Origin of the sequence: Streptomyces sp. IBSBF 3136, assembly GCF_036815105.1 — a bacterium.
Lineage (GTDB): Bacteria > Actinomycetota > Actinomycetes > Streptomycetales > Streptomycetaceae > Streptomyces.
Genome location: NZ_JAJSZC010000036.1, coordinates 1 through 46,090, shown reverse-complemented (window position 1 = coordinate 46,090; position 46,090 = coordinate 1). Strand labels below are relative to the sequence as shown.

The 46,090-nt window shown below is 71.2% G+C and carries 41 protein-coding genes and 1 tRNA gene; 7 read left to right on the top strand and 35 right to left on the bottom strand.

Annotated elements, in window-relative coordinates; all coding sequences use genetic code 11:
- From V7E45_RS11030 to V7E45_RS10985, 10 genes are all read right to left on the bottom strand, one after another.
- Positions 1–169: Pro-rich N-terminal domain-containing protein (locus V7E45_RS11030; protein WP_333773921.1), on the bottom strand; the 169-nt coding region annotated here is incomplete at its 3' end.
- A gap of 166 nt (positions 170–335) precedes the next feature.
- Positions 336–1,427 carry a 3-dehydroquinate synthase gene (aroB, locus tag V7E45_RS11025; RefSeq protein ID WP_333773918.1) on the bottom strand — a complete coding sequence of 364 codons (1,092 nt, stop codon included), beginning with the start codon at positions 1,425–1,427 and terminating at the stop codon, positions 336–338.
- Positions 1,424–1,906 (bottom strand): shikimate kinase, encoded by a 483-nt coding sequence (locus V7E45_RS11020; RefSeq protein WP_333773920.1) that lies wholly within the window; start codon positions 1,904–1,906, stop codon positions 1,424–1,426. The genes aroB and V7E45_RS11020 overlap by 4 nt, the downstream gene beginning before the upstream one ends.
- Before the next feature lie 32 nt (positions 1,907–1,938).
- Positions 1,939–3,123 carry a chorismate synthase gene (gene aroC, locus V7E45_RS11015; RefSeq protein ID WP_333773917.1) on the bottom strand — a complete coding sequence of 395 codons (1,185 nt, stop codon included), beginning with the start codon at positions 3,121–3,123 and terminating at the stop codon, positions 1,939–1,941.
- A 164-nt stretch (positions 3,124–3,287) separates the two neighbouring features.
- Positions 3,288–4,127 (bottom strand): shikimate dehydrogenase, encoded by an 840-nt coding sequence (locus V7E45_RS11010; protein WP_333773916.1) that lies wholly within the window; start codon positions 4,125–4,127, stop codon positions 3,288–3,290.
- Positions 4,108–5,832 (bottom strand): endolytic transglycosylase MltG, encoded by a 1,725-nt coding sequence (mltG, locus tag V7E45_RS11005; RefSeq protein WP_333773915.1) that lies wholly within the window; start codon positions 5,830–5,832, stop codon positions 4,108–4,110. The genes V7E45_RS11010 and mltG overlap by 20 nt, the downstream gene beginning before the upstream one ends.
- Positions 5,833–5,956: 124 nt before the next feature.
- The gene (gene ruvX, locus V7E45_RS11000; protein ID WP_317442276.1) at positions 5,957–6,421 is read right to left on the bottom strand and encodes a Holliday junction resolvase RuvX; all 465 of its coding nucleotides are present in this window, start codon (positions 6,419–6,421) and stop codon (positions 5,957–5,959) included.
- Positions 6,422–6,466: 45 nt separating this feature from the next.
- Positions 6,467–9,139 carry an alanine--tRNA ligase gene (gene alaS, locus V7E45_RS10995; protein ID WP_333773914.1) on the bottom strand — a complete coding sequence of 891 codons (2,673 nt, stop codon included), beginning with the start codon at positions 9,137–9,139 and terminating at the stop codon, positions 6,467–6,469.
- Positions 9,139–9,486, bottom strand: coding sequence for a hypothetical protein (locus V7E45_RS10990; RefSeq protein ID WP_333773913.1), 348 nt, complete (start codon positions 9,484–9,486; stop codon positions 9,139–9,141). Before V7E45_RS10990 ends, alaS begins: the two co-directional genes overlap by 1 nt.
- 16 nt (positions 9,487–9,502) lie before the next feature.
- The gene (locus V7E45_RS10985) at positions 9,503–9,937 is read right to left on the bottom strand and encodes a DUF948 domain-containing protein (protein WP_333773912.1); all 435 of its coding nucleotides are present in this window, start codon (positions 9,935–9,937) and stop codon (positions 9,503–9,505) included.
- Positions 9,938–10,099: 162 nt separating this feature from the next.
- Between V7E45_RS10985 and V7E45_RS10980 the strand changes: the two genes are divergently transcribed.
- The gene (locus V7E45_RS10980) at positions 10,100–12,265 is read left to right on the top strand and encodes an ATP-binding protein (protein ID WP_333773911.1); all 2,166 of its coding nucleotides are present in this window, start codon (positions 10,100–10,102) and stop codon (positions 12,263–12,265) included.
- Between the two features lie 21 nt (positions 12,266–12,286).
- Here V7E45_RS10980 and rpsD read toward each other — a convergent pair whose 3' ends face one another.
- The 5 genes from rpsD to V7E45_RS10955 form a co-directional block, all read right to left on the bottom strand.
- Positions 12,287–12,901 (bottom strand): 30S ribosomal protein S4, encoded by a 615-nt coding sequence (gene rpsD, locus V7E45_RS10975; RefSeq protein ID WP_020938857.1) that lies wholly within the window; start codon positions 12,899–12,901, stop codon positions 12,287–12,289.
- 303 nt (positions 12,902–13,204) lie between these two features.
- The gene (locus V7E45_RS10970) at positions 13,205–14,557 is read right to left on the bottom strand and encodes a replication-associated recombination protein A (RefSeq protein WP_333773910.1); all 1,353 of its coding nucleotides are present in this window, start codon (positions 14,555–14,557) and stop codon (positions 13,205–13,207) included.
- Between the two features lie 65 nt (positions 14,558–14,622).
- Positions 14,623–15,279, bottom strand: a complete 657-nt coding sequence (locus tag V7E45_RS10965; RefSeq protein ID WP_333773909.1) for a vitamin K epoxide reductase family protein — start codon at positions 15,277–15,279, stop codon at positions 14,623–14,625.
- Positions 15,280–15,534: 255 nt separating this feature from the next.
- Positions 15,535–16,797, bottom strand: coding sequence for a histidine--tRNA ligase (gene hisS / locus V7E45_RS10960; protein ID WP_333773908.1), 1,263 nt, complete (start codon positions 16,795–16,797; stop codon positions 15,535–15,537).
- Between the two features lie 14 nt (positions 16,798–16,811).
- Positions 16,812–17,519, bottom strand: coding sequence for an MBL fold metallo-hydrolase (locus V7E45_RS10955; protein WP_333773907.1), 708 nt, complete (start codon positions 17,517–17,519; stop codon positions 16,812–16,814).
- Between the two features lie 179 nt (positions 17,520–17,698).
- Here V7E45_RS10955 and V7E45_RS10950 point away from each other — a divergent pair, with 179 nt between their 5' ends.
- On the top strand, positions 17,699–18,526 hold the full coding sequence (locus V7E45_RS10950; RefSeq protein WP_333773906.1) for a peptidylprolyl isomerase: 828 nt from the start codon (positions 17,699–17,701) through the stop codon (positions 18,524–18,526).
- A 155-nt stretch (positions 18,527–18,681) separates the two neighbouring features.
- The gene (locus V7E45_RS10945) at positions 18,682–19,911 is read left to right on the top strand and encodes a DUF349 domain-containing protein (RefSeq protein WP_333773905.1); all 1,230 of its coding nucleotides are present in this window, start codon (positions 18,682–18,684) and stop codon (positions 19,909–19,911) included.
- A 99-nt stretch (positions 19,912–20,010) separates the two neighbouring features.
- Here V7E45_RS10945 and V7E45_RS10940 read toward each other — a convergent pair whose 3' ends face one another.
- The 15 genes from V7E45_RS10940 to pgsA all read right to left on the bottom strand — a co-directional run bounded on the left by V7E45_RS10940 (position 20,011) and on the right by pgsA (position 35,319).
- Positions 20,011–22,518, bottom strand: a complete 2,508-nt coding sequence (locus V7E45_RS10940) for a RelA/SpoT family protein (RefSeq protein WP_333773904.1) — start codon at positions 22,516–22,518, stop codon at positions 20,011–20,013.
- Positions 22,519–22,803: 285 nt separating this feature from the next.
- Positions 22,804–23,343 carry an adenine phosphoribosyltransferase gene (locus tag V7E45_RS10935; RefSeq protein WP_333773903.1) on the bottom strand — a complete coding sequence of 180 codons (540 nt, stop codon included), beginning with the start codon at positions 23,341–23,343 and terminating at the stop codon, positions 22,804–22,806.
- Complete coding sequence (gene secF, locus V7E45_RS10930) at positions 23,340–24,449, bottom strand: protein translocase subunit SecF (RefSeq protein ID WP_333773902.1); 1,110 nt, start codon at positions 24,447–24,449, stop codon at positions 23,340–23,342. Before secF ends, V7E45_RS10935 begins: the two co-directional genes overlap by 4 nt.
- 3 nt (positions 24,450–24,452) lie before the next feature.
- Positions 24,453–26,243, bottom strand: coding sequence for a protein translocase subunit SecD (secD, locus tag V7E45_RS10925; protein ID WP_333773901.1), 1,791 nt, complete (start codon positions 26,241–26,243; stop codon positions 24,453–24,455).
- Positions 26,244–26,385: 142 nt separating this feature from the next.
- Positions 26,386–26,919, bottom strand: a complete 534-nt coding sequence (yajC, locus tag V7E45_RS10920) for a preprotein translocase subunit YajC (RefSeq protein ID WP_333773900.1) — start codon at positions 26,917–26,919, stop codon at positions 26,386–26,388.
- 187 nt (positions 26,920–27,106) lie between these two features.
- A complete protein-coding gene (gene ruvB, locus V7E45_RS10915) occupies positions 27,107–28,174 on the bottom strand; it encodes a Holliday junction branch migration DNA helicase RuvB (RefSeq protein ID WP_333773899.1) in 1,068 nt (355 codons plus the stop codon).
- 25 nt (positions 28,175–28,199) lie between these two features.
- Positions 28,200–28,805, bottom strand: a complete 606-nt coding sequence (gene ruvA, locus V7E45_RS10910; protein WP_333773898.1) for a Holliday junction branch migration protein RuvA — start codon at positions 28,803–28,805, stop codon at positions 28,200–28,202.
- Entirely contained in the window at positions 28,802–29,341 is a 540-nt protein-coding gene (gene ruvC, locus V7E45_RS10905; RefSeq protein ID WP_333773897.1) for a crossover junction endodeoxyribonuclease RuvC, read from the bottom strand. Before ruvC ends, ruvA begins: the two co-directional genes overlap by 4 nt.
- A gap of 164 nt (positions 29,342–29,505) precedes the next feature.
- Entirely contained in the window at positions 29,506–30,258 is a 753-nt protein-coding gene (locus tag V7E45_RS10900; RefSeq protein WP_020938873.1) for a YebC/PmpR family DNA-binding transcriptional regulator, read from the bottom strand.
- A 48-nt stretch (positions 30,259–30,306) separates the two neighbouring features.
- Positions 30,307–30,912, bottom strand: coding sequence for a pyridoxal 5'-phosphate synthase glutaminase subunit PdxT (gene pdxT, locus V7E45_RS10895; RefSeq protein ID WP_333773896.1), 606 nt, complete (start codon positions 30,910–30,912; stop codon positions 30,307–30,309).
- 13 nt (positions 30,913–30,925) lie between these two features.
- Entirely contained in the window at positions 30,926–31,831 is a 906-nt protein-coding gene (pdxS, locus tag V7E45_RS10890; protein ID WP_333773895.1) for a pyridoxal 5'-phosphate synthase lyase subunit PdxS, read from the bottom strand.
- Positions 31,832–31,959: 128 nt separating this feature from the next.
- Positions 31,960–32,502, bottom strand: a complete 543-nt coding sequence (locus tag V7E45_RS10885) for a hypothetical protein (protein WP_333773894.1) — start codon at positions 32,500–32,502, stop codon at positions 31,960–31,962.
- A gap of 26 nt (positions 32,503–32,528) precedes the next feature.
- Entirely contained in the window at positions 32,529–33,689 is a 1,161-nt protein-coding gene (locus V7E45_RS10880) for a glycosyltransferase family 4 protein (RefSeq protein WP_333773893.1), read from the bottom strand.
- Positions 33,686–34,594 (bottom strand): phosphatidylinositol mannoside acyltransferase, encoded by a 909-nt coding sequence (locus V7E45_RS10875; protein ID WP_333773892.1) that lies wholly within the window; start codon positions 34,592–34,594, stop codon positions 33,686–33,688. The genes V7E45_RS10880 and V7E45_RS10875 overlap by 4 nt, the downstream gene beginning before the upstream one ends.
- Positions 34,591–35,319 (bottom strand): phosphatidylinositol phosphate synthase, encoded by a 729-nt coding sequence (pgsA, locus tag V7E45_RS10870; RefSeq protein WP_333773919.1) that lies wholly within the window; start codon positions 35,317–35,319, stop codon positions 34,591–34,593. The genes V7E45_RS10875 and pgsA overlap by 4 nt, the downstream gene beginning before the upstream one ends.
- Before the next feature lie 250 nt (positions 35,320–35,569).
- Here pgsA and V7E45_RS10865 point away from each other — a divergent pair, with 250 nt between their 5' ends.
- Complete coding sequence (locus V7E45_RS10865; RefSeq protein WP_333773891.1) at positions 35,570–37,765, top strand: elongation factor G-like protein EF-G2; 2,196 nt, start codon at positions 35,570–35,572, stop codon at positions 37,763–37,765.
- 234 nt (positions 37,766–37,999) lie between these two features.
- Positions 38,000–39,646 (top strand): hypothetical protein, encoded by a 1,647-nt coding sequence (locus tag V7E45_RS10860; protein WP_333773890.1) that lies wholly within the window; start codon positions 38,000–38,002, stop codon positions 39,644–39,646.
- A gap of 156 nt (positions 39,647–39,802) precedes the next feature.
- Here the strand turns inward: V7E45_RS10860 and V7E45_RS10855 are convergent, their stop codons facing one another.
- On the bottom strand, positions 39,803–40,363 hold the full coding sequence (locus tag V7E45_RS10855; RefSeq protein ID WP_333773889.1) for an HIT family protein: 561 nt from the start codon (positions 40,361–40,363) through the stop codon (positions 39,803–39,805).
- Between the two features lie 67 nt (positions 40,364–40,430).
- Between V7E45_RS10855 and V7E45_RS10850 the strand changes: the two genes are divergently transcribed.
- Positions 40,431–41,090 carry a potassium channel family protein gene (locus V7E45_RS10850; RefSeq protein WP_333773888.1) on the top strand — a complete coding sequence of 220 codons (660 nt, stop codon included), beginning with the start codon at positions 40,431–40,433 and terminating at the stop codon, positions 41,088–41,090.
- 28 nt (positions 41,091–41,118) lie between these two features.
- Here V7E45_RS10850 and thrS read toward each other — a convergent pair whose 3' ends face one another.
- The 3 genes from thrS to V7E45_RS10835 all read right to left on the bottom strand — a co-directional run bounded on the left by thrS (position 41,119) and on the right by V7E45_RS10835 (position 44,995).
- Positions 41,119–43,095 carry a threonine--tRNA ligase gene (gene thrS, locus V7E45_RS10845; RefSeq protein WP_333773886.1) on the bottom strand — a complete coding sequence of 659 codons (1,977 nt, stop codon included), beginning with the start codon at positions 43,093–43,095 and terminating at the stop codon, positions 41,119–41,121.
- A 92-nt stretch (positions 43,096–43,187) separates the two neighbouring features.
- Positions 43,188–44,432, bottom strand: coding sequence for a hypothetical protein (locus tag V7E45_RS10840; protein WP_333773885.1), 1,245 nt, complete (start codon positions 44,430–44,432; stop codon positions 43,188–43,190).
- A complete protein-coding gene (locus V7E45_RS10835) occupies positions 44,429–44,995 on the bottom strand; it encodes a DUF4365 domain-containing protein (protein WP_333773884.1) in 567 nt (188 codons plus the stop codon). Before V7E45_RS10835 ends, V7E45_RS10840 begins: the two co-directional genes overlap by 4 nt.
- Positions 44,996–45,163: 168 nt before the next feature.
- Between V7E45_RS10835 and V7E45_RS10830 the strand changes: the two genes are divergently transcribed.
- Positions 45,164–45,889, top strand: a complete 726-nt coding sequence (locus V7E45_RS10830; RefSeq protein WP_333773883.1) for a 3'-5' exonuclease — start codon at positions 45,164–45,166, stop codon at positions 45,887–45,889.
- Between the two features lie 126 nt (positions 45,890–46,015).
- Here V7E45_RS10830 and V7E45_RS10825 read toward each other — a convergent pair.
- Positions 46,016–46,087: transfer RNA gene (locus V7E45_RS10825), tRNA-Val, on the bottom strand.
- Between the last annotated feature and the right edge of the window lie 3 nt (positions 46,088–46,090).

Below are 46,090 nucleotides of genomic sequence, written 5' to 3'. Positions count from 1 at the left end.
GCACGGGACCCGTTCCGGCTCCGGTGCCCGGGTAGCCGGGTGGCGGAGGGGGCACGGGTGCGGGACCCTGCGGGGCTCCTGGGTGGTGTGCGGCCGACGCCCAGCCGGTGTGCGGTCCCTGCCCCGGCCGGTGGGGCGGCGGCAGCGGAGACCCCACTGCGTGCTGCATCCGTTGCCACTCCGTCTCGTACGCACATCTGGTACTGGCAGGCGGGTGCGGTGCCCGCTCGCTACCGAACGGTACCGCCCCCGGCCGTCGTTTGGTGAAACGACCGGGGGCGGTCCGAAGTGCCCGGCCCGGGAAGGAAATCGGGCGCAAGGAACAGCGGGGTACTTTACTGGCCCACTTCTCCGTAGGCGGCGAGCAGGACGGCGGGGTCCGGGCCCTCCAGGACGGTGGGCTTGGCCAGGCCGTCCAGCACGATGAAGCGCAGCAGGTCGCCGCGGGACTTCTTGTCGACCTTCATCGTCTCCAGCAGCTTGGGCCACTGGTCGTAGCGGTAGTGCAGCGGCAGCCCGACGGCCTCCAGGACGGTGCGGTGCCGGTCCGCGGTGGCGTCGTCCAGCCGGCCCGCGAGGCGGCCCAGTTCGGCGGCGAAGTGCATGCCGACCGCGACCGCGGCGCCGTGCCGCCACTTGTAGCGCTCGTTCTTCTCGATGGCGTGGCCGAGCGTGTGACCGTAGTTCAGGATCTCCCGCAGGCCCGACTCCTTCAGGTCCGAGGAGACGACGTCCGCCTTCACCCGGATCGAACGCTCGATCAGCTCGGCCGTGTGCGGGCCCGCCGGCGTGCGGGCGGCCTCCGGGTCGGACTCGATCAGGTCCAGGATGACCGGGTCGGAGATGAAGCCCGCCTTGATGACCTCCGCGAGACCGGAGACGTAGTCGTTGACCGGCAGCGAGTCCAGCGCGGCCAGGTCGCACAGGACGCCGGCGGGCGGGTGGAAGGCGCCCACCAGGTTCTTGCCCTCGGCGGTGTTGATGCCGGTCTTGCCGCCGACCGCCGCGTCCACCATGGCCAGCACGGTGGTCGGGATGGCGATCCAGCGCACCCCACGCAGCCAGGTGGCGGCCACGAACCCGGCGAGGTCCGTGGTGGCGCCGCCGCCGACGCCGACGATGACGTCGGTACGGGTGAAGCCGGACTGGCCGAGCGCCTTCCAGCAGTAGGCAGCGACCTCGGCGGTCTTGGCCTCCTCGGCGTTGGGCACCTGGATGGCGACGGCCTCGTAGCCCTGGCCGGCCAGGTCGGCGCGCAGCGCGTCACCGGTATCGGCCAGCGCCTCGGGGTGGACCACCGCGACGCGCTTGGCGCGGTGCCCGATCAACCCGGCCAGCTCGCCGAGGAGTTGCCGGCCGACCAGCACCTCGTACGGGTCGGTGCCCGCGCTGCCGGCGACCTGGATCCGGGTGACTTCCTCGCTCATGCTTCCTTCAACTCCAGTGCGTCCAGCGCCTGTTGGCTGACCTCTTCGGGGGTGCGGCCGTCCGTCGGCACGACGGCGGTGGCGACCTCCTCGTACAGGTGGCGCCGGGCCTCCATCAGTTCGCGCCACTGCTTGCGCGGATTGACCGCGAGCAGCGGCCGGGCAACGTTCAGGCCGGTGCGGCGGACCGCCTCCTCCACGTCCATCGAGAGGTAGACCACCCGGTGCCCGGCGAGCAGGGCGCGCGTGTCGGCGTCGAGGACGGCGCCGCCGCCGAGCGCGAGTACACCCTCGTGCTCGGCGAGCGCGGTGGCCACCGCGCGCTTCTCGATCGCGCGGAAGGCCGGCTCCCCCTCGTCGACGAAGATGTCGGCGATGGCGCGGTCCTCGGCGGCGACGATGTCGTCGTCGGTGTCGCGGTAGCCGACGCCGAGGCGCTCGGCCAGCAGCCGGCCGACGGTGGACTTGCCGACGCCCATCGGACCGACCAGTACGACCGCAGGCACGGCGGTCACCGGATGTGGAGGTTGTCGAGGTACGACCGCACGTTGCGCCGGGTCTCCGCGACGGAGTCGCCGCCGAACTTCTCGGCGACCGCGTCCGCGAGGACGAGCGCCACCATGGCCTCGGCGACGATGCCGGCGGCCGGTACCGCGGAGACGTCCGAGCGCTGGTGGTGGGCCTGGGCCTCCTCGCCGGTGGTGACGTCGACGGTCTTCAGCGCGCGGGGCACGGTCGCGATCGGCTTCATGGCGGCCCGCACCCGCAGCAGCTCGCCGGTGCTCAGGCCGCCCTCGGTGCCGCCGGCGCGGCCGGAGACGCGCCGGATGCCCTCGGGCGTGTTGACGATCTCGTCGTGCGCCTTGGAACCGGGCACCCGGGCCAGCTCGAAGCCGTCGCCGATCTCGACGCCCTTGATCGCCTGGATGCCCATCAGGGCTCCGGCGAGCCGGGCGTCCAGCTTGCGGTCCCAGTGCACGTGCGAGCCGAGGCCGACCGGCACGCCGTAGGCCAGCACCTCGACCACGCCGCCGAGCGTGTCGCCGTCCTTGTGCGCCTGGTCGACCTCGGCGACCATCGCCTTCGAGGTGTCCGCATCCAGGCAGCGCAGCGGGTCGGCGTCCAGCTTCTCGACGTCGGCCGGGGTGGGGTACACGCCCTGCGGGGCCTTCACGGAGCACAGCTCCACGACGTGCGAGACGATCTCGATGCCGGCCGTCTCCTTGAGGTAGGAGCGGGCGACGGCACCCAGGGCCACCCGGGCCGCGGTCTCACGGGCGGAGGCGCGCTCCAGGATCGGGCGGGCCTCGTCGAAGCCGTACTTCTGCATACCGGCGAGGTCGGCGTGCCCGGGGCGGGGCCGGGTGAGCGGGGCGTTGCGGGCGAGGCCGTCCAGGATCTCCCGGTCGACCGGGTCGGCCGCCATGACCTGCTCCCACTTGGGCCACTCGGTGTTGCCGACCATGACCGCCACCGGGGAGCCGAGGGTCAGGCCGTGCCGCACACCGCCCAGGAAGGTGACCTCGTCGCGCTCGAACTTCATCCGGGCACCGCGGCCGTAGCCGAGCCGCCGCCGAGCCAGGTGGTCCGCCACCATCTCCGTGGTGATCGGCACGCCGGCGGGAAGCCCCTCCAGCGTCGCGACGAGTGCGGGACCGTGGGACTCCCCCGCGGTCAGCCAACGCAGCCTGCTCAACGGTGCTCCTCAGTGTTCGCGCCCGGTACTGCCCGGCGTACCCCGGTTCTGGTGTACGGCGACGGCGCCACCGGATGCGCGACTCCGGTGCGCCACCTCCGATCCTCCCACGTCCGCGGCCCGGACCCGGCCGCCGGTCCAGCAGGCGGGACGGAACGGGCGGTTCAGCGGGCCGCGAGCGCCTTCTCGCCGGCCTGCCGCATGACGTCCAGGGGTGCCGGGGAGCGTCCGGTCATCCGCTCGACCTGGAGGACGGCCTGGTGGACCAGCAGGTCGAGGCCGCTGACCACGGCCCCGCCGAACATGGACCAGCGGGCGGCGAGCTCGGTGGGCCAGGGCTCGTAGAGCACGTCGAAGAGGGTGGCGGGGCGCTCGGGCACGGCGGCGGCGAGCGCGTCGGTGGTGCCGGCGGGGGTGGTGGCGATCACCAGGGGGGCGCTCAGGGCCCGGCCCGCGTCCGCCCAGTCCGCCGTACGGAGGTCCACTTCGAGCCGTTCGCCCCACCGCCGCATCTCGGCGGCGCGGGCCTCGCTGCGGACGTAGGCGACGACCTCGCCGGTGCAGACCCGGGCGAGGGCGGCGAGCGCGGAGGAGGCGGTGGCGCCGGCGCCCAGGATCGCCGCGGACCCGACCTCCTCGATGCCGTGCTCGCGCAGGGCGGCCACCATGCCCGGAATGTCGGTGTTGTCGCCGACGCGGCTGCCGTCCTCCTGGAAGACCACCGTGTTCACCGCGTCGACCGCGGCGGCCGTCTCGCTGATCTCGTCCACCAGCGGGATGACCGCCCGCTTCAGCGGCATGGTCAGCGACAGCCCCGCCCACTCCGGCCCGAGCCCGTCCAGGAAGCCTGGCAGGGCCGCCTCGTCGATCTCGAAGCGGTCGTACGACCAGTCGGTGAGTCCGAGCGCGTCGTAGGCCGCCCGGTGCAGCACCGGGGAGAGCGAGTGGGCGATGGGCGAACCGAGCACGGCGGCCCGGCGGGCGTCAGTTGCCCGAGGTGGCATTGAATTTGTCCTTGAGCTGTTTGAATTCTTCGTATGTCTTGGCGAATTCGGTGTTCGTCGTACCGTCGGTCGCCACGAAATAGATCCAGCCGTCGTGCGTCGGATTCAGTGCCGCCTTCAGCGCGTCCTCGCCGGGATTGCCGATCGGACCGGGCGGAAGTCCCTTGTTCGTATAGGTGTTGTACGGGTTCCGGTTGGTGTTGATCTCCCGTTCGGAGATGTGGATGTTGCTCGTGCCCTTGAGGTAGTTGTACGTCGAGTCGAACTGGAGCAGCTGGTTGGTCTCGGTGTTGGTGGGCTTGAGGCGGTTGTAGACCACCTCCGCCATCTTGCGGAAGTCGTCGTGGGTCTTGCCCTCCGCCTGGACCAGGCTCGCGACCGTGACGAGCTGGAAGGCGTTGTCCAGGCCGAACGCCCGGGCCTTCTTGGTCAGACCGTAGGCCGCGTACCGCTCCTTGGCCTGGCCGATCATCTGCTTCAGGATCGCGTCGGGCTTCATGCCCTTGGCGGCCGGATAGGTGCCCGGGTAGAGGAAGCCCTCCAGCGGGTCCTGGACCCCGGTGGCACTCCGCGCCCAGACCGGCAGACCGAGGGCCTTGTACTGCCCCTTGGCGGCCTTCCTGGTGGTTCCGCTTGCGACGCCGAGCTGCTTGTCGATGGCCTTGTAGACCTCGGCATTGCGCTCGCCCGGTTTCACGAGCACATTGCTCTGGCTGCGCGGGTCGAGCATGAGAGTCACGGCGCTGGCCGCGGACATCTCCTTCTTCAGGATGTAAGCGCCTGCCTGGATCTGGTCGCCCTTCGGGTTCTGCCCCTGCGCGTGGACGAACGCCTCGGCACTCTTGACCACTCCGGCCGCCTTCAGCTGGCGGCCGATCTCGAAGCCGCCCGCACCGCTCGGGATCTGCACGGTCACGGACTCGTCGAGGCCGTCACCCGCGTAGTCCGGGGCCGGGGCGAAACGATTTTGGTAGAACTTGTAGCCGAAGTAGCCGACGCCGCCGAGGCCGCCGCCGAAGACCAGCACGACCACCATGCAGGCACAGCCGGTGCGCCGTTTCTTGTCCTTGACGGGTTTCTTGCCGCGCCGCTCCCCGCGGCCGACGCGGCTCTCGGCCTCGTCCTCGGCGTCGTCGTCGGCGCCGCCCCCGGCGAAGAAGGCGTGCTCCTCCTCGTCCGCGCCCGGCTCGGGTTCCGCCTCCGGTTCCGGCGCGGCCGCGGGCCGCCTGCGGCCGGGCGGCTGTGGCGGCGGGTAGGCGTCCTCGGTGCCGTAGAAGTCGGGCTGCTCCCCGCCGTAGGCCGCGGGCTGCTGACCGTAGGGGTCGCCGGGGTCGGCCGCGTACGGCACATGGCCGTGGCTGCCCGAAGCGTCCCAGCCACCCTGCTGGTACTGCTGCTGACCTTGCGCCGCGTACTGCTGGTCGTGCTGCTGGTGCTGGTCCTGACCGGCGTACTGCTGGCCGAAATGCTGCTGGTGCTGCTGGCCCTGTTCGTCGTAGTACGGGTACTGCTGCTGGTCGTACCCGGACTGCTGCTGCGTCCAGTCGCCGTACTGCTGCTGCGGCTGCTGCGGGTACTGCTGCGGCTGGCCGCCGTAGGACTGCTGACCCGCGTGGGCCTGCTGTCCCTCCCATCCGCCGTCCCCGTACAACGGGTCCTCCGGATGCCACGGTTCGGAGCCAGGGCCCCGGCCATACTCAGTCATCGATCCCCTACGAGCCGCGAGGCCGACGGTGGTGCGGCCGGTGGACCGGCTGCCGTTCCGCCTCTTTGCTGTGCAGCGGCTGTTCGAAAACCGCCGCATCGCGCGGAACGTTACCGTATCGCGATCAGATGACCACTTCGACGCCCTCGCCGGGTGCTTTACCTGACACCCGTTCGGATTCCAGGGCCTGCTGCAGAATGATGACGGCGGCGGCCTGGTCGATGACGGCGCGGCCCTTCTTGGATTTCACCCCCGAGGCACGCAGCCCCTGACTGGCCGTCACGGTCGTCATCCGCTCGTCCACCAGCCGGACCGGGACCGGGGCGATGCCGGCGGCGAGCTCCTGGGCGAAGCCGCGGACCTTCTGCGCGGCCGGCCCCTCGCCCCCCTTGAGGGAGCGAGGGAGTCCGACGACGACCTCGATCGGTTCGTACTCCTCCACCAGCTGACGCAACCGGCGGTGGGCGGCGGGGATGTCCCGGCCGGGGACCGTCTCCACCGGAGTGGCGAGGATCCCGTCGGGGTCGCACGAGGCGACCCCGATCCGGGCGTCCCCGACGTCGATCGAGAGCCGACGTCCTCTGCGCATGTCCGACCGTTTCCTTACGTTCTCTTACGCTTCCTTACTTGGTCGTCACTTGGCGGTCTCGGTGACGAGACGCTCGACGGCCCCGACGGCCTCACCGACGGCGGCCGGGTTCTGGCCGCCGCCCTGGGCGACGTCCGGCTTGCCGCCACCGCCGCCACCGAGGGTCTTGGCGGCGGTGCGCACCAGGTCACCGGCCTTGAGACCACGCTCGCGGGCGGCCTCGTTGGTGGCGATGACGGTGAGCGGCTTGCCGTTGTTGACGGTGAAGAGGGCGACCACGGCGGCCCGGCCGCCCTGGATACGGCCCCGCACGTCCAGGACCAGCTTGCGCAGGTCGTCCGGCGTCGTGCCGTCCGGCACCTGACCGGTGACGACGGCGACACCGCGGATGTCCTTGGCGGACTCGGCGAGACCGGCGGCGGCCTGGAGCACCTTCTCGGCGCGGAACTTCTCGATCTCCTTCTCGGCGTCCTTCAGCTTGCCGAGCATCGAGGAGATCTTCTCCGGCAGCTCCTCCGGTCGGCCCTTGAGCAGCTCCTGGAGCTGGGCGACGACCGTGTGCTCACGGGCGAGGAAGTTGTACGCGTCGACACCGACGAGGGCCTCGATACGGCGGACACCCGAACCGATCGAGGACTCGCCGAGCAGCTTGACCAGGCCGAGCTGGGCGGTGTTGTGAACGTGCGTGCCGCCGCACAGCTCCTTGGAGAAGTCTCCGATGGTGACCACGCGGACCCGCTCGCCGTACTTCTCGCCGAACTCGGCGATGGCGCCCTGCTTCCTGGCGTCGTCGATGCCCATGACCTCGGCGTGCACGTCCAGGTCGCGGGCGAGCACCTCGTTGATCTTCTGCTCGACGTCGGTCATCACGGCCGTCGGGACGGCCGACGGCGAACCGAAGTCGAAGCGGAAGCGGCCGGGCTGGTTCTCCGAACCGGCCTGGGCGGCCGTCGGGCCGAGGGCGTCGCGCAGGGCCTGGTGGGTCAGGTGGGTGGCCGAGTGGGCGCGGGCGATGGCCTTGCGGCGGCGGGCGTCGATGGAGGCGTGGGCCTTGGCGCCGACCGTCACCTCGCCGACCTGCACGACGCCCTTGTGGACGTAGACACCCGGGACCGGCTTCTGGCAGTCGCGGACCTCGATGACGGCACCCGAGTCCACCTTGATCCGGCCGGTGTCGCCGATCTGGCCACCGCCCTCGGCGTAGAAGGGGGTGCGGTCGAGGACGACCTCGACCTCGTCGCCCTCCGTGGCGGCCGGGGAGGAGACGCCGTCGACGAGGATGCCGACGATCGTGGTCTCGCCGTCGGTGTCGGAGTAGCCGATGAACTCGGTGGCACCGGCGGCGTCGGCGATCTCCCGGTAGGCACCCATGTCGGCGTGGCCGGTCTTCTTGGCCTGGGCGTCGGCCTTGGCGCGCTCCCGCTGCTCCTTCATCAGGCGGCGGAAGCCGTCCTCGTCCACGGACAGGCCCTGCTCGGCGGCCATCTCCAGGGTGAGGTCGATCGGGAAGCCCCAGGTGTCGTGGAGCAGGAACGCCTTGTCGCCGGAGAGGACCGAGCCGCCGGACTGCTTGGTCTCGGTGACGGCGGTGTCGAGGATGTTGGTGCCGGCCTTCAGCGTCTTGAGGAAGGCGTTCTCCTCGGCGACGGCGACCTTCTCGATGCGCTCGCGGTCGGTGACCAGCTCCGGGTACTGCTGGCCCATCATCTCGATGACCGTGTCCACGAGGTCCTTGACGACCGGGCCGGTGGCACCGAGCAGCCGCATGTTGCGGATGGCGCGGCGCATGATGCGGCGCAGCACGTAGCCCCGGCCCTCGTTGCCGGGGGTCACGCCGTCGCCGATGAGCATCACCGAGGTGCGCATGTGGTCGGTGACCACGCGCAGCGAGACGTCCGACTCGTGGGCGTCGCCGTAGGCCACACCGGTCAGCTCGGTGGCCCTGTCGATGACGGCCATGGAGGTGTCGATCTCGTACATGTTCTGCACACCCTGCAGAATCATGGCGAGGCGCTCCAGGCCGAGGCCCGTGTCGATGTTCTTGCTCGGCAGCTCACCGAGGATCTCGAAGTTGTCCTTGCCGGTGCCCTCGCCCCGCTCGTACTGCATGAAGACGAGGTTCCAGATCTCCACGTACCGCTCGTCGTTGACGGCCGGGCCGCCCTCGACGCCGAACTCGGGGCCGCGGTCGTAGTTGATCTCGGAGCAGGGGCCGCACGGGCCGGGGACGCCCATGGACCAGTAGTTGTCCTTCATGCCGAGGCGCTGGATGCGCTCCTTCGGCACACCGACGACCTCGTGCCAGATGCGCTCGGCCTCGTCGTCGTCCTTGTAGACGGTGATCCACAGACGCTCGGGGTCGAGGCCGTAACCGCCCTTGTCCTGGGGGCTGGTGAGCAGCTCCCAGGCGTACTTGATGGCGCCTTCCTTGAAGTAGTCGCCGAAGGAGAAGTTGCCGCACATCTGGAAGAACGTGCCGTGCCGGGTGGTCTTGCCGACCTCTTCGATGTCGGGCGTGCGCACGCACTTCTGCACGCTGGTGGCGCGCGCGAAGGGCGGCTTGACCTCACCGAGGAAGTAGGGCTTGAAGGGCACCATGCCGGCGGGGACCAGGAGCAGAGTCGGGTCGTCCGCGATGAGCGACGCCGAAGGGACGACGGTGTGCCCGCGCTCCTCGAAGAAGCTCAGCCAGCGGCGGCGAATCTCGGCCGACTCCATCAGTGGTCCTCATTCCGGTTGTACGAGTACGTCGTGTCGTCGACGTACTTCGGGTTGCTGCGGTCGTTCTCGATGGCGGTGTACCGCCGGGGTGCGGGGAGTTCGGGGTCGGCGTTGATGCCCAGCGCCTCGCCCAGCTCGGCCTCCCGCCGTGCCATGTTGTCCCGGACGTCGAGCGCGAAGCCGACCGCGCGGTCCTTCAGGCGGTGACCGGTCTCCAGCGCCTTGTTGGCCGCGGTGGCGGCGAGGCTCTCCGGGGTCAGCTGCCTGATCTTGCGGTTGACCTTGGTGGTGGCCCACACACCGGCGGCGACACCCGTGCTGAACCAGAACGTACGACGGAACATCGCTCGGTCTCAGTCCTTACTTCCGCTTGCGTCGTGCGGCGGGGACCGTGCGGCCCACGATCACCGTACGTCGGGGCGACTTCGGGGGCGCGTCCTCCTTGCGGCCGCCCAGGGCCCGGCGGACGCCGTAGCCGAAGGCCGCGACCTTGACCAGCGGGCCACCGAAGGTGGAGGCCACGGTGGTGGAGAGCGCGGAGGCGTTCGACGTGACCTCCTGGACGTCGGAGGCGATGGCGTCGACCCGGTCGATCTGGGTCTGCGCGGAACGCACGGCCGCGGAGGCGTCGGCGAGCAGCGGGACGGCCTGATCGGTCACGTCCGCCACGAGTTTGGTGGTCGCCTTGAGCGTCTGGGCCAGCCTCACCAGTGCGACGGCGAGGAAGGAGACCAGGATCGCCCAGAAGACGGCCACCAGGATCCCGGCAACCTCTCCACCGGACACTGTGCGCACCCGCTCCCTGAAACGTGCTCTGAACTTCGGAACCATGTAAAAGCAGTGCACCGAGCCTATCGCGCCGGGCGCGGGGCTCCGTACCGGATTACCGGCGGCGGGCGCGAGAGTCGCGGGAAGCGATTGTACGGAATGAACACGGTTCAGTACGCTCCGTGTCCCATGCGAGGTCCTCAGCGCCCCGGTCCCGCCACGCGCGGCGATCTGCCCCCCGAACTCACCGCCTTCGTCGGGCGCCCGGCCGAACTGGCCGGGCTGGCCGAGGCGATGGAGACGGCCAGGCTGGTGACCGTGACGGGCGTCGGCGGTGTGGGCAAGTCCCGCCTCGCGGCCCGGGCGGCGGCCCGGTCGGCGCCCGGGGACGGGGTGTGGTGGGTCGAGCTGTCGCCGGTACGCGATCCGCAGTCCGTCCAGTACGCGCTGGCCGAGGCGCTCGACCTGAACGATCACACGACCCGCACGCCGGTCGAGACGGTGCTCCGGCATCTCGCCGGCCGCCGTGCGCTGCTGGTGCTCGACGGCTTCGAGCACCAGGTGGAGGCCGTCGCTCTGCTGGTCGCCCGGCTGCTGCGCGGGCTGCCGGAGCTGCGGGTGCTGGCCGTGGGACGGCGGCCGCTCGGGCTCGCGGGCGAGCGGCTGTTCCCGCTCGGCCCGCTGACCGGGGACGAGGCGGTGGAGCTGTTCGCGGACCGGGCCCGGCAGCGCGGGCTGACGGTGGAGGACGGTCCGGCGGTGCGGGAGCTGTGCGGCCGGCTGGAGGGTCTGCCGCTGGCCGTGGAGCTGGCCGCGGGGCGGCTGCGGGCGCTGTCACCCGCGCAGCTGCTGCAACGGCTGGACGACCGGTTCCGGCTGCTGACCGGCGGCGACCGGGACGCGCTGCCCCGCCACCAGGCGCTGCGCACGGCGATCGGCTGGAGCCATGAGTTGTGCACGCCCGCCGAACGGCTGCTGTGGGCACGGCTGTCGGTGTTCGCGCGGACCTTCGACCTGGAGGCGGCCGAGTACGTGTGCAGCGGAGACGGGCTGGACGCCGAGGACGTGCTGGACGTGCTGGCCGAGCTGCTGGCCCAGTCGGTACTGACCCGCGAGGAGGGCCCGGCCGGACCGCGCTACCGGATGCTGGACACCGTCCGGGAGTACGGCGCCGACTGGCTGGAGGCGACCGGGGACGCGCCCCGGCTGCGGCGGCGGCACCGGGACTGGTACCTGGGCCTCGCGACCTGGTGCGAGCTGGACTGGTTCTCGCCCCGGCAGCGCGAGGTCGCCGCGCGGGTGGAGGCGGAACTGCCCAACCTTCGGGTGGCGCTCGAGTTCTGCCTGACCGAGCCGGACGAGGCGCATCTGGGCCAGTACCTGGCGGGCTCGCTGTGGTTCTGCTGGGCGGGCTGCGGGCGGCTGTCGGAGGGGCGGCGGTGGCTGGAGCGGAGCGTGGAGCTGGACTCCGAGTACGAGCGGTCCCGGCTGAAGGCGCTGTGGGTGCTCGGTTACGTGGCGGTCCTCCAGGGCGACACCGTGCCGGCGCTGGCGGCGCTGCGGGAGTGCCGGGAGCAGGCCGAGCGGGTCGCGGACGGGACCGCGGTGGCGTACGCGGAGCACCGCACCGGGTGTCTGGCGCTGGTCACGGACGACATGGCGCGCGCGGAGACGCTGCTGCGTTCGGCGCTGGAGCGCTACCGGGAGATCGGCGAGCTGAACAGCAACGTCCTGATGGGCCAGGTGGAGCTGGCGATGGCGCGGGCGTTTCAGGGGGATCTGCCGGACGCGGTGCGGCTGTGCGAGGACGTGCGCCGGGTGTGCGAGGACCACGGGGAGCGGTGGGCCCGCTCGTACGCGCTGTACGTGCTGGCCTACGCGGCCTGGCGGGGCGGGGACCCGGTGGCCGCGCGGGCACTGCTCGAGGACTGCCTGGAGAACGTGCACACCTTTCACGACCTGCTGGGTACGGCGCTGTGCATCGAGCTGCTCGCCCTGGTCACGGCCGGGCAGGGCGACCCGGCCGAGGCGGCGGTGCTCCAGGGCGCGGCGGGCCGGCTGTGGCCGTCGGTGGGCCTGCCGCTGTTCGGTTCCGCGTACTACAACGCCCCGCACGAGCTGTGCGAGGCGACCGCCCGGCGGGCCCTCGGCGACGGCCGGTACGAGGAGTGTGTGCGGGAGGGGGCGCGGCTGGACCGGGAGGCGGCCGTCGCCCGGGCGCTGGGGCGCGGCGGGGTCCGGCCGCTGCCCGCGCTGCCGGCGCCGCGCGGGCCGGTCTCGCGCTCCCACGGTGAGGCGGGCAAACGCGAACCCGCCGCCTCGCCCACCCGGAAGGGCGGGGAGACGGCGGGCTGAGGTGCTGCGCCGGGGCTGGGATCAGCGGGCGTAGTACTCGACGACGAGCTGCTCGTCGCAGATCACCGGGATCTCCTTGCGGTTCGGCTCGCGGTCCAGGCGGAACGCCAGGGCCTTGAGGTTCACCTGCAGGTAGCGCGGGGTCTCGCCGTCGGGGGCGAAGCCACCCTCACGGGCGATCTGGAAGAGCGTCTTGTCCTTGGAGCGGTCGCGGACCTGCACGACGTCGTCCGGACGGACACGGAAGGACGGCTTGTCGACCTTCTGGCCGTTGACCTGGATGTGGCCGTGGACGACCATCTGACGGGCCTGGTAGATGGTGCGGGCGATGCCCGAACGCAGGACCAGGGCGTCGAGACGGCGCTCGAGCTCCACGATCAGGGCCTCACCGGTCTTGCCCTGGACCTTGGACGCACGCTCGTAGGCGCGGACCAGCTGGCGCTCGGAGATGTCGTACTGAGCGCGCAGGCGCTGCTTCTCGAGCAGACGGACCTTGTAGTCCGAGTTCTGCTTGCGGCCGCGGCCGTGCTCGCCCGGCGGGTAGGGGCGGGCCTCGAAGTACTTGACGGCCTTCGGGGTCAGCGCGATGCCGAGGGCACGCGACTTCTTGACCTTGGGGCGGGACTGGTTCGCCACTGTCTGTTTCTCTTTCCTGGTTTCGGCTTGTCAGGGTTGAGGGAGGTCGCATCCGCAGCCGGGGAAACCCGCCGGGTCCGTGTGGACCTGCCGGGCAGCCGCTCCCCTGATCTGGGCACATACGTGCAGCACGCGAGTGGCCCACCGGCCGGTCCCGGGTTCCCGGGTGGTGGTGGGCTGCCCGCGACACCGTTCGACGGTGCGCGACGCTCCTGGAGTCGGTCCGCGAGGGACCGGGTCTCCGGCTGACTGTCCCGTTCTGACTGCACGGGACTCAGCACTTCGGGGAAGTCTACAGGCTGCTCAGGAGCGCTTGCGACCGAGGTGCTTCCTGGTCCATTCGACGGCGTCGGCGTACCGGGCCTCGGTGCCGTGCCGGGTCGGGGTGTAGTACTCGCGGTCCTTCAGGGCGTCCGGGGCGTACTGCTGCGGCGCGATGCCCTCGGGCAGGTCGTGCGGGTACACGTAGCCCTGCGCGTGGCCGAGTTTGGCGGCGCCCTTGTAGTGCCCGTCGCGCAGGTGCGCCGGCACCGGGCCGGCCAGGCCCTTGCGGACGTCCTCCATCGCGGCGCCGATCGCGGTGGTCGCCGCGTTGGACTTCGGGGCCAGGGCGAGGGCGATGGTGGCGTGGCTGAGGGTCAGGGCGGCCTCGGGGAAGCCGATCATGGCGACCGCATGGGCCGCGGCGACCGCGATGGGCAGCGCGTTGGGGTCGGCGAGGCCGATGTCCTCACTGGCGGAGATCATCAGCCGGCGGGCGATGAACCGGGGGTCCTCGCCCGCCTCGATCATGCGGGCCAGGTAGTGCAGGGCCGCGTCGACGTCGGAGCCGCGGATGGACTTGATGAGGGCGCTGGCGACGTCGTAGTGCTGGTCGCCGTCGCGGTCGTACTTCACCGCCGCCCGGTCGACGGTCCGCTCCAGCGTCTGCAGGCCGATCTCGGTCTCGCCCTGGTCGAGGGCGGCGCCGGCGGCCGCCTCCAGGGCGGTCAGGGCGCGCCGGGCGTCGCCGCCGGCGATGCGCAGCAGGTGGTCCTCGGTCTCCTCGGGGAGGGTGACGGCGTTATTCAGGCCGCGCTCGTCGGTCAGCGCCCGCTTGAGCAGGCCGCAGATGTCGTCGTCGGTGAGCGGTTCGAGGGTGAGCAGCAGGGAGCGGGACAGCAGCGGGGAGATCACCGAGAAGTAGGGGTTCTCCGTGGTCGCCGCGATCAGGGTCACCCAGCGGTTCTCGACGGCCGGCAGCAGGGAGTCCTGCTGCGCCTTGCTGAAGCGGTGGATCTCGTCCAGGAAGAGGACGGTCTCCTTGCCGAAGCCGCCGGCGGCCCGGCGGGCGCCGTCGATGACCGCACGGACCTCCTTGACGCCCGCGGTGATCGCGGACAGCTCCACGAACCGCTTGTCGGTGGCCTTGGAGACGACGTAGGCGAGTGTCGTCTTTCCGGTGCCGGGCGGGCCCCAGAGGATCACCGAGGACGGTCCGGCGGGGCCGCCTCCCCCTCCGACGAGCCGGCGCAGGGGCGAGCCGGGCTTGAGCAGATGCTGCTGGCCCACGACCTCGTCGAGTGTGCGCGGGCGCATCCGCACCGCCAGGGGGCTGGCCGCCGGGTCCTTCTCCTGGCGTTCTTCCGCTGCTGCGGTGAAGAGGTCGGGTTCCACGCAGAAACCCTAAAACACCGCACTGACAATCGGCGCCGGGCGGCCGGCGGCCCCGCCCGGGACCGTCAGCTCGTCCAGAAGTCCCACCAGCGGGTCAGGACCAGCATGCCGATGATCCCGACGTGCAGGACCGGCACCACCCAGGTGAACTCTCCGAAGAACGACTTCAGCCGGCGCGGGGAGGGCAGGAAGTCGTTGCGGACGTTGAACGAGGTGACGTACCAGAACATGGTGATCGTGGCGACCCAGGCCAGCGAGCACCACAGGCACAGCGCGTTGATCCGGTACAGGGACTGGAACTGCAGCCAGGTGCAGAAGGCGACGCCGAAGAGCGTGCCGAAGTTGAAGGTCAGCCAGTACCAGCGGGGGAAGCGGGCGCGGGCCAGCAGGCTCACGCCGACGCAGACGACGATGCCGTAGCAGACCAGGCCGAGCATCGGGTTCGGGAAGCCGAACGCGGCGGCCTGCTTGCTCTCCATGACGCTGCCGCAGGAGACGACCGGGTTGAGGCTGCACCCGGGGGTGAAGGTCTTGCCCGCGACCTTCGCCTCAAGGATCTTGAACTTGTCGAGCGTGATGACCCAGGCGGCGAGCAGTCCGGCCGCGCCGGTGATCACCAGCAGCAGGGCGAAGGCGCGGCTGCCGCCCACCGTGCGCGGCGCGTCGGCGGCACGCTCGGGACCGGGCTGGGTGGAGGCGTCCCTGACTGTCGTCTTGCTCATCACGCCGATTCCGTCACTTGAGAGTCGGACCATCTTCGGGCACGGGTCATTGTGCCGCACGCGCGCGGGTGGGCACCGTTCGCTTCCCATAAGGATGTACGTACGACAGGTGCCGTCCGTTCGGTTCCGGACGCCGGCCGCACGCCGGACGACAAGGGCGCCGGAGCCCCCGGAGGGAACGTCCGGCGCCCACGCGCGCGTGCGGGCGGCTAGGGCCTGCGTCGCGCGGCAGAGGACCACTTTCGCAACAGGCCCTTAGCCGAGCCGCGACTCCAGTTCGGCCACGATCTCGTTGACGCCGATCGCCGTCTGCTCGCCGGACTCCATGTCCTTGAGCTGCACGACGCCCTCGGCGAGGTCGCGCTCACCGGCCACCAGGGCGTAGCGGGCCCCGCTGCGGTTGGCGTTCTTCATGGCGCCCTTCAGGCCCTTGCCGCCGTAGGAGAAGTCCGCCGCGATACCCACCTTGCGCAACTCGGTGACCTTGGCGAACAGCACCCGGCGGGCCTCCTCGCCGAGGGGCACCGCGTAGACGCTGGTCGAGGACGGGATGTCCAGCTCGACGCCCTCGGCCTCCAGGGCGAGGACCGTGCGGTCGACGCCGAGGGCCCAGCCGACGGAGGGCAGCGCGGGACCGCCGATCATCTCGGACAGGCCGTCGTAGCGGCCGCCGCCGCCCACGGCGGACTGGGAGCCCAGACCGCCGTGCACGAACTCGAACGTGGTGCGGGTGTAGTAGTCCAGGCCGCGCACCAGCTTCGGGTCGTCCTCGAAGGCCACGCCCGCCGCGCCGATCAGCTCGCGGACCTCCTCGTGGTACGCCTTGCAGGCGTCGCACAGGTAGTCGCGCAGCAGCGGCGCGCCGGTGAGCTGCTTCTGCACCGACTCGCGCTTGTCGTCGAGGACCCGCAGCGGGTTGATGTCGACGCGCCGGCGCGTGTCCTCGTCGAGGTCGAGGCCGCGCAGGAAGTCCTGCAGCGCGGCCCGGTACACCGGCCGGCACTCCTTGTCGCCCAGCGAGTTCAGCAGGATGCGGAAGTCGCGCAGGCCCAGGGAGCGGTACGCCTGGTCGGCCAGGATGATCAGCTCCGCGTCGAGCGCCGGGTCCTCGGCGCCGATCGCCTCGGCGCCGACCTGGGAGAAGTGCCGGTAACGGCCCTTCTGCGGGCGCTCGTAGCGGTAGTACGAGCCGGAGTACCAGAGCTTGACGGGAAGGTTGCCCGACTTGTGCAGGTTGGCCTCCAGGGCCGCACGCAGCACGGACGCCGTGCCCTCGGGGCGCAGGGCGAGCTTGTCGCCGCCCTTGGTCTCGAAGGCGTACATCTCCTTGGTCACGATGTCGGTGGACTCGCCGACACCGCGAGCGAACAACTCGACGTTCTCGAAACCGGGCGTCTCGATGTAGCCGTAGCCGGAGTTGCGCAGCGGAGCGGCGATCGCCTCGCGGACCGCCAGGTACGTGGCGGAGTCCGGCGGGATGAGGTCATAGGTGCCCTTGGGGGCGTTGAACGTGCTCACGGAAGACTCTCTCGTCACATTCCTCGTCGGGGAGCCTCGAAGGCTCCCTGGCCGGCGGCCACCTGCCGCAGATAGGGGTTGGTGGCGCGCTCCTGGCCGATGGTCGTCTGGGTGCCGTGGCCGGACAGCACCACGGTGGAGTCGTCGAGCGGCAGGCACACGCGTGCCAGCGAGTCGAGCATGTCCTCCATCGAGCCACCCGGCAGATCGGTGCGTCCGACGGAGCCGGCGAACAGCAGATCCCCGGAGAAGAGAATCGGCGGGATGTCCGCCGCCCCGGGCATCCGGAAGGTCACCGACCCCTTGGTATGGCCCGGCGCGTGCGCGACGGAGAGCTCCAGTCCGGCCAGCGCGAGGGTGACGCCGTCGGTCAGCTCCTTGACGTCGTCGGGCTCCCCCACGGTCAGCTCGCCCATCAGCGGCATGCCGATCGACCGGCCGAGCGCCTTCTCGGGGTCGCTCAGCATGTACCGGTCCCCGGGGTGGATCCAGGCGGGTACGTCGTGCGCGCCGCACACGGGGACGACCGAGGCGACGTGGTCGATGTGGCCGTGGGTGAGGACGACGGCGACGGGCTTGAGCCGATGCTTCCTGAGTGCTTCCTCGACTCCTTGGGCGGCCTGGTGGCCCGGGTCGATGATCACGCACTCCTCACCGGCGGCGGGGGCGACGAGATAACAGTTCGTCCCCCAGGCCCCGGCGGGGAACCCGGCAATGAGCACGATCGTCCTTCGTTGTGTCGATACGGGAGGTCTCACGGGCGGTCGGCCCGTGGCCCAGAGCCTACCGGCGCTGCCGTTTCCTCAGCGAACCCATATACGGTACGGGGCTACACGCGTCTGTCGGCTCAGAGGACGCACGCGTACCGGTCGACACACGACACGCATGAGGAGAGAACCCGGTGGTCAGCCAGGAGCAGCGGCGGCGTCAGCTCGCCCGGGAGAAGTTCTTGCGGCAGCAGCAGCGGCGCACCAGCGCGCGGCGCAAGGCGCGCATGCGCAACTCCGTGATCGCGTCGGTGCTGGGCGTGGTCGTGATCGGCAGTGTCGCGCTGTACACGACCGGCGTGCTGAAGAACGGCGACGACGACAAGAAGACGAACGCGAGCGCCGACGTCACCCCGAGCGCCACGCCGAGCAAGAAGGCGCCGGACCCGTGCGCGAAGCCGGCCGCGGGCTCGATCGGCAAGCTCCAGTGGAAGAAGGAGCCGGCGATGACGATCGACACGTCGGCGAAGTACACGATGAAGCTCGCGACGACGTGCGGTGACATCGGCATCGCGCTGAAGGCGTCGGCGGCCCCGCACACCGTCAACTCCTTCGACTTCCTCGCGGGCAAGGGCTTCTTCGACCACACCAGGTGCCACCGTCTGACGACGAACGGCATCTACGTGCTGCAGTGCGGCGACCCGACGGGCCAGGGCAGCGGCGGTCCGGGCTACACGATCCCGGACGAGAACCTGAAGGACGCGAGCCTGAAGGGCAACAAGTACCCGGCGGGCACGGTGGCGATGGCCAACACCGGCCAGAAGCACACCGGCGGCAGCCAGTTCTTCCTGGTCTACAAGGACAGCCCGTTGCCGCCCAGTTACACGCCGTTCGGCACGATCGACACGGCCGGCCTGAAGGTGCTGGACAAGATCGCGGCCGCTGGCGAGAACACGGGCGCGGGCGACGGCGCCCCGAACGCGACCGTTGTCATCGACAAGGCGACGGTCACCAAGTCCTGACTTCACCGGCGAGATCAGTACGGCGAACTGCGGAATTTCGGTCGCGCTGGATGCGGACAGGCAACCCGCTGGTCGCCTATGTTGGCCGTGACGAAACTGTGGACGATGCCCGGGGGCGCTGAGACCCGCCGCAGGCATCATGTGGAGGAGGCGCTGTGAGCAGCGACCCGTGGGGCCGCGTCGACGAGACGGGGACCGTGTACGTGCGTACGGCCGACGGCGAGCAGGTCGTCGGTTCCTGGGCGGCCGGCTCCCCTGAGGAGGCGCTTGCCTACTTCGAGCGCAAGTACGAGGGCCTGGTTGTCGAGATCGGCCTCCTCGAGAAGCGAGTGAAGACCACCGACCTGTCGGCGAAGGACGCCCAGACCGCGATCGACCACCTGCGCGAGCAGGTGGACGCGCATCACGCGGTCGGCGATCTGGAGGCGCTGAAGACCCGGCTGGACAAGCTCGTGGCGACGGTCGAGGCCCGGCGCGAGGAGCGCAAGGCGCAGCGGGCCAAGCAGTCCGACGAGGCACGCCGGGCCAAGGAGGACCTGGTCACGGAGGCCGAGCAGCTCGCGCAGTCGGACCAGTGGCGGGCCGCCGGTGAGCGGCTGCGGGCGCTCGTGGACACCTGGAAGGGTCTGCCGCGTCTGGACCGCAAGTCCGACGACGAGCTGTGGCACCGGTTCTCGCACGCCCGGTCGGCGTTCTCCAAGCGCCGCAAGGCGCACTTCGCGCAGCTTGACGCGCAGCGCGAGGAGGCGCGCAAGACCAAGGAGCGGCTGGTCTCGGAGGCCGAGGCGCTGTCCGGTTCGACGGACTGGGGTCCGACGGCGGCGCGCTACCGCGAGCTGATGGCGGAGTGGAAGGCCGCGGGCCGTGCCCAGCGCGAGCACGAGGACGACCTGTGGAACCGCTTCCGCGGTGCCCAGGACGTGTTCTTCGCCGCCCGCAGCGGGGTCTTCGCCGAGCGGGACGCCGAGCAGGCGGAGAACCTCAAGCTCAAGGAGGAGCTGGCCGAGGAGGCCGAGAAGCTCCTGCCGATCTCGGACCTGAAGGGCACCCGGGCCGCCTTCCGCTCGATCAACGAGCGCTGGGAGGCCATCGGTCACGTCCCGCGGGACGCGCGGCCGAAGGTCGAGGGCCGGATGCACACGGTCGAGCGGGCCATCCAGGAGGCCGAGGAGGCCGAGTGGCGCCGGACCAACCCGGAGGCGCGTGCGCGCGCCGAGGGCCTGACCGGTCAGCTCCAGGCCGCGGTCGACAAGCTGCGCGCTCAGATCGATCAGGCGCGCGCCCAGGGCAACGGCTCCAGGGCCGACAAGCTGGAGCGTGAGCTGGAGGGCCGTCAGGCGCTCCTGGACCAGGCTCTGAAGGGCCTGCAGGAGTTCGGCGGCTGATCCCCTCACCGACCACGTGGAAAGGCCCCGTACGCACGTACGGGGCCTTTCCGGTGTTCCGGTGGCCCCCTGGGAGCCCAGGGGGCCTGCGTGAGTGGCCTACGAGCGGGTGCGCGCCGAGGTCACTCGGTAGACGTCGTACACGCCCTCCACACCCCGTACGGCCTTCAGGACGTGGCCGAGGTGCTTGGGGTCGCCCATCTCGAAGGTGAACCGGGAGGTGGCCACCCGGTCGCGGGAGGTCTGGACGGCCGCCGAGAGGATGTTGACGTGCTGGTCGGACAGGACCCGGGTGACGTCCGACAGCAGCCGGGAGCGGTCCAGCGCCTCGACCTGGATGGCGACCAGGAAGACCGAGGACTGGGTCGGCGCCCACTCGACGTCGAGGATCCGCTCCGGCTCGCGGGACAGTGACTCCACATTGACGCAGTCGCTGCGGTGAACCGATACACCGCTACCGCGCGTGACGAATCCGATGATCGGGTCGCCCGGGACCGGGGTGCAGCAGCGGGCCAGCTTCACCCACACGTCGTCGACGCCCTTGACGACGACACCGGGGTCGGCGCTGGAGCGGCGCTTGCGGCCGCGGCCGCGGGCCGGCGGGACCGTCTCGTCGATCTCCTCGGTGGCGGCCTCCTCGCCGCCCAGGGCCTGGACCAGCTTCTGCACGATGTTCTGCGCGGAGACGTGGCCCTCGCCGATCGCCGCGTACAACGCGGAGATGTCCGAGTAGCGCATCTCATGGGCGAGGGTGACGAGGGAGTCGCCGGTGAGGATGCGCTGGATCGGCAGGTTCTGCTTGCGCATGGCGCGCACGATGGCGTCCTTGCCCTGCTCGATCGCCTCGTCGCGGCGCTCCTTGGAGAACCACGCCCGGATCTTGTTGCGCGCCCGGGGCGACTTGACGAACCCGAGCCAGTCGCGGGACGGCCCGGCGCCGGGCGCCTTGGAGGTGAAGACCTCCACCAGGTCGCCGTTGTCCAGAGTGGATTCGAGCGGGACCAGCCGGCCGTTGACCCGCGCTCCTATGGTGCGGTGGCCGACCTCGGTGTGGACGGCGTACGCGAAGTCGACCGGGGTGGCTCCGGCCGGGAGCGCGATGACGTCACCCTTGGGCGTGAAGACGAAGACCTCGTTGCGGGACAGGTCGAAGCGCAGGGACTCCAGGAACTCGCCGGGGTCCTCGGTCTCCTTCTGCCAGTCGAGCAACTGCCGCAGCCACGCCATGTCGTTGATGGCGTCCTTGTCCTTGCCTGACGCCTTGGGGACGTCGGTGCGGACCTTGGAGGCACCGGCCACGGCCTCCTGCTTGTACTTCCAGTGCGCGGCGATGCCGTACTCCGCGCGCCGGTGCATGTCGAACGTGCGGATCTGCAGTTCGACGGGCTTGCCGTTGGGGCCGATGACCGTCGTGTGCAGCGATTGGTACATGTTGAACTTGGGCATGGCGATGTAGTCCTTGAACCGGCCCGGGACCGGATTCCATCGCGCGTGCACCGTGCCGAGGGCCGCGTAGCAGTCGCGGACCGTGTCGACGAGGACGCGGATGCCCACCAGGTCGTAGATCTCCGCGAAGTCGCGACCGCGGACGATCATCTTCTGGTAGACGCTGTAGTAGTGCTTCGGGCGGCCGGTGACGGTCGCCTTGATCCGGGCGGCCCGCAGATCGGCCTGGACCTCGTCGGTGACTATGGCGAGGTACTCGTCCCGCTTGGGCGCCCGTTCGGCGACCAGCCGCACGATCTCGTCGTACATCTTGGGGTAGAGGATCGCGAACGCGAGGTCCTCCAGCTCCCACTTGATGGTGTTCATCCCCAGCCGGTGGGCCAGCGGCGCGTAGATCTCCAGCGTCTCGCGCGCCTTCTTCTCCTGCTTCTCGCGCTTGAGGTAGCGCATGGTGCGCATGTTGTGCAGGCGGTCGGCGAGCTTGATGACCAGGACGCGCGGGTCCTTGGCCATCGCCACGACCATCTTGCGCACGGTCTCGGCCTGCGCCGCCTCGCCGAACTTGACCTTGTCCAGCTTGGTCACGCCGTCGACGAGCAGCGCGACGACGTCGCCGAAGTCGCGGCGCAGGTCGTCCAGGCCGTACTCGGTGTCCTCGACGGTGTCGTGCAGGAGCCCCGCCATCAGGGTCGCCGGGTCCATGCCCAGCTCGGCGAGGATGGTGGTGACGGCGAGCGGGTGCGTGATGTACGGGTCGCCGCTCTTGCGCTTCTGGCCGCGGTGCCAGCGCTCGGCGACCTGGTAGGCGCGCTCGATCTGCCGGAGCGTCGAGTTCTCGATCTTCGGGTCGTTGCTGCGCACTATCCGCAGCAGCGGCTCCAGCACGGGGTTGTACGGGTTCGCTCGCTGGACGCCGAGCCGGGCGAGGCGGGCACGGACGCGGTTGGAGGAACCGGAGCGGGCGGGCTGGCCCGCGGCGGGGCGCACGGGCGGGGCCGGTTTGGGACGGGCGACCTCGGCAGCCTTCTCGACCGGCGCGGACTGGGCGTGCTCCACCGCCCCGCGCGTGTCGTTCTTCGCGTGCGACACGTTCGGAGCGGGTTTGGCCGCGGCCGCCGAGTCGGGCTTGGCGGCGGTCAGGTGCTGGGCCTCGTCTGGCAAGAGGACTCCTCGTGCGCGATCCGGGTCCCCCGATCAGGCTCCGGAGACCCCATGGTAGCGATCCCGCGCCCCGGCATCGCCTTCAGGCGGATGTGAGGACCGTGTACCCAGGGAACGCCGGGGGCTCTCGTGTGATTCCGGGAGGTGGCCTGGAGATGTCTCGCCGGGCGTGGACGGCGTGGGCCGGGTGCCGGGGACCGGGTGACGGGGGCCGTGACGGCGACGGCCGCCCCGGGGGTGCCGGGGCGGCCGTCGCGCGGTGCTCGGTCCGTGGGACCTGGTGGGTCAGACCTGGAGGAGCGCGCTGAGCGGCGCGCCGTCGAGGGCCGGCTCCAGGCGGGCGCGGCCGCCGAGGAAGCCGAGCTCCATGAGGACGGCGAGGCCCGAGACGTCGGCGCCGGCCCGCTGGATGAGGTGGATGGCGGCTTCGGCGGTCCCGCCGGTCGCCAGCACGTCGTCCACGATCAGCACCCGGTCGCCCGCGGTGAGGTCCTCGGCGTGCACCTCGATCTCCGCCGAGCCGTACTCGAGGTCGTAGGCCTGGCGCAGGGTCGCTCCGGGCAGCTTGCCCGCCTTGCGAACCGGGATGAAGCCGAGGCCGGCGCGGACCGCGACCGGGGCGCCCAGGATGAAGCCCCGGGCCTCCAGGCCGACGATCTTGGTCGCGCCGGTGTCCGCCGCGATCGCGGCGAGCGCGTCGGTCAGGCTCGTGAACGCGGCCGGGTCCGCGAGCAGCGGGGTGATGTCCTTGAACATCACGCCCGGCTCCGGGTAGTCCGCCACGTCCCGGATGCGGCTGAGCAGCAGCCCCTCGATGTCCGTCATCGGCGCTTCCCGGAGGTCCTGCCCCGGCCCCGGTTGCGGGAGACGGGCTGGTTGCGCGGGCCGACGACGGCCGGAGCGTTGTCGTCGGACTCGTCACCGCCCGTCACCCGGGCGCCCGCGAGGTCCTCTCCCGCGGCGGCCTGGGCGCGCTTGGCCAGCACCCGCTTGCGCAGCGCCTTCATCGCCGGCTCGCGCTCCTTGAGGTCGGCGACGAGCGGCGTGGCGATGAAGATCGAGGAGTAGGCGCCGGCCGCCAGGCCGACGAACAGCGACAGCGAGATGTCGTTCAGCGTGCCGGCGCCGAGGAAGCCGCCGCCGATGAACAGCAGGCCGGCCACCGGCAGCAGGGCGACCACGGTGGTGTTGATGGAACGCACCAGCGTGCCGTTGATCGACAGGTTGGCGATGTCGCTGTAGGTGAAACGGGTCTGCTTGGTGATGTCCTTGGTCTGCTCCTTGAGGCTGTCGAAGACGACGACCGTGTCGTAGAGCGAGTAACCGAGGATGGTCAGCAGACCGATGACCGTACCGGGCGTGACCTCGAAGCCGACCAGGGCGTAGATACCGGTCGTGATGGTGATGTCGTGGATGAGCGCGACGAGGGCGGCGATGGCCATGCGCCACTCGAAGGCGATCGCCAGGTAGATCACCACGAGCACCATGAAGATGCCGAGGCCCTCCCACGCCTTGTTGGCGATCTGCTCACCCCAGCTGGGCCCGACCAGGTCGGCGGCCAGCTTCTCCGGGTTGAGCTTCAGGTCCTGGGCCAGCTTCTGCTTGATCTGGTCGGACTTGTCGGTGTCGATGCCGGCGATCTGGATGCGCAGGCTGCCGTTGCCGAGCTTCTGCACGATCGCCTCGTGGCCGGAGGCGTCTTTCGCGAACTCCTCCGCCTGCGCCACCGAGGTGCTCATCTTCACCGGCGTGGTGAAGACCGCGCCGCCCTGGAATTCGATGCCCATGTTCAGGCCGCGCACCGCCAGGCCGAGGATGGCCGTGATGGTGATCAGGATGGAGACGCCGTACCAGATCTTGCGCTTGCCGACGAAGTCGTAGCTGATCTCGCCGCGGTGCAGTCGGGCACCGAGGTTGCCGAGTTTCGACATCGCTCACGCCTCCTTCGGGTCGGCAGGGCCGGCGGCGGGACCGGCGGGACGGCGGGTGCGGCGCAGCGGCGGCGGGGCGCCCAGGCTCTTCGGGTCGAGACCGGACCACTTGTGGCCGTCGGCGAAGAACTTCCGGCGGGCCAGCAGCGTCATCAGCGGCTTGGTGAACAGGAAGACGACGACCACGTCGAGCACGGTGGTGAGGCCGAGCGTGAACGCGAAGCCCTGGACCTTGCCGACGGTGACGATGAACAGCACGGCGGCGGCGAGGAACGACACGAAGTCGGAGACCAGGATGGTGCGCCGGGCGCGCGGCCAGGCACGCTCGACGGCGGGGCGCAGCGTGCGGCCCTCACGGATCTCGTCCCGGATGCGTTCGAAGTACACGATGAACGAGTCCGCGGTGATACCGATGGCCACGATGGCACCGCAGACGGCCGGCAGGTTCAGCGCGAAGCCGATGGCCGGGCCGAGCAGCGACATGATCACGTACGTGAGGATCGCGGAGACCAGCAGGGAGGCCATCGCGACGAGCGACAGACCGCGGTAGTAGATCACCAGGTACAGCACGACCAGCGCGAGACCGATGGCGCCGGCGAGCAGACCGGCGCGCAGCTGCTCACCGCCGAGCGCGGCGGTCACGGTGGTGACGGTGTCCTCCTTGAAGGACAGCGGCAGGGCGCCGTACGACAGCATGTTGGCGAGGCTCTGCGCCTCCTGCTGGGTGAAGCTGCCGGAGATCTCCGCCTGGCCGCCGGTGATGGCGGTCCGCACGAACGGGCTGGAGACGACATCGCCGTCGAGGACGATGCCGAACTCGTTCTGCGGCTGCTGGTTCTTGGCGAGTTCCGAGGTGATGTCGGCGAACTTCTTGGTCCCGCTGGAGTTGAAGTTCATCTGGACCTGCCAGCCGGAGGCGCCCTGGGTGTCGAAGACCGCCTGGGCCTTCTTCACCTCGGTGCCGTCCACGCCGGCCGGGCCGAGCAGGTACTTGTACCAGATCTTGTTGTCCTCGCCGCAGGCCACGGTGGGCTCGCCGGGCTTGGCGCCCTGGCCGGCCTTGCTCCGCTGGTCGGGCTTGGAGCAGTCCAGGGCGGCGTACTGCGCCTGGAGCTTGGTGGCGCCGGCGGTGCCGCCGGAGGGCGACGCGGAGGGGCTGGGGGACGCCTTGGAGTCCGCGGACGACGTCGCGTTCGGGGAGCCGGAGGGCGACGGAGTGCTGTCGGCCTTGAGGGCGTCGGTGACCGGGCGGCCCTGCGAGGTGGCGGACGCCGTCGGGGAAGCGGTGGAGGACGAGGACGCCTTCTCCTTGGCCGAGGGGCTGCCCGACGGGCTCGGCGAGCCGCTGCCGCTGGGGGAGGTGCTCGGCGAGGGGGTCTTCGCGGCGACGCCGGTGGGCTCGCTGGCGAGAACCGGGCGGAAGTACAGCTTGGCGGTGGTGCCGACCTGCTGCTGGGCTTCCTTGGAGTTGGTGCCCTTGGGGATGTTCACGATGATGTGATCGGCCCCCTGGGTCTGCACCTCCGCCTCGGAGACGCCCAGGCCGTTGACGCGGCGGTTCATGATGTCGACCGCGGTGTCCATGTTGGCCTTGTTGATCGCGGACCCCTGGTCGGCCTTCGCCTTGAGCGTGATGCTCGTGCCACCGGCGAGGTCGATGCCGAGACGCGGGGTGCGGTGCCCGGAGGCGAACATCCCGGCGGTGAGCGCCACGATGGCGATCAGAATGAGGGCCAGCGAGCGCCCTGGCTTGCTCTGGGCGGTCGCGCTCCGGCCCTTCTTAGGTGCTGCCACCTTCTCGTACTCCCTCTCGGGCCGCCCCGCTGCCGGTGGGCGCGGTCGGCCATGACATGGTGTCGGGCTCCCGTGCGGAGAACACACGTGGCCGGGGTGCGCGGGGCGCGGTCACTGCCGCACCGCGCACCCCGGGACGTGGCTACTTCGCGTCGGCGTCGCCGTCGGTCTTCTTCGGCTCTTCGTCCGCCTTGGCCTCGGCAGCGGCGGCGGCCGCGTCCGCCCTGGCGTCGGCGGCGGCGGCCGCGTCGGCCTTGTCCTCGGCGGCGTCCTGCTTGCCGAGGTCGACGGCCTTGTCGCCGGAGGCGGCGGCAGGCTCCTCGGACGCGTCGGTCCCGGTCAGGGAGGAGGCGTCGTCCGGGACGATGTCCGTGTCGGACTTCAGGTCGTGCTCGATGCCGTGGACGATGCGGTTGTACTCGTCGTCGGTGAGGACGGCGCCGATCGCGTTCTTGGCGAAGAGGAGCTCGACGGCCGGTCCGGCGTCCAGGAGGACGGTGTCCTCGTTGACCTCCTTGACCGTCGCGTACATGCCCCCGATCGTACGGACGCCCGAGCCGGGCTGCAGTTCGTTGCGCATGCTGGCGGCCTGCTGCTGCTTCTTCTTGGCCGAGCGCGTCATCAGGAACATCGCCGCGATGAGCACGATGAAGGGGAGAAGGGTAAAGGCATTCACGGGACGGAATTTCCTTCGCGCGACCGCGCGGAGAGCGGCCTGTTGGATGGGGGTGGGTCGGCGCCGCCCGCGAGGGCGGCATCGGCGGAGTCTAAGCGAGTCCGCGCGCATGGAACAACGCTCAGCATGGCACCTGGGTTCCTGCTCCGGCCAATGCCTTCGCCGTCACGAACGCATCACGCCGCCCTCACGCCCCGAACAGGTCCCCTTGTCCGTTTCCCGCGGCTGACGAGCGGGGCGGGGTCAGACCGAGGTGCTCCCAGGCCGCCGGGGTGCCGACCCGGCCCCGGGGCGTACGGGCCAGCAGGCCCTCTCGCACCAGGAAGGGCTCGGCGACCTCCTCGACCGTCTCGCGCTCCTCCCCCACCGCGACCGCCAGGGTCGACAGACCGACCGGACCGCCGCCGAACAGTTTCAGCAGCGCCTCCAGGACGGCCCGGTCGAGGCGGTCGAGGCCGCGCGCGTCGACCTCGTACACGGCGAGGGCCGCCCCGGCGATCTCGCGGGTGATCAGCCCGTCGGCCTTGACCTGGGCGTAGTCGCGTACCCGGCGCAGCAGACGGTTGGCGATCCGGGGCGTGCCGCGGGAGCGGCCGGCGATCTCGGCGGCGCCGTCCGGCTCGATCTCGACGTCCAGCAGGTGCGCCGAGCGGTGCACGACCCGCTCCAGCTCGGCGGGCTCGTAGAACTCCATGTGCGCGGTGAAGCCGAAGCGGTCACGCAGCGGGGGCGGCAGCAGGCCCGCGCGGGTGGTGGCGCCGACGAGGGTGAAGGGCGGCAGTTCGAGGGGGATGGCGGTGGCGCCCGGGCCCTTGCCGACGATGACGTCGACGCGGAAGTCCTCCATGGCCATGTACAGCATCTCCTCGGCGGGCCGGGACATGCGGTGGATCTCGTCCAGGAAGAGGACCTCGCCCTCCTGGAGGGAGGAGAGGATCGCCGCCAGGTCGCCCGCGTGCTGGATGGCGGGGCCGGAGGTGATGCGGATGGGGGCGCCCATCTCGGCCGCGATGATCATCGACAGGGTGGTCTTGCCCAGGCCGGGCGCGCCGGAGAGCAGCACGTGGTCGGCGGTGGCGCCGCGTGCGCGTGCGGCGCGCAGCACGAGGTCGAGCTGTTCGCGGACCTTCTCCTGGCCGATGAACTCACCGAGGTCCTTGGGCCGCAGGGCGGCCTCGACGGCCTGGTCCTCCCGGTCGGCGGCCGAGCCCACCAGCCGCTCCTCGGCGGTGTCGGACGTGTCGTCCCAGTTCATGAATGTGCCTCGACAGGGGTTGGGGTCAGCGGGCTCGGTTCAGGGTCTGCAGCGCGGCCTTCAGCAACTGGCCCACCTGGGGCGTGCCGTCGGCGGCCTCGGCCTGCGGGGCCACGGCGGCCACGGCCTCCTCGGCCTCGCGGGTGGCGTAGCCCAGGCCGATGAGGGCGGCGTGCAGCTGGTCGCGCCAGCCCTGGGTGACCGGGGCGCCGACCGAGGGCGCGCCGGTGGGGGCGCCGAGCCGGTCCTTCAGCTCCAGCAGCAGCTTCTGTGCGCCCTTCTTGCCGATGCCCGGGACGGCGGTGAGGGCCTTCTCGTCACCGGTGGCGACGGCGCGGCGCAGCGCGTCCGGGGTGTGCACGGCGAGCATCGCCTGGGCGAGCCGGGGGCCGACGCCGCTCGCGGTCTGGAGCAGGACGAAGACCTGGCGCGCGTCGTCGTCGGCGAAGCCGTAGAGGGTCAGTGAGTCCTCGCGGACGACCAGGGAGGTGTGCAGCTTGGCGGGCCGGCCGACGCGGAGCGTGGAGAGCGTGTCGGGGGTGCACTGGACGGCCATGCCGACGCCGCCGACCTCGACGACCGCCGCGTCGGGGGCGAGCGCGGCGACGGTGCCGCTGACGAAGGCGATCATGCCGTACGGCCTTTCGTTGCGTGGGCGGTGTGCAGGGCGACCGCCTGCTGGAGCCGGTTCTGGGCGGGGGCGCGCCAGATGTGGCAGATGGCGAGGGCGAGGGCGTCGGCGGCGTCGGCGGGCTTCGGCGGGGCGCTGAGCCGCAGCAGGCGGGTGACCATGGCGCCGACCTGGGCCTTGTCGGCGCGGCCTGTGCCGGTGACGGCCGCCTTGACCTCGCTGGGGGTGTGCAGGGCGACCGGGATGCCGCGCCGGGCGGCGCAGAGCATCGCGACGGCGCTGGCCTGGGCGGTGCCCATGACGGTGCTGACGTTGTGCTGGCTGAAGACGCGCTCGACGGCGACGAACTCCGGCCGGTGCTCGTCGAGCCACTGCTCCAGGCCCTGTTCGACGGCGAGCAGCCGGTGGCTGAGGTCGGCGTCGGCGGGCGTGCGTACGACCCCCACCCCGAGCATGGTGAGCGGCCGGCCCGCGACCCCCTCGACGACGCCGACACCGCACCGCGTCAGTCCGGGGTCCACCCCCATCACGCGCACGCGCCCTCCCTTCGATCGCCTGTTTCCGCAGGCTATCGGGTACCACCGACAACGCCCCGCAGCGCGCCCCGGAAGCGGCACCGGGAAGGCGACGGGCCGACGGGGTGTCCCGTCGGCCCGTGAGAACCCGTGCACCCCTCGGGGGGTGCTGCGCGTCGGGGGTGCTACGCGTCGACCTTCTCCATGATCTCGTCGCTGACGTCGAAGTTGGCGAAGACGTTCTGCACGTCGTCGCTGTCCTCGAGCGCGTCGATCAGCTTGAAGATCTTCTTGGCGCCCTCCTCGTCCAGTTCGACCTGGACGGACGGCACGAAGCTGGAGTCGGCGGAGTCGTAGTCGATGCCGGCCTCCTGAAGGGCGGTGCGGACCGCGACCAGGTCGGTGGCCTCGCTGATGACCTCGAAGGTCTCACCGAGGTCGTTGACCTCCTCGGCGCCCGCGTCCAGGACGGCACCGAGGACGTCGTCCTCGCTCAGCTCGCCCTTGGGGACGATGACGACGCCCTTGCGGCTGAACATGTACGACACGGAGCCCGGGTCCGCCATGTTGCCGCCGTTGCGGGTCATGGCGACCCGGACGTCGGAGGCTGCGCGGTTGCGGTTGTCGGTGAGGCACTCGATGAGCACCGCGACACCGTTGGGGCCGTAGCCCTCGTACATGATCGTCTCGTAGTCCGCGCCACCGGCCTCGAGACCGCCGCCGCGCTTGATGGCGGAGTCGATGTTCTTGTTCGGGACCGACTGCTTCTTGGCCTTCTGGACGGCGTCGTACAGCGTCGGGTTGCCTTCGAGGTCCACGCCGCCCATACGCGCCGCGACCTCGATGTTCTTGATCAGCTTCGCGAAGAGCTTGCCGCGCTTGGCGTCGATCACGGCCTTCTTGTGCTTCGTCGTGGCCCATTTAGAGTGGCCGGACATCTGCCTGTCTCCTTCGCGTAACCCATCTCTGCAACGACTCCAGAGATCCTACAAGGACTCCGGTGTCCGGTTGGCGCGCACCATGTCGACGAACAGCGAGTGCACGCGGTGGTCGCCGGTCAGCTCCGGGTGGAACGACGTGGCGAGCACGTTGCCCTGGCGGACCGCGACGATGTGGCCGTCGTGCTCGGCGAGCACCTCGGCCCCGGCGCCCACGGACTCGACCCAGGGGGCGCGGATGAAGACGCCCTCCACAGGATGGCCCTCGACGCCCCTCACGTCGACCGCTGCCTCGAAGGACTCGTTCTGCCGGCCGAAGGCGTTGCGGCGCACGATCATGTCGATGCCGCCGATGGTCTCCTGGCCCGAGCGGGGGTCGAGGATCTTGTCGGCGAGCATGATCATTCCGGCGCAGGTGCCGTAGACGGGCATGCCGGCGCGCACACGCGCGCGGAGCGGTTCCATCACTCCGAAGAGGACGGCCAGCTTGGAGATGGTGGTGGACTCGCCGCCGGGCAGGACGAGACCGTCCACCTCGGCGAGTTCCTCGGGGCGCCGCACCGGCCTGGCCACGGCGTCGGCCGCGGCCAGGGCGATGAGGTGCTCCCGTACGTCGCCCTGGAGGGCCAGGACGCCAATGACGGGGGTGTTCATGTGGTTCGGTGCCTTACCAGCCGCGGTTGGCGTAGCGCTCGGTCTCGGGGAGGGTGTCGCAGTTGATGCCGACCATGGCCTCGCCGAGGTTGCGGGACGCCTCCGCGATGATCTTCGGGTCGTCGTAGAACGTGGTGGCCTTCACGATGGCGGCGGCGCGCTTGGCCGGGTCGCCGGACTTGAAGATGCCGGAGCCGACGAACACGCCCTCGGCGCCGAGCTGGCGCATCAGGGCGGCGTCGGCCGGGGTGGCGACGCCACCGGCGGAGAAGAGGACCACCGGGAGCTTGCCCAGCTCGGCGACCTCCTTGACGAGCTCGTAGGGGGCGCGCAGCTCCTTGGCGGCGGCGTACAGCTCGTTGTTGTCGTAGCCGCGCAGGCGGGCGATCTCGTTCTTGATCTGGCGCAGGTGGCGGACGGCCTCGACGACGTTGCCGGTGCCGGCCTCGCCCTTGGACCGGATCATCGCCGCGCCCTCGGCGATGCGGCGCAGGGCCTCGCCCAGGTTGGTGGCACCGCAGACGAAGGGGGTGGTGAACGCCCACTTGTCGGAGTGGTTGACCTCGTCGGCCGGGGTGAGGACCTCGGACTCGTCGATGTAGTCGACGCCGAGGGACTGCAGCACCTGGGCCTCGACGAAGTGGCCGATGCGGGACTTGGCCATGACCGGGATCGAGACGGCGTCGATGATGCCCTCGATCATGTCCGGGTCGGACATGCGGGCCACGCCGCCGTCCTTGCGGATGTCGGCCGGGACCCGCTCCAGGGCCATGACGGCGACGGCGCCCGCGTCCTCGGCGATCTTCGCCTGCTCCGGCGTGACGACGTCCATGATCACGCCGCCCTTGAGCTGTTCGGCCATGCCGCGCTTCACGCGGGCGGTGCCGGTCTCGGGAGCCTGGTTCTCGGTGGTGGACACGGGTGACCTCACTGACGGGAAAGAGAGTTTCTGCAGCTTCGAGGTAACGCGAGTGGACCAGGCCACAGCAAGGGCCAATGGCAAGCCGGTGGATTTTTTTGGCCGCGGCCGGATGGCCGGCCGGCGCCTCAGGCGACGCGCTCGACCAGGGCGGCGGGCGGTTCGTCGTCCATCTCGAAGGCCAGCGGGAAGGGAGCGTGACCGGCCAGCCGGAACCAGCGGACCTTGCGGTGTTCCCGGAGTCTGCGGGCGGCACCCACGGCGTCGTTGTGGAAGCGGCGGGCCATGGGGACCCGGCGGACGGCCTCGGCCAGCTCGTGTGCCGCCTCCTCGCCGCCCGGCGCCTCGCGCACGCCCTCGACCTGGCGCGGGTCCTCGAAGATCGCGCGCAGGGCCTGGCTCAGCTCGCTCTCCGCGACCTCCCGGTGCTCCTCCTCGGCCTGCCGGGCGGCGTGCGCGGCCTCGTAGAGGACGATCGAGGCGGCCGGGTCCAGCACGCCCGAGGTCGCCAGTTCCTGGGCCACGGAGGCCCGTCGCAGCAACTGCGCGTCCAGCGCGGCGCGGGCCGCGTCCATCCGCACGTGCAGCCGGTCGAGCCGGCCGGCCGTCCAGCTCAGGTACAGGCCGACGGCGACGAGCGCGACGAGGATCCAGATGAGGGTTGCGGTCACGGGCGAAGGCTATCGGTGGGCCGGGGTCAGTCGCGGGCCAGGCCGAACCGGGCCCGCAGACCCGTCCTCTCGTCCGCGGCCACGGCCGACGTGCCGGTGGTGACCGTCTCGTACACCGACAGGATGTCCGCGCCGACGGTCGACCAGTCGAAGCGGCGGACGTGGGCGCTGCCCCGCTCGCGCAGTTCCTCCCGCCGGGCCGGGTCCGCCAGGAGCCGTACGGCCGCCTCGGCCAGGGCGTCCGCGTCCTCGTTGGCGAAGACCTCGCCGGCCGCGCCCTGGTCGAGGACCTGGACGAAGGCGTCCAGGTCGGAGGCGAGCACGGGGGCGCCGGCCGACATGGCCTCGACCAGGATGATGCCGAAGCTCTCGCCGCCGGTGTTGGGCGCCACGTACAGGTCGACGCTGCGCAGGAAGCTCGCCTTGTCCTCGTCGCTGACCATGCCGAGGAACTGGACGCGGGAACGCAGTTCCTCGGGCAGGTCCTCGACGGCCGCCTCCTCGTCGCCCCGCCCGGCGACCAGCAGCCGGGCACCCGGGCGGGCGTCGAGGATCTTCGGCAGGGCCTTGATCAGGACCGGGAGTCCCTTGCGGGGCTCGTCGATGCGGCCGATGAAGCCGAGCGTCTCGCCCTGCCACTCGGGGCGCGGCTCGGCCTTGGCGAAGAAGTCGACGTCGACGCCGTTGGGGATGACCACCGCGTCGCCGCCCAGGTGCTCGACCAGCGTGCGCCGGGCGTACTCGCTGACCGCGATCCGTGCGCTGATCTTCTCCAGCGCGGCCTGGAGGATGGCGTACGCGGCGAGCATCGCGCGCGAGCGTGGGTTGGAGGTGTGGAAGGTGGCCACGATCGGGCCGGAGGCCGCCCAGCAGGTGAGCAGACCCAGCGAGGGCGACGTCGGCTCGTGGATGTGGACCACGTCGAACGCGCCGTCGTGCAGCCAGCGGCGCACCCGCGCGGCCGACAGGAAGCCGAAGTTGAGGCGGGCCACCGAGCCGTTGTACGGCACCGGCACCGCGCGCCCCGCCGACACGACGTAGGGCGGCAGCGGGGTGTCGTCGTCGGCGGGCGCGAGGACGGACACCTCGTGGCCGAGGCGGAGGAAGTACTCGGCGAGGTCGCGGATGTGGAACTGGACGCCACCGGGCACGTCCCAGGAGTACGGGCAGACGATCCCGATTCTCACGAGGGTCCCTTCGCGGGGTCTAGGTCGGCGAGCCACAGCCGCTGGAGCATGTGCCAGTCCTCCGGATGGTCGGCGATCCCGGTGGCGAAGGCGTCGGCCAGCGCCTGTGTCATGACAGACGTCTTCTCGGCCCGGGTGCCTGACTCGGGCACCTCGATGGCGGGGTGCACCTGTCCCTTCATGACGGGCGAGTCGTCGTACCAGAGGGTGACCGGCAGCAGCAGTGCGCCGGTCTGCTGGGCGAGCAGGGCCGGTCCCGCGGGCATCCGGGCCTTCTCGCCGAAGAAGTCGACCTCCACGCCGGAGGCGGACAGGTCGCGGTCGGCGACCAGGCAGACCAGGCCGCCGTCGCGCAGCCGCCGGGCCAGGGTGCCGAAGGCGGAGCCGCCGCTGTGCGGCAGGACCTCCATGCCGAGGCCCTCGCGGTAGGCGACGAACCGGTCGTACAGCGTCTCGGGCTCGAGCCGTTCGGCGACCGTGGTGAACGGCGTCCGCAGCTTGGTGGTGACCCAGGCACCGGCCAGGTCCCAGTTGGCCAGGTGCGGCAGGGCGAGTACCACGCCCTGCCCGGCGGCCAGGGCGTCGGTGAGACGGTGGATGTCCTTGGGGTCGAAGCCGGTCCGCACCCGCTCGGCGCTCCAGGCGGGGAGCCGGAAGGACTCCATCCAGTAGCGCAGGTACGACCGCATGCCCGCGCGGGAGAGCGCGCGCAGGCGCTCGGGCGTGGCGTCGGGCACCACGCGCGCGTAGTTGGCCTCGAGCCGCAGCACACCCTTGCCGCGCTGCTTCCAGGCGAGGTCGGCGATGGTGCGGCCGAGGCGCACGGCGACGGGTTCGGGGAGCTTCTTCACGGTGCCCCAGCCGACCCCGTACAGCGTGTCGCTGAGCCGGTCGGCGGCGCTCACGTCGCCGCCCCGCTCCCCCGGGACGCGCCCTCCCGCGCCTCCGCCTCGGCCTCGGCGGACTCGCGGCGGACGGTGACCACCCGCTGGACCAGGGTGACCAGGCTGCCCACGGCGACGATCCACAGGGCGATCGGCAGCAGCCACTGGATGCCCGGCACACCGAACTTGTGCAGGCCCGCGAAACCGGCGGCGACCAGCGAGATCACCAGTCGTTCGGCCCGCTCGACGAGCCCGTTGACGGCCACCGGCAGCCCGATCGACTCGCCGCGCGCCTTGGTGTACGACACCACCTGCCCGCTCGCCAGGCAGAAGATGGAGACGGCGCACAGCACGTTGTCGTCGCCGTTGCCCGCGTACCACAACGCGAAGCCGCCGAAGATCGCGCCGTCGGCGACCCGGTCCAGGGTGGAGTCCAGGAACGCTCCCCAGCGGCTCGAGCGGCCGAGCTGGCGGGCCATGTTGCCGTCGACCAGGTCGGAGAAGACGAACAGCGTGATCACGACCGTGCCCCAGAAGAACTCGCCCCTGGGGTAGAAGACCAGCGCGCCCGCGACCACACCGGCCGTGCCGATGAGTGTGACCGCGTCGGGGCTGACGCCCCGGCGGATCAGAAACGCGGCGAACGGTGTGAGGACACGCGTGAAGAATGCACGCGCGTACTTGTTCAGCATGGCCTTCCCGAGGGTCGGTGTCGCCGCGGCCCTGGTGACCACCGGCTGGCCCATCGTAGCCACGCGCGCGTGTGCGTGGCGGGCGGGCACCCGCAGCCGGCGGCGCGATCCGGTGCGCGCCCTCCCGCACGGGGTGCGCGTGGCCCGACCGGTCCGCTGCGGTGCCCGGCGACGTCGTTCGTATGGACGCAACGTGACGGGAGTGGAAAGCTCGAAGGACCGCGGGCGTCGCCGGAGCCGCCAGTGCACGCGGTGCCGCGTGTCCGCGCCCACAGTGACCTCACCGTCCACGGGAGGCAGGATCATGGGCGACAAGGCGCAATCACACCCCGGGGCCGCCGGCAGGGCTCTGACGGCCGACCACCCCGCGTCCGTACGGAATGTGGTGCTGGTCGGCCACTCCGGTTCGGGCAAGACGACCTTGGTGGAGGCTCTCGCGCTGACCGCGGGGGCCGTGAACCGGGCGGGCCGCGTGGAGGACGGCGGCACCGTCTCCGACTACGACGACATCGAGCACCGGCAGCAACGCTCCGTACAGCTCTCCCTGGTGCCGGTCGGCTGGGACGGCATCAAGATCAACATTCTCGACACCCCCGGATACGCCGACTTCGTCGGGGAGCTGAGGGCCGGTCTGCGCGCGGCGGACGCGGCCCTCTTCGTCGTCTCCGCCGCGGACGGCGTGGACGGCTCCACCCGCATGGTCTGGGAGGAGTGCCAGGCCGTCGGCATGCCCCGCGCGATCGTCGTCACGCACCTGGAGGCCGCACGCGCGGACTTCGAGGAGATGACCCGGGTGTGCGCCGAGGCATTCGGCGCCGACGACCCCGACGCCGTGCTCCCGCTGTACCTGCCGCTGCGCGGCCCGGAGGGCCCCGACGGGCACGCGCCCGTGACCGGCCTCGTCGGGCTGCTCACGCAGAAGCTGTTCGACTACTCGACCGGGGAGCGCAAGGAGTCCGAGCCCGGCGAGGACCAGCTGCCGGACATCGAGGACGCCCGCAACCGGCTGATCGAGGGGATCATCGCCGAGAGCGAGGACGAGACCCTCATGGACCGCTACCTGGGCGGTGAGCGGATCGAGATCAAGACGCTGATCGACGACCTGGAGCGGGCCGTCGCGCGCGGCACCTTCTTCCCCGTCCTCGCCGCCGCCCCCGCCACCGACGGCGGCCGGCAGGGCCTCGGCACCGTCGAACTGCTGGAGCTGGTCACCGGCGGCTTCCCGACCCCGTTCGAGCACCCCATGCCCGGGGTCACCACCATCGACGGCAGGCCGCGCGAGCTGAAGGCCTGCGACACCGAGGGACCGCTGGTCGCCGAGGTCGTGAAGACCTCCTCCGACCCCTACGTCGGCCGCGTGTCCCTGGTCCGCGTCTTCTCCGGCAGCCTGCGCCCCGACGAGACGGTGCACGTCTCCGGGCACGGCATGGCCGACCGCGGGCACGAGGACCACGACGTCGACGAGAAGATCGGCGCCCTGTCCATGTCCTTCGGCAAGCAGCAGCGCCCGGTCACCCACGCGGTCGCCGGCGACCTGGTGTGCGTGGCCAAGCTCGGCCGCGCGGAGACCGGGGACACGCTCTCGGCCAAGGACGACCCGCTCCTGATGGAGCCCTGGCAGATGCCCGACCCCCTGCTGCCGCTCGCCATCCAGGCGCACAGCAAGGCGGACGAGGACAAGCTCTCGCAGGGGCTGTCCCGCCTGGTCGCCGAGGACCCGACGATGCGCCTGGAGCAGAACCAGGACACCCACCAGGTGGTCCTGTGGTGCCTGGGCGAGGCCCACGCCGACGTCGCCCTGGAGCGGCTGCGCAGCCGCTACGGCGTCCAGGTCGACGTCGTTCCGCACAAGGTCTCGCTGCGAGAGACGTTCGCGACGAAGGCCGCCGGGCGCGGCCGGCACGTGAAGCAGTCCGGCGGTCACGGGCAGTACGCGATCTGCGAGATCGAGGTGGAGCCGCTGCCGGGCGGCTCGGGCATCGAGTTCGTCGACAAGGTGGTCGGCGGCGCCGTGCCGCGTCAGTTCATCCCGTCCGTGGAGAAGGGCGTACGGGCGCAGGCCGCCAAGGGGGTGGCCGCCGGCTATCCGCTGGTGGACGTGCGGATCACGCTGCTGGACGGCAAGGCGCACTCGGTGGACTCCTCCGACGCGGCGTTCCAGACGGCGGGCGCGCTGGCGCTGCGCGAGGCCGCGGCCGAGACGCGGATCCATCTGCTGGAGCCGGTGGTCGAGGTGACGGTGCTGGTCCCCGACGACTACGTGGGCGCGGTGATGAGCGACCTGTCGAGCAGGCGCGGCCGGGTGGTCGGCACCGAACAGGTGGGCGCCGGGCGGACCTTGGTCCGGGCCGAGGTGCCGGAGTTCGAGATCGGCCGCTACGCGATCGACCTGCGCTCCCTGTCGCACGGCACCGCCCGCTTCGACCGCGCCTACGCGCGGCACGAGCCGATGCCGCCGCAGATCGCCGAGCGGATCCGCGAACAGGCGGGCGAGTCCTAGCGATCGGCGGCGACCGACGGGGTTCACCACCCGGTGCGCCCGTGCGCCGGCGGGCGGCTTCGGCCGTCCGCCGACGCGGTGTCGGTCGCTGCGGATACGCTGATCACCTGATCACGTGGTGCCGAAGTCGTGCCGGAGTGGGGCGGTATCGGTACGACGGACCGGGCGACAGGTGTGCGGAGCGGGGAAGTCGGGAAGGCCGCAGGAGCGACACCGGCGGCGATGGGGGCGGGAATGTCGGTTGGAACGGAGTGGGACGGACCGCAGGTGCCCGTGTCCGGCGACGAGGGCCAGGCGGCGACCTTCGCGCTGGCCTCGGCGGCCTACCGGGACAACGTGGTCGAGGACATCAAGAAGACCGACAACGACTGGCACCAGTCCACGGTCAAGGCCGGCCGGTGGAAGCTGGTCCGGCCGAATCTCGGTGAGGCCTTCTCCCGTGCCGTGGCGGACCGCATGCTCGCGCCCGGCCGCAAGCCGCTGATCCAGTCCTTCGGCGCCGAGCCCCAGGTCGTCGTGGAGCACTGCCTGGCGGCCAACAACATCCGCCGCGAGCGCGACAACCGGCTGTCCACCGTCGTGGCGCTGTGCGGGCTGATCTTCCTGCCGGGGTTCCTCGTCTGGCTGCTCGTCTTCCAGCTGCGCACCCTCGTCGCCCGGCGTGAGGACAAGCGGGCCGGGGCACTCGCCACCGCCCTGCTCACCGGTGTCGGCATACTCGCCGCCCTGTTCCTGCTCAAGATGCCGTTCAGCGGCTTCTGGGCGTGGTACGCCCGCGGGTGCGTCGTCGTCCCGGTACTCGGCTGGTTCTGGGCGAAGCGGATCTGCGAGCGGACGGCACAGGACCTGCGGGCGCGCTGGGACGGGCTGCTCTCGGGCAGCAGCGTCGGCGCCAAGGTCCCCGAGGCGGTGCCGCGCGGCCCCGGCGAGACCGCCGCCGAGCAGTTGCGCCAGTCGCTGGCCCGGCTGAGCGCCGAGCAGCAGTCGAACTCGGTCTTCTACGCCGGACCCAAGGGCATACTCGGCATGGGCACCCGCTGGGGTGCCTGGCAGCTCGCCGAGGACCTGGTGCCCGCCGACCCCACCCGGGAGATCCATCCCTTCCGCAGCTGGGACGTCGTCCGCGCGATCCACGACCAGCTGCGCATGCTGGAGCGGGGCCCGCTGAACACCGGCGGTTTCCCGCGGCCCTCGATACGGCACTGGATCGTCACGCCGATCGGTGAGAAGGCGACGGCGGTGTCCCGGCCGGGCGGCACGGACGTCGACGCGTTCCAGATCAAGCAGCACGCCATACAGGACATCTGCAACAAGCAGCAGTTCGGCAGCGGCGACCGGCACTACCTCGGCGTGCAGTGGACCCTGTGGGACGGGCAGCTGGTCATCACCATGCTGATCACGGTGACCGTGCTGCACGAGACGCTGCGCATCGAGGTCACCGGACACGCCCTGGGGCCGGTGAACCCGCTGTTCACCTCCAAGCCGGAGGCGCCGGCCAAGGAGGTCAGCAAGTCCTTCAAGCCGTGGGAGACCCGGACGGTGAAGCTGCCGCTGGTCACCGCCGACGAGGTGGTACGGCTCGCCGCGCGCGCTCCGCTGGGCTGGTACCCGCCGCTGCTGAAGTGGCTCGGCGGCTCGCTCGTGCTGCCGGAGCCGTTCGGCCTGCGGCACGCCTGGGCCGACCAGCCCTGGCGGCACCGCTTCATGGCCGACGACGCCCTGCGCGCGGCGACGCCGGTGCTGCGGGTGGTGCACTCGGCCGCGCTGCGGGTCCTGGAGGAGAACGGCGTGAACATCGAGAAGTTCGGCAACCGCTCGTCCGTCCTCAGCGGCCTGGTGCAGGACGCGTCGCCGCGGAAGGCCGACCTGTACGACGCGTGAGCCTCCGGCGGCTCGGGCGGTGCGGGCCGGTGAGGGCCGCCGGTTCGGGCCGCTGAGGGCCGCTGAGGCGGCTCTGGGGGCTGCCGCCCCCAGCCCCCCGCTCTCGGCCCGGAGCGGGCCTCGTCCTCGAACGCCGGACGGGCGGAAAGAGGAAGGTCAGGCCGTCGGCCAGGCCTCCGCGAGCATCTTCCTGGTGTCGGCCAGCAGCTGGGGCAGCACCCTCGTGTGACCGACCACCGGCATGAAGTTGGTGTCGCCGCCCCAGCGCGGGACGATGTGCTGGTGCAGGTGGGCCGCGATACCGGCGCCGGCCACCGTGCCCTGGTTCATGCCGATGTTGAAACCGTGCGCGCCGGAGGCGGTGCGCAGGGCCGTCATCGCCTGCTTGGTCAGCTCGGCCAGTTCGGTGGTCTCCGGCCCGGTCAGTTCGGTGTAGTCGGCCACGTGCCGGTACGGCACCGTCATCAGGTGGCCGCCGTTGTACGGGTAGAGGTTGAGGACCGCGTACACGTGGTCACCGCGGCGGACGATCAGCCCGTCCTCGTCGGACTTGGCCGGGATCGAGCAGAAGGGGCAGCCGTCGCCGGACCCCGGTCCGGTCGGCTTGTTCTCACCCTGGATGTAGGCCATCCGGTGGGGAGTCCACAGGCGCTGGAACGCGTCCTGCGTCCCCACTCCGATCTGCTGTTCCGGCTCACTCGTCATGCAAGGCAGCATATGGCTTCGCCCGTTCGCGGCGTGTCGCCGGGGCGGCAGGACCACGGTGACCGGCCAAGCTTGGCCGGTGGACGACGACAGCCCCGCGACCCGTTGGGAGCAGCGCACCGAGATCCCCCTGTTCCTGGCGTCACTGGTCTTCACAGCCGCCTATGCCACCCGGGTGCTGGCCATGAGCCTGGCGTCGGGCTGGCAGAACCTGTGCCTGTTCGTGATGTACGCGCTCTGGCTGGTGTTCGTGGCGGACTACCTGGTGCGCTGGCGGCTCGGCGGGCAGCGCTTCCTGCGCTTCGTCACCACGCACGTGCTGCACACGGTCGTGGTCGTGCTGCCCCTGCTGCGCCCGCTGCGGATCGTCCCGCTCTACGACGTGATCCAGCGCCGGCAGGGAGAGCCGAGGCTGTCGCTGTACGCCCGTGTGATGGCCTACGCCAGCCTGTCCACCGTGCTGCTCGGGTTCTCCGGCGCGCTCGCGGTCTTCCAGCAGGAGCGCGGGGCGCCCGGCGCGACGATCCGGACGTTCGGCGATGCCGTGTGGTGGGCCGCCTCGACCCTGAGCACCGTGGGCTACGGGGACGTCACCCCGGTGACCACGGGCGGCCGGACGATCGCGATCGGGCTGATGGCCTGCGGGCTGGGGCTGCTCGGCGCGGTGACGGGTTCGTTCTCGTCCTGGCTCATGCAGATCTTCACGCGCGAGGGCGACGAGAAGCCCCCGGGGAGATGATCCCCGGGGGCCTCGCGCACGCGGCGGGTCAGATCTGCGTCCGCTCCTCCACTACCTTCGCGATCTTGGCGATGGCCTCGTCGAACGGGATGCCGTTCTCCTGCGAGCCGTCGCGGTAGCGGAAGGACACCGAGTTGTTCGACATGTCCTCGTCGCCCGCGATGACCATGAAGGGCACCTTCTGCTTCTGGGCGTTGCGGATCTTCTTCTGCATGCGGTCCGAGGAGGAGTCCACCTCGACACGGAGGCCCTTCCTGCGGGCCGCCGCGGCGAACTTCTCCAGGTACTCCACGTGCGCGTCGCCGATCGGGATGCCGAGCGCCTGGACCGGGGCCAGCCAGGCGGGGAACGCGCCCGCGTAATGCTCCAGGAGCACGGCGAAGAACCGCTCGATGGAGCCGAACAGCGCGCGGTGGATCATGACCGGGCGCTGCTTGGAGCCGTCGGGGCCGGTGTACTCGAGGTCGAACCGCTCGGGCAGGTTGAAGTCGAGCTGGATGGTCGACATCTGCCAGGTACGGCCGATCGCGTCCTTGGTCTGGACGGAGATCTTCGGGCCGTAGAAGGCGGCGCCGCCCGGGTCCGGGACCAGGGGCAGGCCCTGCTTCTCGGCGACCTGGCGCAGGGTTTCGGTCGCCTCCTCCCAGACCTCGTCGGAGCCCACGAACTTCTCCGGGTCCTTGGTGGACAGCTCCAGGTAGAAGTCGGTCAGGCCGTAGTCGCGCAGCAGGCCGAGGACGAAGGTGAGCGTCTTGTCCAGCTCCTCGGACATCTGCTCACGGGTGCAGTAGATGTGCGCGTCGTCCTGGGTGAAGCCGCGGGCACGGGTCAGCCCGTGCACGACGCCCGACTTCTCGTACCGGTACACGGTCCCGAACTCGAAGAGACGCAGCGGCAGCTCACGGTACGAGCGGCCGCGCGCGTCGAAGATCAGGTTGTGCATCGGGCAGTTCATGGGCTTGAGGTAGTAGTCCACGCCCTCGTCGAGCTGCATGGGCGGGTACATGCCGTCGGCGTACCAGTCCAGGTGGCCCGAGGTCTCGAAGAGCTTCCCCTTGGTCGCGTGCGGGGTGTAGACGAACTCGTAGCCCTCCTCCTCGTGCCGGCGGCGCGAGTAGTCCTCCATCACCCGGCGGACGATGCCGCCCTTGGGGTGGAAGACGGCGAGGCCGGAGCCGATCTGCTCGGGGATGGAGAAGAGGTCCAGCTCGGAGCCGAGCTTGCGGTGGTCGCGCTTCTCGGCCTCGGCGAGGAAGTCGAGGTGCGCCTTCAGCTCGTCCTTGGACGGCCAGGCGGTGCCGTAGATGCGCTGGAGCATCGGGTTCTTCTCGCTGCCGCGCCAGTAGGCGGCCGCGTTGCGCATCAGCTTGAACGCCGGGATGAGACGGGTCGAGGGCAGGTGCGGACCGCGGCAGAGGTCCTTCCAGCACAGCTCGCCGGTCTTGGCGTCCAGGTTGTCGTAGATCGTCAGCTCGCCGGCGCCGACCTCGACGTCCGCGCCGTCGTCATGGGACGCGGAGCCCTTGAGGCCGATCAGCTCCAGCTTGTACGGCTCGCCGGCCAGCTCCTCGCGGGCGGCCTCGTCGGTGACCACGCGGCGGGCGAACTTCTGCCCGCGCTTCTGGATCTCCTGCATCTTCTTCTCGATGGCCTTGAGATCCTCGGGCGTGAACGGCTTCTCGACGTCGAAGTCGTAGTAGAAGCCGTCCTTGACGGGCGGGCCGATGCCCAGTTTGGCCTCGGGGAACAGCTCCTGCACCGCCTGCGCCATGACGTGCGCGGTGGAGTGGCGGAGGATGTTGAGACCGTCTTCGGAGGAGATCTCGACGCCCTCGACCTCGTCGCCGTCGGACAGCTCGTACGCGAGGTCCCGCAGCTCGCCGGCCACGCGCGCGGCGACGATCGAGCGCTCGCCGGCGAAGAGGTCGGCGGCCGTAGTGCCCGTCGTCACCACGCGTTCTTCCCGCTCGGAATCGCGTTGGATGATCACACGGACGTCTGACACCGGTCTCTCCTGACTGAAGGGGGGTGCGGCGCCATACCAGGAGCGCGCGCACAGGCGATCGTACCGACCCGACCGCTCCGACCGCGAAACGGTTACGCCCCGTCCTCGTCCCCGTACGCTTCCGGCTCCCCCTCGCCGCACGCCTCCTCGAAGAAGCCGGGGCTCTCCTGGAGCGACTTCATCAGCCGGTCCCGCTCGGCGTCGTCCACCTCGACGGGGACGACCCCCCGGGCGCCGGTGAGCCTGCGGAAGCCGCCCCGCCGCTCCAGCAGGCCCTGGACCCGCACGGGAAGTCCGACGAGATGGGCGTGCCCGGCGACGCGGTAGTCCTCCTCGTCCAAAGTGACGCGCAGGTGCGGGACCTCGGCCCCGGCGAGCACCCGCAGCCGTACGGTGCCCGCGCCGCGCGGTCCGGAGCGGCGCAGGCGGACCACCGCGCCGGTGATCCGCACCGGTACGGAGGGCTCGCCCCGCAGGTAGCGGAGTCCGGCCGCGTGCAGTGCGGGCAGGTCGCCGGGCGAGAACTCGACGGGTTCGGCGGTGGCGGCGCAGCCGTCGGGCACTCCCGGGCCCGGCGCCCAGGCGACGGCGACGCGCGCGCCTTCGGTGCCGCGGACGAGCGCGGTCAGCGCCTCGGTCAGCTCACGGCTGACGCCCGCCGCCACGGCACCGTCGAAGGCGTCCATGCCGCCGGTCGCCCGCTGGTAGTCGATGGCCTCGCGGGTCGCGTACAGGGCCTGGTGGAGGCGGACGGCGAGCGCGCGGCCGGTGGGCACCGGCACGAAGGCGGCGAGCCGGCGGCCTTCGGTCGCGGGGCCGACGAGGACGTGCTCCAGGAGGGCGGCGGCGGGCCCGCGGTGCCGGGCGCCGTGGTAGCCGGCCCGGGCGCGGGTGGCGAGCGCGGCCGCGAGCAGCGTGCCGCGCGCGGCGGTGCGCAGCTGCTCGTCGGCCGTCCAGGGGGCGGCGCCCGCGGGGCCGCCGGGTACGTCCCGGCACCAGCGGATCTCGTCGCTGGGCACGGTGAGGGAGATCAGTACCTCGCGGGCGGCGGGGGTGGCGCTGCGGGCGAGGGCGTCGAGGGCCTCGCCGAGCAGGTCGTCGCTGTCGGGGAAGGCCCGGCTCTCGGGCACCAGCAGGCTGGTGGCGCCGCCGGGTCCGGGCGGGGTCCAGCGGCCGTAGCGGCCGGGCGCTCCGCCGCGCCGCTGCCAGCCGTGCCGGTGCAGCAGGGCGCCGAGCACGGCGGGGTCGACGTCGGCGGGCTCGGGCGGCCGGTGCCAGGCGAGGTCGTCGGGGTGCGGCCGGACCCGGCGGCCGGGCTCGTCGTACGGACGGATCATGGTCTGCCTCCCGTCCCGACCCGCGTCATGATCTCGCACAGCGCCCGGTCGTCGAAGACGCGCGCGGTCGGTATCCGCACGGTGGTCCGGTGCCGGCCGGTGACCGGGTGGCCGGCCAGGTTGACCCAGTAGCAGCAGTGCCTCAGGTCCAGCCGGTCGTGACTGGCGCGCAGCCAGTCGTCCTGGGAGCGCGGGACGAGCATGACCACCAGGATCTTGTGCACCGTGACGGGCGTGCGGGCGAGTTTGCGCAGATGGTCGTTGTCCAGCGTGAAGGAGAAGAAGGGGCCCGGCGGGTTCGGCGCGATCTGGTAGGTGCACTTGAGCTGCACCTTGATGGTGACCTCGTCGTCGACGGTGTGCCCGGGCGCGCTGTGGCTGACGTGCCAGTCGATGCCGTTGTCCGGGAAGGGCTGGGACAGCGAGCAGCCCGCGGCCGCGGCGACCGCGTGCAGATAGCCGACCTGCAGCGTCTCCATGCAGGCGGTGGTGGCGAGTGTGCCGCGAAGGGGGCCCGTGCGTTCGGGCAGCAGCCCGCCCCGCTCGGGCTGCAGAGTGGCCATGACCAACAGCCTTCCGAGCCAAAGGTTTCCCCGTTGCGGGCCGCTGAACTGCAAAGACCCGTACTCCTGTTGTCTCCTCCCGGCGTACGGCGCAAACGGCCCGGGTATCACCAAACAGGCAGAAGACGGAACGTCACCTGCCCTGGGTGAACGAGGAGTTGTGTGAGGATGACGACCTGGTACGAGGGGCCGCTGGCGGCCTTCGACACGGAGACGACGGGCGTGGACGTCGAGACCGACCGGATCGTGTCGGCCGCCGTCGTCGTCCAGGACGCGCCGGGCACCCGGCCGCGGATCACGCGCTGGCTGGTGAATCCGGGCGTGCCGGTGCCTGAGGCGGCGACGGCGGTGCACGGTCTGACGGACGAGCACCTGCAGCACCACGGGCGCTGGCCGGCGCCGGTGGTGTACGAGATAGCCGAGCAGCTCGCCGAGCACGCGGCCATGGGGCGCCCGCTGGTGGTGATGAACGCGCCCTTCGATCTGACGCTGCTGGACCGGGAGTTGCGCCGGCACCGCGCCTCGTCGCTGGACCGCTGGTTCGAGACGACGCCGCTGCGGGTGCTGGACCCGCGGGTCCTGGACAAGCATCTGGACCGCTACCGCAAGGGCCGGCGCACGCTGACCGACCTGTGCGCGCACTACGGCGTGACGCTGGAGGGCGCGCACGACGCCGCGGCGGACGCACTGGCCGCGATGGAGGTCGTCCGGGCGCTGAGCCGGCGGTTCGCGACCCGGCTGGAGCGCCTGTCCCCCGCCGAGTTGCACACGCTCCAGGCGAACTGGCACGCGGCGCAGGCGCGCGGGCTCCAGGCGTGGTTCGCGCGCAGCGGCTCGGAGGAGATCGTCAGCACGGAGTGGCCGCTGCGGCCGGAGCTGCCCGCGGCGGCGTGACGGCCCGGCGGAGTGGCGGAGGGCTGCGAGACGGCGGGGCCGTGAACCGGTGGCCCGGGCCGTGGTGCGGACGCGTGCCGAATGCGCAAGAGCCGGTCCGCGTGACGCGGACCGGCTCTCTCCCGGTGGGCGATACTGGGTTCGAACCAGTGACCTCTTCGGTGTGAACGAAGCGCTCTCCCACTGAGCTAATCGCCCGGG

What these genes read in the sequence shown, in the direction of transcription:
- aroB (WP_333773918.1), bottom strand. Translation starts at nt 1,427, where the DNA reads ATGAGCGAGGAAGTCACCCGGATCCAGGTCGCCGGCAGCGCGGGCACC.
- V7E45_RS11020 (WP_333773920.1), bottom strand. Translation starts at nt 1,906, where the DNA reads ATGGGCGTCGGCAAGTCCACCGTCGGCCGGCTGCTGGCCGAGCGCCTC.
- V7E45_RS11010 (WP_333773916.1), bottom strand. Translation starts at nt 4,127, where the DNA reads ATGCCACCTCGGGCAACTGACGCCCGCCGGGCCGCCGTGCTCGGTTCG.
- mltG (WP_333773915.1), bottom strand. Translation starts at nt 5,832, where the DNA reads ATGACTGAGTATGGCCGGGGCCCTGGCTCCGAACCGTGGCATCCGGAG.
- ruvX (WP_317442276.1), bottom strand. Translation starts at nt 6,421, where the DNA reads ATGCGCAGAGGACGTCGGCTCTCGATCGACGTCGGGGACGCCCGGATC.
- alaS (WP_333773914.1), bottom strand. Translation starts at nt 9,139, where the DNA reads ATGGAGTCGGCCGAGATTCGCCGCCGCTGGCTGAGCTTCTTCGAGGAG.
- V7E45_RS10990 (WP_333773913.1), bottom strand. Translation starts at nt 9,486, where the DNA reads ATGTTCCGTCGTACGTTCTGGTTCAGCACGGGTGTCGCCGCCGGTGTG.
- V7E45_RS10980 (WP_333773911.1), top strand. Translation starts at nt 10,100, where the DNA reads ATGCGAGGTCCTCAGCGCCCCGGTCCCGCCACGCGCGGCGATCTGCCC.
- V7E45_RS10965 (WP_333773909.1), bottom strand. Translation starts at nt 15,279, where the DNA reads ATGAGCAAGACGACAGTCAGGGACGCCTCCACCCAGCCCGGTCCCGAG.
- V7E45_RS10935 (WP_333773903.1), bottom strand. Translation starts at nt 23,343, where the DNA reads ATGACGGACATCGAGGGGCTGCTGCTCAGCCGCATCCGGGACGTGGCG.
- secF (WP_333773902.1), bottom strand. Translation starts at nt 24,449, where the DNA reads ATGTCGAAACTCGGCAACCTCGGTGCCCGACTGCACCGCGGCGAGATC.
- ruvB (WP_333773899.1), bottom strand. Translation starts at nt 28,174, where the DNA reads ATGAACTGGGACGACACGTCCGACACCGCCGAGGAGCGGCTGGTGGGC.
- ruvA (WP_333773898.1), bottom strand. Translation starts at nt 28,805, where the DNA reads ATGATCGCCTTCGTCAGCGGCACCGTCGCCGCGCTCGCCCCCGACGCG.
- V7E45_RS10900 (WP_020938873.1), bottom strand. Translation starts at nt 30,258, where the DNA reads ATGTCCGGCCACTCTAAATGGGCCACGACGAAGCACAAGAAGGCCGTG.
- pdxT (WP_333773896.1), bottom strand. Translation starts at nt 30,912, where the DNA reads ATGAACACCCCCGTCATTGGCGTCCTGGCCCTCCAGGGCGACGTACGG.
- pgsA (WP_333773919.1), bottom strand. Translation starts at nt 35,319, where the DNA reads ATGGGCCAGCCGGTGGTCACCAGGGCCGCGGCGACACCGACCCTCGGG.
- V7E45_RS10865 (WP_333773891.1), top strand. Translation starts at nt 35,570, where the DNA reads ATGGGCGACAAGGCGCAATCACACCCCGGGGCCGCCGGCAGGGCTCTG.
- V7E45_RS10860 (WP_333773890.1), top strand. Translation starts at nt 38,000, where the DNA reads ATGTCGGTTGGAACGGAGTGGGACGGACCGCAGGTGCCCGTGTCCGGC.
- V7E45_RS10855 (WP_333773889.1), bottom strand. Translation starts at nt 40,363, where the DNA reads ATGCTGCCTTGCATGACGAGTGAGCCGGAACAGCAGATCGGAGTGGGG.
- V7E45_RS10840 (WP_333773885.1), bottom strand. Translation starts at nt 44,432, where the DNA reads ATGATCCGTCCGTACGACGAGCCCGGCCGCCGGGTCCGGCCGCACCCC.
- V7E45_RS10835 (WP_333773884.1), bottom strand. Translation starts at nt 44,995, where the DNA reads ATGGCCACTCTGCAGCCCGAGCGGGGCGGGCTGCTGCCCGAACGCACG.
- V7E45_RS10830 (WP_333773883.1), top strand. Translation starts at nt 45,164, where the DNA reads ATGACGACCTGGTACGAGGGGCCGCTGGCGGCCTTCGACACGGAGACG.